General features: G+C 61.9%; 48 protein-coding genes and 2 pseudogenes (2 of these 50 running past the window's edge). 27 read left to right on the forward strand and 23 right to left on the reverse strand.

The features are described 5' to 3' along the window. A protein-coding gene (locus A4R29_RS20255; protein WP_013530455.1) for an ANTAR domain-containing response regulator crosses the window boundary here: on the reverse strand, positions 1 to 205 show its 5' end (the start). 398 nt of this gene lie to the left of the window's left edge; 205 of the gene's 603 nt are visible here — the first part of the coding sequence; its start codon is at positions 203 to 205; its stop codon lies off the left edge, out of view. Positions 206 to 288: 83 nt separating this feature from the next. After that, the gene (locus tag A4R29_RS20260) at positions 289 to 2358 is read right to left on the reverse strand and encodes an oxidoreductase (protein ID WP_063173759.1); all 2070 of its coding nucleotides are present in this window, start codon (positions 2356 to 2358) and stop codon (positions 289 to 291) included. Between the two features lie 276 nt (positions 2359 to 2634). Here A4R29_RS20260 and argE point away from each other — a divergent pair, with 276 nt between their 5' ends. Beyond that, positions 2635 to 3795 carry an acetylornithine deacetylase gene (argE, locus tag A4R29_RS20265; RefSeq protein WP_063172712.1) on the forward strand — a complete coding sequence of 387 codons (1161 nt, stop codon included), beginning with the start codon at positions 2635 to 2637 and terminating at the stop codon, positions 3793 to 3795. Positions 3796 to 3802: 7 nt separating this feature from the next. On the opposite strand, the gene A4R29_RS20270 is transcribed toward argE, so the two are convergent. The 15 genes and pseudogenes from A4R29_RS20270 to A4R29_RS20340 all read right to left on the reverse strand — a co-directional run bounded on the left by A4R29_RS20270 (position 3803) and on the right by A4R29_RS20340 (position 20434). Then, positions 3803 to 4759, reverse strand: coding sequence for a LysR family transcriptional regulator (locus tag A4R29_RS20270; protein WP_013530452.1), 957 nt, complete (start codon positions 4757 to 4759; stop codon positions 3803 to 3805). A gap of 151 nt (positions 4760 to 4910) precedes the next feature. Then, the gene (locus tag A4R29_RS20275) at positions 4911 to 6401 is read right to left on the reverse strand and encodes an aldehyde dehydrogenase (protein ID WP_063172713.1); all 1491 of its coding nucleotides are present in this window, start codon (positions 6399 to 6401) and stop codon (positions 4911 to 4913) included. 21 nt (positions 6402 to 6422) lie between these two features. Beyond that, positions 6423 to 7097: a DUF1028 domain-containing protein gene (locus tag A4R29_RS20280; protein ID WP_013530450.1), complete on the reverse strand. Its 675-nt coding sequence runs from the start codon at positions 7095 to 7097 to the stop codon at positions 6423 to 6425. Between the two features lie 5 nt (positions 7098 to 7102). Continuing rightward, complete coding sequence (locus tag A4R29_RS20285; protein WP_013530449.1) at positions 7103 to 7519, reverse strand: RidA family protein; 417 nt, start codon at positions 7517 to 7519, stop codon at positions 7103 to 7105. Between the two features lie 56 nt (positions 7520 to 7575). Next, positions 7576 to 8850: a flavin-containing monooxygenase gene (locus tag A4R29_RS20290; protein ID WP_024503972.1), complete on the reverse strand. Its 1275-nt coding sequence runs from the start codon at positions 8848 to 8850 to the stop codon at positions 7576 to 7578. Between the two features lie 153 nt (positions 8851 to 9003). Next, positions 9004 to 10608, reverse strand: a complete 1605-nt coding sequence (locus A4R29_RS20295) for a GMC family oxidoreductase (protein ID WP_063172714.1) — start codon at positions 10606 to 10608, stop codon at positions 9004 to 9006. 95 nt (positions 10609 to 10703) lie between these two features. Next, positions 10704 to 11507, reverse strand: a complete 804-nt coding sequence (locus A4R29_RS20300) for an ABC transporter ATP-binding protein (RefSeq protein WP_013530446.1) — start codon at positions 11505 to 11507, stop codon at positions 10704 to 10706. 13 nt (positions 11508 to 11520) lie between these two features. Beyond that, on the reverse strand, positions 11521 to 12387 hold the full coding sequence (locus A4R29_RS20305; protein ID WP_063172715.1) for an ABC transporter permease: 867 nt from the start codon (positions 12385 to 12387) through the stop codon (positions 11521 to 11523). Between the two features lie 165 nt (positions 12388 to 12552). Further along, positions 12553 to 13542, reverse strand: coding sequence for an ABC transporter substrate-binding protein (locus A4R29_RS20310; RefSeq protein ID WP_063172716.1), 990 nt, complete (start codon positions 13540 to 13542; stop codon positions 12553 to 12555). Between the two features lie 502 nt (positions 13543 to 14044). Then, complete coding sequence (locus A4R29_RS20315) at positions 14045 to 14866, reverse strand: carbohydrate ABC transporter permease (RefSeq protein WP_063172717.1); 822 nt, start codon at positions 14864 to 14866, stop codon at positions 14045 to 14047. Between the two features lie 2 nt (positions 14867 to 14868). Next, positions 14869 to 15735, reverse strand: coding sequence for a carbohydrate ABC transporter permease (locus A4R29_RS20320; protein WP_063172718.1), 867 nt, complete (start codon positions 15733 to 15735; stop codon positions 14869 to 14871). A gap of 55 nt (positions 15736 to 15790) precedes the next feature. Continuing rightward, positions 15791 to 17115, reverse strand: a pseudogene (locus A4R29_RS20325) (ABC transporter substrate-binding protein). 52 nt (positions 17116 to 17167) lie between these two features. Beyond that, positions 17168 to 18700 carry a putative N-acetylmannosamine-6-phosphate 2-epimerase gene (locus A4R29_RS20330; protein WP_082827463.1) on the reverse strand — a complete coding sequence of 511 codons (1533 nt, stop codon included), beginning with the start codon at positions 18698 to 18700 and terminating at the stop codon, positions 17168 to 17170. A gap of 68 nt (positions 18701 to 18768) precedes the next feature. Further along, a complete protein-coding gene (locus A4R29_RS20335) occupies positions 18769 to 19518 on the reverse strand; it encodes a GntR family transcriptional regulator (protein WP_027160933.1) in 750 nt (249 codons plus the stop codon). Positions 19519 to 19648: 130 nt separating this feature from the next. Next, a complete protein-coding gene (locus A4R29_RS20340) occupies positions 19649 to 20434 on the reverse strand; it encodes an IclR family transcriptional regulator (RefSeq protein ID WP_013530438.1) in 786 nt (261 codons plus the stop codon). Between the two features lie 95 nt (positions 20435 to 20529). On the opposite strand from A4R29_RS20340, the gene A4R29_RS20345 reads away from it, so the two are divergent. The 8 genes from A4R29_RS20345 (at position 20530) to A4R29_RS20380 (ending at position 30745) form a co-directional block, all read left to right on the forward strand. Then, positions 20530 to 21633 (forward strand): succinylglutamate desuccinylase/aspartoacylase family protein, encoded by a 1104-nt coding sequence (locus A4R29_RS20345; protein WP_244506845.1) that lies wholly within the window; start codon positions 20530 to 20532, stop codon positions 21631 to 21633. Next, positions 21623 to 22561: a threonine ammonia-lyase gene (locus A4R29_RS20350; RefSeq protein WP_063172719.1), complete on the forward strand. Its 939-nt coding sequence runs from the start codon at positions 21623 to 21625 to the stop codon at positions 22559 to 22561. Before A4R29_RS20345 ends, A4R29_RS20350 begins: the two co-directional genes overlap by 11 nt. A gap of 158 nt (positions 22562 to 22719) precedes the next feature. Beyond that, complete coding sequence (locus A4R29_RS20355) at positions 22720 to 23739, forward strand: sugar ABC transporter substrate-binding protein (protein WP_063172720.1); 1020 nt, start codon at positions 22720 to 22722, stop codon at positions 23737 to 23739. A 115-nt stretch (positions 23740 to 23854) separates the two neighbouring features. Beyond that, positions 23855 to 26398: an ATP-binding cassette domain-containing protein gene (locus tag A4R29_RS20360; RefSeq protein WP_063172721.1), complete on the forward strand. Its 2544-nt coding sequence runs from the start codon at positions 23855 to 23857 to the stop codon at positions 26396 to 26398. 10 nt (positions 26399 to 26408) lie between these two features. Further along, a complete protein-coding gene (locus tag A4R29_RS20365) occupies positions 26409 to 27431 on the forward strand; it encodes a Gfo/Idh/MocA family protein (RefSeq protein WP_063172722.1) in 1023 nt (340 codons plus the stop codon). Positions 27432 to 27441: 10 nt separating this feature from the next. Next, entirely contained in the window at positions 27442 to 28416 is a 975-nt protein-coding gene (locus A4R29_RS20370; protein WP_063172723.1) for an ABC transporter permease, read from the forward strand. Beyond that, positions 28413 to 29219 carry a creatininase family protein gene (locus tag A4R29_RS20375; RefSeq protein WP_013530431.1) on the forward strand — a complete coding sequence of 269 codons (807 nt, stop codon included), beginning with the start codon at positions 28413 to 28415 and terminating at the stop codon, positions 29217 to 29219. The genes A4R29_RS20370 and A4R29_RS20375 overlap by 4 nt, the downstream gene beginning before the upstream one ends. Continuing rightward, complete coding sequence (locus A4R29_RS20380) at positions 29216 to 30745, forward strand: aldehyde dehydrogenase family protein (protein ID WP_244506846.1); 1530 nt, start codon at positions 29216 to 29218, stop codon at positions 30743 to 30745. Before A4R29_RS20375 ends, A4R29_RS20380 begins: the two co-directional genes overlap by 4 nt. Before the next feature lie 65 nt (positions 30746 to 30810). On the opposite strand, the gene A4R29_RS20385 is transcribed toward A4R29_RS20380, so the two are convergent. After that, positions 30811 to 32409, reverse strand: coding sequence for a GMC family oxidoreductase (locus A4R29_RS20385; protein ID WP_244506847.1), 1599 nt, complete (start codon positions 32407 to 32409; stop codon positions 30811 to 30813). A 406-nt stretch (positions 32410 to 32815) separates the two neighbouring features. Between A4R29_RS20385 and A4R29_RS20390 the strand changes: the two genes are divergently transcribed. Continuing rightward, on the forward strand, positions 32816 to 33334 hold the full coding sequence (locus tag A4R29_RS20390; RefSeq protein WP_013530428.1) for a YciE/YciF ferroxidase family protein: 519 nt from the start codon (positions 32816 to 32818) through the stop codon (positions 33332 to 33334). Between the two features lie 145 nt (positions 33335 to 33479). Here the strand turns inward: A4R29_RS20390 and A4R29_RS33295 are convergent, their stop codons facing one another. After that, positions 33480 to 33677: a hypothetical protein gene (locus tag A4R29_RS33295; protein ID WP_013530427.1), complete on the reverse strand. Its 198-nt coding sequence runs from the start codon at positions 33675 to 33677 to the stop codon at positions 33480 to 33482. 849 nt (positions 33678 to 34526) lie between these two features. Here A4R29_RS33295 and A4R29_RS20395 point away from each other — a divergent pair. The 5 genes from A4R29_RS20395 (at position 34527) to A4R29_RS20415 (ending at position 39307) form a co-directional block, all read left to right on the forward strand. Then, positions 34527 to 35297, forward strand: a complete 771-nt coding sequence (locus A4R29_RS20395; RefSeq protein WP_082827464.1) for a hypothetical protein — start codon at positions 34527 to 34529, stop codon at positions 35295 to 35297. A 37-nt stretch (positions 35298 to 35334) separates the two neighbouring features. Then, positions 35335 to 36033 carry an LOG family protein gene (locus A4R29_RS20400; protein WP_063172726.1) on the forward strand — a complete coding sequence of 233 codons (699 nt, stop codon included), beginning with the start codon at positions 35335 to 35337 and terminating at the stop codon, positions 36031 to 36033. Positions 36034 to 36171: 138 nt separating this feature from the next. Further along, complete coding sequence (locus A4R29_RS20405) at positions 36172 to 37047, forward strand: DMT family transporter (protein ID WP_164755109.1); 876 nt, start codon at positions 36172 to 36174, stop codon at positions 37045 to 37047. A gap of 136 nt (positions 37048 to 37183) precedes the next feature. Next, positions 37184 to 38851, forward strand: a complete 1668-nt coding sequence (locus A4R29_RS20410; protein ID WP_063172727.1) for a peroxidase family protein — start codon at positions 37184 to 37186, stop codon at positions 38849 to 38851. Positions 38852 to 38905: 54 nt separating this feature from the next. Beyond that, positions 38906 to 39307 carry a hypothetical protein gene (locus A4R29_RS20415; protein ID WP_013530422.1) on the forward strand — a complete coding sequence of 134 codons (402 nt, stop codon included), beginning with the start codon at positions 38906 to 38908 and terminating at the stop codon, positions 39305 to 39307. A 35-nt stretch (positions 39308 to 39342) separates the two neighbouring features. On the opposite strand, the gene A4R29_RS20420 is transcribed toward A4R29_RS20415, so the two are convergent. Next, positions 39343 to 41253, reverse strand: a complete 1911-nt coding sequence (locus A4R29_RS20420; protein ID WP_063172728.1) for an AfsR/SARP family transcriptional regulator — start codon at positions 41251 to 41253, stop codon at positions 39343 to 39345. Positions 41254 to 41418: 165 nt separating this feature from the next. On the opposite strand from A4R29_RS20420, the gene A4R29_RS20425 reads away from it, so the two are divergent. Further along, positions 41419 to 42816 (forward strand): YcaO-like family protein, encoded by a 1398-nt coding sequence (locus tag A4R29_RS20425; RefSeq protein ID WP_063172729.1) that lies wholly within the window; start codon positions 41419 to 41421, stop codon positions 42814 to 42816. A gap of 399 nt (positions 42817 to 43215) precedes the next feature. On the opposite strand, the gene A4R29_RS20430 is transcribed toward A4R29_RS20425, so the two are convergent. After that, positions 43216 to 44133, reverse strand: a complete 918-nt coding sequence (locus A4R29_RS20430) for a LysR substrate-binding domain-containing protein (RefSeq protein WP_013530419.1) — start codon at positions 44131 to 44133, stop codon at positions 43216 to 43218. 122 nt (positions 44134 to 44255) lie between these two features. Between A4R29_RS20430 and A4R29_RS20435 the strand changes: the two genes are divergently transcribed. The 8 genes from A4R29_RS20435 to A4R29_RS20470 all read left to right on the forward strand — a co-directional run bounded on the left by A4R29_RS20435 (position 44256) and on the right by A4R29_RS20470 (position 53548). Further along, complete coding sequence (locus A4R29_RS20435) at positions 44256 to 45296, forward strand: aromatic ring-hydroxylating dioxygenase subunit alpha (protein ID WP_013530418.1); 1041 nt, start codon at positions 44256 to 44258, stop codon at positions 45294 to 45296. Next, a complete protein-coding gene (locus A4R29_RS20440) occupies positions 45293 to 46420 on the forward strand; it encodes a 2Fe-2S iron-sulfur cluster-binding protein (protein WP_063172730.1) in 1128 nt (375 codons plus the stop codon). Before A4R29_RS20435 ends, A4R29_RS20440 begins: the two co-directional genes overlap by 4 nt. A 42-nt stretch (positions 46421 to 46462) precedes the next feature. Further along, positions 46463 to 47584: an aminotransferase class I/II-fold pyridoxal phosphate-dependent enzyme gene (locus tag A4R29_RS20445; RefSeq protein WP_082827465.1), complete on the forward strand. Its 1122-nt coding sequence runs from the start codon at positions 46463 to 46465 to the stop codon at positions 47582 to 47584. Continuing rightward, the gene (locus A4R29_RS20450) at positions 47581 to 49107 is read left to right on the forward strand and encodes an FAD-binding oxidoreductase (RefSeq protein ID WP_063172731.1); all 1527 of its coding nucleotides are present in this window, start codon (positions 47581 to 47583) and stop codon (positions 49105 to 49107) included. The genes A4R29_RS20445 and A4R29_RS20450 overlap by 4 nt, the downstream gene beginning before the upstream one ends. Positions 49108 to 49174: 67 nt before the next feature. After that, positions 49175 to 51139: a DUF2817 domain-containing protein gene (locus tag A4R29_RS35385; protein WP_167355200.1), complete on the forward strand. Its 1965-nt coding sequence runs from the start codon at positions 49175 to 49177 to the stop codon at positions 51137 to 51139. Between the two features lie 71 nt (positions 51140 to 51210). Beyond that, positions 51211 to 52026, forward strand: a complete 816-nt coding sequence (locus A4R29_RS20460) for a transporter substrate-binding domain-containing protein (RefSeq protein WP_063172732.1) — start codon at positions 51211 to 51213, stop codon at positions 52024 to 52026. 77 nt (positions 52027 to 52103) lie between these two features. Then, a complete protein-coding gene (locus A4R29_RS20465; RefSeq protein WP_063168719.1) occupies positions 52104 to 52811 on the forward strand; it encodes an ABC transporter permease in 708 nt (235 codons plus the stop codon). A 5-nt stretch (positions 52812 to 52816) separates the two neighbouring features. Further along, positions 52817 to 53548 carry an ABC transporter permease gene (locus A4R29_RS20470; RefSeq protein ID WP_063173765.1) on the forward strand — a complete coding sequence of 244 codons (732 nt, stop codon included), beginning with the start codon at positions 52817 to 52819 and terminating at the stop codon, positions 53546 to 53548. A gap of 116 nt (positions 53549 to 53664) precedes the next feature. Here the strand turns inward: A4R29_RS20470 and A4R29_RS20475 are convergent, their stop codons facing one another. After that, entirely contained in the window at positions 53665 to 54882 is a 1218-nt protein-coding gene (locus A4R29_RS20475) for an NAD(P)/FAD-dependent oxidoreductase (RefSeq protein ID WP_013530410.1), read from the reverse strand. Between the two features lie 15 nt (positions 54883 to 54897). After that, positions 54898 to 55662 carry an HpcH/HpaI aldolase family protein gene (locus tag A4R29_RS20480; protein WP_063172733.1) on the reverse strand — a complete coding sequence of 255 codons (765 nt, stop codon included), beginning with the start codon at positions 55660 to 55662 and terminating at the stop codon, positions 54898 to 54900. A 118-nt stretch (positions 55663 to 55780) separates the two neighbouring features. On the opposite strand from A4R29_RS20480, the pseudogene A4R29_RS20485 reads away from it, so the two are divergent. From A4R29_RS20485 to A4R29_RS20495, 3 genes and pseudogenes are all read left to right on the forward strand, one after another. Continuing rightward, positions 55781 to 56670, forward strand: a pseudogene (locus A4R29_RS20485) (2-hydroxy-3-oxopropionate reductase). A gap of 5 nt (positions 56671 to 56675) precedes the next feature. Then, positions 56676 to 57488, forward strand: a complete 813-nt coding sequence (locus A4R29_RS20490; RefSeq protein ID WP_063172734.1) for a shikimate dehydrogenase family protein — start codon at positions 56676 to 56678, stop codon at positions 57486 to 57488. Further along, positions 57481 to 57671, forward strand: the beginning of a protein-coding gene (locus A4R29_RS20495; RefSeq protein WP_063168722.1) for an SDR family NAD(P)-dependent oxidoreductase. It continues 616 nt past the right edge of the window; only the first 191 of its 807 coding nucleotides appear in the window; the start codon lies at positions 57481 to 57483; the stop codon falls past the right edge of the window. The genes A4R29_RS20490 and A4R29_RS20495 overlap by 8 nt, the downstream gene beginning before the upstream one ends.

Genomic DNA, 57671 nt, shown 5'->3' on the forward strand with positions numbered 1-57671 from the left:
TGTTTTCCAGCATGTCGCGGTTCGGATTCTCGAGATCGATGACGATGACATCGGGCTCGATCTCGGCGATCCGCCGCGCAATGCCGGTCACATCATGGATGACAGTGACCCGCTCATGGCCGGCCTCGCGCAACCCCGCCTCGATGATCGCGGCGCGGATGCGGTTTTCATCGATCACCAGGACGGCGAGTGCGGTTCGAACCATGCCTGCATTGTGACCAAGCGAAGCAATTGTGCAATGCGGTATGGTTGAACAATCCGATATTCGCTGACCGCACCGCAGGCGCCCTATTCCGCGGCCAACGCCGTGACCTCGCGGCGGAAGGGCAGTGCGTCGCCGATGTCGGCTTCATCCAGCTCGCGCGCGAAGCGGTGGCCGGCATAGGTTGCCCAGGCGATCGGACCCGGCGCCTCGGCGTCGCCGATGATTTTGATCGAGCGGATTCCGCTGTCGGCCCATTCGTCCCGCCGCGCCTTCAATTCCTGCCAGACACTATCGTCCTGGTGGCGTGACGTGACCAGCACCACGGCGTCCGCGGCGATGTCAAATTGGCTGCCCGTATAGGCGCACGCCGTGGCAACACCGCCCGGCACGATGCGCGTCACAGTCCGGTTCAGCACGATCTCGACGCCGAGTTCGGCCAGCCGGCGATGGACGGCGCCCTGCTCCAGCGTGTTGCGGGTCCAGTCGGATACATAGGCCGACGGCGTCACCAGCGTCACCTTCGCGCCCTGGCGCGCCATCAGCTCGGCCAGAACGCCACCCATGTAGTAGTGGTCGTCGTCGAACAGCACGACACTGCCGGTCGGCACAGTGCCGGCCATCAGATCGTCCGGCGTGTAGACCGGCATGGCCGGGTCGATCGGCATCGACACGACATGCGCGCGCGCCACGCCGTCTCGGCGCCATGTCGAGCCGGTGGCAAGCGCAATGTTCTGAAAGCCGAAGTCCAGTATCTCCTGCGCCGACAATCGGCTTTCGAAATAGACGTCGACATTGGACATCTGGCTGATCTGGTACTGGCGGTAGTCGCGCACGCGTCCCCATGCCGAGAGACCAGGCAAGCGGCATTCGCGCGCCACGCGGCCGCCGAGTTCGGTGCCGGCTTCGGCGATGGCCACCTGATAGCCGCGCAGGCCGAGCGCCCGCGCCGCCTCCAGCCCGGCCGGGCCGGCGCCGACGATCAGCACGCTGTCGCTATCGCCCTTGGCCTGCATGCGTTCGGGATGCCAGCCCTTGCGCCATTCCTCCATGAAGGTTGGGTTCTGCGTGCAGCGCGAGATCGACATGGTCATGTCGCCGGTGATGCAGATGTTGCAGCCGATGCATTCGCGAATGTCCTCGATGCGCCCCTCCTCCACCTTCTTCGGCAGGAAGGGATCGGCAATCGATGGGCGCGCGCAGCCGATGAAATCCAGCGTGCCGGACTTGATCATCTTCACCATCACATCCGGCGAGGTGAAGCGACCGACGCCGACGACCGGCTTCGAGGTCAGTTTCTTGATGCCGGACACCAGGCTCTCCTGCGCGCCCTCCTCCTTGAACCGCGACGGCCCGGAGCAGTCCTCCCAGGCGCCATGCGCCAGGTCCCAAAGGTCGGGCAGATCGGCATGCATCTCGATCATGTCGCGCACTTCGGAATTGGCAAAGCCGAGCTCACCGATCATCTCGTCCAGCGACAGCCGCAGCGTCAGGCCGCACGTGTCGCCGATAGCGTCCCTGCCCTCTTCGATCAGCTCACGCATCAGCCGGGAGCGGTTCTCCAGCGAGCCGCCATATTCGTCGCTGCGCTGGTTGGTGGCCGTGGACAGGAAGTGCTGGATGATGCCGAAGCCATGCGCGCCGTAGAGGCACACCAAATCGAAGCCCGCGAGCCTCGCCCGTTTGAAGGCATTGCGATGCCAGCGGCGCAGGTCGCGAATATCCTGCTTGTCCATGGCGCGCGCCTGCACCGGATCGTTGGTGAAGGTGCGGATCGGCAGGGCCGACGGCCCGCGCGGCACTTCCTTGGTGTAGAGGTTCGGCCCGTTGATGCCTGAGTAGGCCAGCTGGATGCCGGCCAGCGCGCCATGCTGGTGCATTGCCTTGGCCATCTTCGCCAGCGCCGGAATATCGGCATCGTCCCACAGCCTGAGCTCGATGAAGGGCGTGATCTCCGATGTGTGGTGCATCTCGGTTTGCTCGGTGAAGATGACGCCCCAGCCGCCTTCCGACTTGATGCGGCGCATCTCGGCCGCGGCCGAAGGGTCGCGATAGCCGCCGCCATTGCAATGCGGCACCTGATAGAAGCGGTTCTTGGCGGTCACCGGACCGATCTTCACGGGCTCGAACAAAATATCATAGCGCGGATCGCGCATGGAACGTGCCTTCCTGCCAGCGTCGCCCTGCAGCACGCCCGATCATGGTTTCGAGGCGTGACGCAAGCCGGCCAGCCCAGTGGGTTGATGCCGTGAGACCATTCATAAGTTGCGGCAAGCGCCGGAAAACAACAGATTTCTTCTGTGCCGGTTAGGCCGCGCCTAATCGCACACATCCGGATTAGCATCCGCTGAATCCCGACTGAGCCAAATGCGACTTCAAGGCCCCGGCCACGCGATGCTAGAAGTACCGACGGCCAATGAGACACAAGACGCATGGACAGCATCCAGATCCTTGAAAAGCTGCTCGCATTCCCGACGGTGAGCCGCGACTCGAACCTCGCCCTCGTCGGCTACGTGGCGGACCTGCTGGACGCGCACGGCATTGCCAGCCGGGTCATCCACAGCGAGGACGGCCACAAGGCCAACCTCTTTGCCACCATCGGACCGACTGATGCTTCCGGCATCATGCTGTCCGGTCACACCGACGTCGTTCCCGTCGACGGCCAGGCCTGGACGCTGCCGCCCTTCGAGATGACGAACCGTGACGGCAAGCTTTACGGACGCGGCGCGGCCGACATGAAGGGTTTTGTGGCCTGCGCGCTCGCCGCGTGCCTCAAGGCCGCGAAAATGACGCTGAAGACGCCGCTGCATTTGGCACTCTCCTACGACGAGGAGATCGGCTGCATCGGTGTGCGCAGCCTGATCGACATGCTGCAAGCGGCCCCGCATCGGCCGCTGCTATGCATTGTCGGCGAGCCGACCGATATGCAGGTGGCGACGGGGCACAAGGGCAAGCTTGCCGCACGCGCGCTTTGCAAGGGGCGCGAAGGCCATTCGGCGCTGGCCCCGCTGGCGCTCAACGCCATCCATCTCGGCTGCGACTTCGTCGCCGCCTTGCGCCGCGAACAGGACCGGCTGATGCGCGATGGCGCCCGCGACGGCGACTACGACATCTCATACACGACCGTCCATGTCGGCAAGATCAACGCAGGCGTGGCGCTGAACATCGTGCCGAACCTTTGCCAGGTCGACTTCGAGATCCGCAATGTCGCGGCCGACGACCCGCACGAGATTCTCGACCGCCTGCGCAAGGAGGCTGCTCATATTGCTTCCGAAGCCTCGACTATCGCGCCCGAGGCAGCAATCGACATCGACATCACCAACACCTATCCCGGCCTGGACACGCCAGCCAGTTCGCAAGCCGTCGCCTTCGTCAAATCGCTGACCGGCGCCAACAATACCATCAAGATGGCCTTCGGCACGGAAGGCGGCCTGTTCAGCCGCGATCTCGGCACGCCGACGGTCGTGTGCGGACCGGGGTCGATGGCGCAAGGGCACAAGCCGGACGAATTCGTCAGCGTCGAGCAGATGCGCCGCTGCGACGACATGCTGGAAAAATTGCTTAAGCGGCTTGCCGACCAGCAACTGGCGTAACCGGGCGCTACTTCTGCGGAAGCGCTGCCTGGCCGACGGCCCGCTCGGCGCCGAACACACCTTGCTCGACGACAAAATGCCGGCAGTGGTCGATGAACGCCTGGGCGGATTGCGTACGATGTTCGGAATTGGGCAAGGCGACGCCCATGGTCAGCGGCCGCAGGTCACCGTCCAACGGCACGAAGACGAGCGGCTTGCCGTCCGGCGCCAGCGTGTTGAGCGGCCGCATGTTGGCGATGCCGTAGCCGAAGCCGTTGGCCACCATGGAGCGCATGACCGCAATGTCGCCGGTGCGCTCGGCAATATTGGGCCGGATCCCTCGCTGGTGGAATGCCGACAGGAAATATTCGCGGCTGTACGGCAGGTCGAGCAGCACCATCGGCTCGTCGGCCAGTTCCTCCGTCGTGATCGACGCCTTGGTCGCGAAACGATGGCCCGCCGGCAGCATGACATAGGCCGGCACCAGCATCAGCGGCTCGAAGGTCATGTCCTGCGACAGTTCGAGATCGTAGGTCAGGGCGAGGTCGATTTCACCGCGCTGCAGCATCTCAAGCAATTGCCCCTGATTGCGCTCGAACTGGCGCACGCGCACATCGGGATAAGCGCGCTCGAACCGCATGCGCAGCGCCGGCAGCACGATCTGCGCAAAGGTCAGCAGGCATCCCACCGCCAGCGGGCCGCGCACCTTCTCGGCAAAATCGCCGGCGACGTCATGCAAGGCATCGGCATCATTGAGCAGCCGGGCGGCTTCCTTGAGGAAGATGCGGCCACCGGCGGTGAGCGAGAGGCCGTGCGAATGCTTGCGGACAAAAAGCTGGACGCCGAACTCGGTTTCCAACTGCGCGATCGAGGCCGAAATCGATGGCGGCGACACATTGACCTGCTCGGCCGCCTTGGCGATGGAGCCGGCTTCGCCCACGGCAACGAAATATTCCAGCTGTCTGAGCGTGAAGCGTAGCGGCATGGCTGGCTATGTTGCCGGTTTGAGGGCTTCGATCAAGCCTAATGCATGTCGCGCAAAAGTGGCCCCGGTTTTGCGCAAACGACATGCATGGAGCAAAGGCCTAAAGCGCATCACTTGAATCCGTTCGATCGCGATGCGCTCTAGGCGCCCATCAATATTTGATCCATGCCGTTTTGAGCGCGGTGTACTTGTCGAGCGCATGCAGCGACAGGTCGCGGCCGAAGCCGGATTGCTTGAAACCACCGAACGGCGTCATCGGGCTCAGAGCGTCGACCTTGTTGACGGAAACCGTGCCGGCCTGCAGCCGCCCGGCGATGCGGTGCGCGCGAGACAGGCTGTCGGTCCACAGCGATGCGGCGAGCCCGTAGGGGCTGTCATTAGCGATGCGGATCGCGTCGGCCTCGTCATCGAAGGCAATGACCGAAAGCACCGGCCCGAAGATCTCGTCGCGGGCAATCGGATCGGCAGGCGTGACATCGTCGAAAATGGTGGGCTGGACAAAGCTGCCGCGCCCATTGACCGTGACCATGTCGCCGCCCGCGACCAGGCGCGCGGTCTTTTTACCGGCCTCGACGAAGCGCATGACATTGGCGGCGTGGCGACTATCGACCATCGCGCCCATTTTCGAAATCGGATCGAGCGGATCGCCGGGCTGCGTGGCCGCCGCACGCTGCACCAGTTTCTCCACCAAGGCATCCTTGATGCCGCGCTGGACGAGCAGGCGTGAATTGGCGGAACAGACCTCGCCCTGGTTGAAGAAGATGCCGAAGGCCGCCATATCGGCCACCACATCGAGATCCCCGCAGTCGGCAAAGACGAGGTTGGGGCTCTTGCCGCCGGTCTCCAGCCAGACCTGCTTCATGTTCGACTGCCCGGAGTACTGCAGGAACATCTTGCCCACCGCGGTCGAACCGGTGAAGGCGAGGCAATCCACATCCATATGGCGGCCAAGCGCCTGGCCGGCGGTTTCGCCAAGGCCGGGCACAACATTGAGCACGCCGGCAGGCAGGCCCGCCTCCATCGCCAGCTCCGCCAGGAGCAGGGCCGACAGAGGTGACTGTTCGGCGGGTTTCAGCACCACCGAATTGCCCGCCGCCAGCGCCGGTGCGCATTTCCAGGTTGCCATGTCGAGCGGGAAGTTCCACGGCACCACCGCGCCGACCACGCCAAGCGGCTCGCGCCGCACCAGCACCAGATCGCCTTCGCCGGTCGGCGCCACCTCGCCATAGATCTTGTCGATGGCCTCGCCATACCATTGGAAGATCGCCGCCGAACCGGGGACGTCGACCGAGGCCGCATCCCTGACCAGTTTGCCCATGTCCAGCGATTCAAGCAGGGCCAGTTCATGCAGGTTGTCGCGCAGCAGCTGCGCCAGCCGCAGCAACACCTCCTTGCGGTGCGCCGGGCTGGTGCGCGACCAGACGCCGGCGTTGAAGCTACGCCTAGCGGCGGCAACCGCCAGATCGATGTCTTCCTCGCCGCAGGACGCCACTTCGGCCAGCACCTCGCCGGTTGCCGGATTGACGCTGGCAAAGGTCCGGCCCGAACGCGCAGCGACCGTCTTGCCGTCGATGAACGCCTTGTCACGAAAACGGATCGCGGACGCCTTGCCGATCCAGTCCTTGTGGCTGAGTTCACTCATCGCAGGTGACCCCTGTCTTGACTATTCGTCGCCCGGCACGCCGTAGCTCGGCGCATCGGATGGGTTGATCGCGCGGGTCACATAGGCATCGAGCTGTGGCTTGTAGAGTTGCCACAGCGCCGCCAGTTGCTCGATAGGACAATCGTCGGTCCAGTCGCAGCGCAGGTCGGCGACCGGCCACGCCACCTCACGCACCAGCTTCATGCCGGCGGAATGGACAGGGCCAGCCTCGCCGCCGGCTGTCAGCGCCGCGCGCATAGTCGCGATGAGGCGGTCGCCGAGATGCCCCTCCGACGCCAGGAAGGCCTCGACCATCGCTTGCGGCACGCCATCATGGGCCAGCATGTTGCCGCCGCAGGCGACATTGTCAGCTCGCGCCTCCGCCCAGATGCCAAGAGCTTTGGGACCCGAATGGATCGCGGTCGCTCCAGCGGCATCGACAGCCAGCACCTGCCGGTATTCGGGATAAGCACCGGTGCGCTTCAATATGGCAATCGCCTCCGCCGCGGACGCGCCGCGCGCCAGCAATTCGAGACCGCGCAGTCCAAGCGTAGGATCGGTGACGTTCTGGCTGGCAATGGCCCCGGCGCCCGCCTGCGCATAGGCGCAGCGCGCCGCAACAGCAGGCGACGAGGAGGACACCGCGACCCCGAACATGCCGGTGCGGCCGCACCGCGCGACAATGGAAAAGGTCATCGCAATCAGTCCGGAATGACGGCGGTGCCGTCGATCTCGACCAGCCAGTCCGGCCGCGCCAGGGCCTGCACGACAAGGCCGGTCGAGACGGGATGCACGCCTCTGATATACTCGCCCATGGTGCGGTAGACCGCCTCACGATGGCGCACATCGGTGATGTAGACCACCACCTTGACCAGGTGCTCCATGGTGCCGCCGCACTCCTCGATCAGCTGGCGGATGTTCTGCATGACCTTGTGCGTCTGCTCGACTGGATCATGGCTGTCGATGTTCTTGGCCGTGTCGAGGTCCTGCGGACACTGGCCGCGCAGATAGACGGTCCTGCCGCCCCGCGTAACGACCGCCTGGCACAGATCATTGTCGAGCTTCTGCTCGGGATAAGTGTCCTTGGTGTTGAACTTTCGAATTCTTGTATGCGCCATCTTGGTCTCCGTCGGATCAGGCTCGAGGTCGGGGCATCTCGTTTGAGGTGCCGTGTCTATGCCACCTTGGTCTCGCGCTTCGCGGACGCATGGTAGGCCAGGTATTTGCGCTGCGTGGAAATATGGTCGGCCACATGCTGCGCGTCGTGCCAGACGCCCCAGATGAAGCTCGACCCCCTGCGCGATTGCCAAGGCAGTCCGAGGAAATAGATGCCGGGCTCGGTCGACACACCGCGCTGGTGCTTCGGCTTGCCCCTTTCGTCGAACACATCGACCTTCAGCCAGTTGTAGTCGACGGTGAATCCCGTCGCCCAGATGATCGAACCTATCCCGGCTTCCGACAGGTTCAGCTCGAGAATGGGATCGGTCATGCATCGCGGGTCCGGGCCGATCTTGCGGGCCTCGGGCTCTGGGGGAAGGTCGAGGCCGTTGCGGGCGACATAGGCATCTGCCTCGTCCAGAACCGACATGTAATTCGCATCGCCGCGCGCGATATTCTTGGCCAGATCGGGTGCGAAGGTCATCACACCGTGCCTGTAGGATTCGGTCCGGCCAACCAGCGTCATCCCTTGCGCGGCAAGGCGCCGGAAGTCGATCGTCTGGCCGCCACGCGCGCCGCTGACCGCGATGGTGACATGTTCGGTGCCGGGCGCAGGCGCCTGCGCGTCCCACTTGCCCAAAACCCCCAGCCACCAGCAGAAGTCACGTTCGCGATAGGCCCGCGGCGGCCGATCGTGCGGCCCGACCGAGAGATAAACCCGCCGTCCCGCACGCTGGAGTTCGTCGGCGATCTGCACCCCCGAAGACCCGGAGCCGACCACCAGCACCGCGCCTGCGGGCAGTTGGCCGGGATTGCGATAGGCGCTGGAATGTATCTGCATAGGTCCGGCGTCCCCGGGAACGACGGCCGGGATGACCGGATGCTGGAAAGCGCCGGTGGCGGCAACCACGCTCCTGGCTTCGATCACGCCATCCGAGGTTTCGATCCGGAAGCCGGGACGGCCGACAAGCCTTTCCACTTTCCTGACCTCCACGCCGCAACGAATGGGGGCAGCGATCATGTCGGCGTAAGCGACAAAATAGTCGGCGACCTTCTCCTTGCCGATAAAGGCATCCGGACCGGCATTGGGAAATTCCATGCCGGGAAAACGGTCATGCCAGGCGGGACCATTGGCAACCAGCGAGTCCCATCTTTCGCTGCGCCAGCGTTCGGCGATGCGGTCCCGCTCCAGCACGAGATGGGGCACGCCGCACTTGCTCAGATGCTCGCTCATCGCCAGCCCCGCCTGGCCGCCGCCAACAACAAGCGTGTCTACTGTTTCGACTGGCATTCAGCGGCCCTTTCTGGCTCCCCCCGAGAGTTTCTGCGCATGCGGCGGAGGTCTGATCGTTGGTTTACTGGAGGGACCGGGCAGCGAAAATTACGATTTCATGTGGCAGTGGTTAGCTTGTTCCTAAATGCTGAATTGGCCGCGCGCAGACGGTTACGCCAGTATTGCCATAGCCGCCTTTTCGCCAATCATCATGGATGGCGCATTGGTGTTGCCACCGATCAATGTCGGCATGACGGAGGCATCAGCGACGCGCAGATTGTCGAAGCCGTGCACCTTGAGACCGGCGGGATCAACCACCGCCATGGCGTCGTTGCCCATCCTGGCCGTGCCAACCGGATGATAGACGGTAAGAGCCTCGGCACGCAGATAGGCGAGAATCTCGTCATCGGTGTTCACGTCGGGCCCAGGCAGGATTTCCGGTCCGCGGATGCCGCCGAAAACCGGCGAAGCCAGGATCGAACGCGCGACCTTTATGCCCTCGACGAGGGTCAGGGCATCCTGTTCGTCACTGAAGAAGCGATGGTCTATGAGCATATTGCGGCGGGTGCCGTCGCGTTGAAGTGTGATTTCGCCGACGCTCCCGGGTCTCAACACACAGGTGTGCACGGCATAGCCGTGGCCATATTCGACGAGCCGACCGCGATGGCTGCGATAGCCCGGCACGAAGTGGAACTGAATGTCGGGTATGCTCCCGGCATACTTCGTCCTGGCAAAGCCGCCGGCTTCGACATAGTTGGTCGTCAGCATGCCTTTGCGCCGGGCGAAATACTGGAACGGCGCCGCCAGCATCGCCGGAAGATTGGCAAGTGAAAGGCCGAGCGTCTTGCGGCTGTTCGATCGCACCGTGATCATGCCATCGACATGGTCGCGCAAGTTCTTACCGACGCCTGGCAGGTTCGCGACCGGTTCAATCCCCGCTGCTTTCAGCTCCCCGGCCGGGCCGACGCCGGAAGCAAGCAGAATGCGCGGCGATCCGATCGCACCCGCGCTGAGGACGACCTCCGCTCGGCACCCCAACCGTTGGGTTGCGCCTTCCCTGATCACGTTGACGCCGGTGACGCGCTCGCGTTCAATCGCCAGATCAAGAACCTCGACGCCTGACAATATCCGCAGATTCGAGCGGCCGAGAACCGGCCGGACAAAGGCGCTGTAGGCCGAGAAGCGCTCGCCTCTGTTCTGGGTCACGTTGTAGATGCCGAGGCCGAGTTGGCCACCGGCATTGAAGTCGCGGTTCTCGGGCAGGCCTACGCCTCTGCCCGCCTCAACCCACAGGCTGGATACCACGTTGGGATCGCGCGGATTGTCGACCAGCAATTCGCCGTCGAATCCGTGATAGGCGGGGCTCTGCAACAGGCAGTTCCGCTCCAATTTCTTGAAGACCGGCAGGACATCGGCATAGGACCACCCGGCGCAGCCAAGCGCTGCCCATTCATCGTGGTCTTGCGCGGCGCCACGAATATAGACCATCGAGTTGATCGAACTCGACCCGCCAAGAACCTTGCCCCGGTTGACCGCTATGCGGCGGTTGTTGAGCAGCGGCTGCGGCACGCCCTTGTAGCCGTAGTCGAAGTTCGGATTGCCGTAGAGCGAGAGAATGCCGGCCGGCACGCGCACCCTGGTGCGGTCGTCGCTGCCGCCCGCCTCGATCAGGCAGACACGAACTGCCGGGTCTGCGCTCAGCCTGTTTGCCAAGACACAGCCGGCCGAACCCGCGCCAATGACGATATAGTCAAATTCCGCCGCCTCGATGCTCATGCCTTGCCCGTTTCGTCATCCACACCGAAGACTGCCGATGTCTGTTTCATGCATGTCGTCTGCCCAAAACCGAGGTCACTTTTGAGCGACATGCATTAGTGCTCGTCGTCTTCGTCATTCTTCAGGAGCTCGAGGATCTCCCGCTTCATGGCGATGAAGTTCGGCTCCATGACCAGATCCATGCTGCGTGGACGCGGGAGGCCTACGCGGATTTCCTTCTTGATCTGACCGGGCCGGCCGGACATGACGAGCACCCTGTCCGCCAGCAGGATCGCTTCGTCGATGTCATGGGTAACGAATAGGACCGTCTTCTTGGAATGATCCCAGATCCTCAGCAAAAGCTTCTGCATGCTGTGACGGGTTTGGCTGTCGAGCGCTCCAAAAGGCTCATCCATCAGCAGCACGTCCGGATCATTGGCGAGCGCTCGCGCAATCGCAACGCGCTGCTTCATGCCGCCCGACAGCTGAGACGGGTAATGGTTGGCGAACTTTGCCAGACCGACCTCGTGGAGAAAATGCTCGACAATGACCCTGCGCTCGGCCGGCGCAATGCCCTTCCGCTTCGGGCCATATTCGACGTTCTGCGCCACCGTAAGCCAGGGAAACAGCGTATATGCCTGAAACACCATGCCGCGATCCGGGCCCGGCTCGGTAACAGGCTTGCCGCCGACTACGATCATGCCGCCGGTGCGCTCCTCAAGACCGGCGACGAGATAAAGCAGGCTCGACTTGCCGCAGCCGGATGGGCCGACGATCACACAGAATTCGTTGGGCACGACGTGAAAGGAAATGCCATCCAGCGCCAGCACCGCATTGTCACCCTTGCCGTAGCGCAGGACCACATTGTCGATGCCTATGTCGGAACTCTTTGGTTTCGTCGTAAGATTCAGGGCGTCCATGTGTGCGTATTCCTCAATTGGCCCAGGGAGCGACGAGGCGGCGGATGCCCCGGAACAATTGGTCGGTGCAAAGACCAAGGATGCCGATCATGGCGATGGCCATGAAGATCACGTCGACCTGAAAGCCGCGCATGGCTTTGAGCGAGATGTAGCCAAGTCCGCTGCGGGCGGCGACGAGTTCGGCCACAACGAGATAGGTCCAGGCCCAGCCCATGGTGACGCGCAGCACATCCAGCACGCTCGGAAGCGTGGCCGGAAAGACGATGTGGAAGACCGTGTCGCCTCGTTTCGTGCCGAGCGTATAGGCTGCGTTGACAAGGTCGCGCTGGACGCTGCGAGCGCTGTCGGCGATCATGACGAGCTGCTGGAAGAAGACGCCGAAGACGATGACGGCAACGCGCTGCTCGATGCCGATGCCGATCCACAGGATGAAAAGCGGCACGAAGGACGTCACCGGCAGATAGCGTATGAAATTGACCAACGGTTCGAGAACGGCCTGGACGATGCGATAGGTGCCCATCGTCAATCCAAGCGGCACCGCAACGATGCTCGAAAGGACGAAGCCGATCAACACCACCTGGACGCTGGCGAAAACATGCTCCCACAACGACCCGTCAAGCGCCATGCTGATGGTGGTGGACAACACGGATTCTGGGCGAGGCAGGAACATTTCCTTGACCGCTCCGGAATAGGTCAGCGCGAACCAGCCGCCGATGACGGCGATCCAGACCATGAAGCCGAGCGTAATGGAGAGAGAGCGCGGCACAGCCCGAAACGGTGTGGCGATGACTTTCAGGGCGGATCGACCGGCCTGACCTTCTTCAACTCTCGCGGTCACGCCATTGCTGACCAGAGAGCTCGTGTTCGGTGCTAGTGTCACGGGATACCCTTTTGGGCCGCTTGGACCGGAGGCGCGAGGTCCGCCTCCGGTTCAGCCAAATCACTTTGCAAGGTCAAATTACTTCGCAGGCCAAGCTACTTCCAAGGCCAAGCTACTTTCCAAGGCCAAGCCACTTCCAAGGCCAAGCTACTTTCCAAGGCCAAGCTACTTCCCAAGGAAGGACGTATCGACGAGGTCGTCATACTTGATGTCCATTTTGAGCTTGCCGAAGCCGCCCCAGATATCGCCGCCCAGCTTGATCAGCTTGCCGGCTTCGCCAGTCTCGCCACCGGCGAAGAATTCGGCATTGCGCTGCTTACCGTAGAAGTTCACGCCAGCGGCCGAGGAAGCGAAGTCCTTCGGATCCTTCAGCCAGCCGCCGACGCCTTTGGCCATCACCTCATACGCCTTCTCAGGATTCTCCTTGATGAACTCGTTGGCCTTGTAGAGGCCCTTCACCAGCGCCTCGACATCTCCGGGGCTCTTCGTGATGTAGTCGCAGTTGAGCGCCACCACATCTACGATCAAGCCGGGTGTCTTGGAGGAGTCGATCAGCACCTGTCCCTTGTTTCCCTTCTTGGCCAGCGTCAGATGCGGTTCCCAGGTGACGGCAACGGGAATGCGGTCGGCCATGAAGGCGGCGGCGGCATCGTCTGCCGTCATGTTGGTGATCTTCACATCGGCCTGGGTGAGACCGGCCTGCTTGAGCAGGATATTGAACCAGAACTGCGACACTGAACCCTCGTTCAGCGCTACGTCCATGCCTTTGAGGTCGGCGATGCTCTTGACCCCGCTGGGCGCGAGCACGCCATCGCCGCCATGGCTGTCATCCAGCGCATAGACCGACTTGAAGCAAACATCCTTCGAACGATACTTCATGATCTCGTCGACGGTCGAGGCGCTGCCGTCGAGCTCGCCGGCGGCAACAGCCGCCATATACAGCGATGCTTCCTCGATGATTTCAAGCGAGACATCGAGCCCACCTTCCTTGAAGTAGCCCATGTCACGGGCAAGGAAGAGCGGTCCGTACCCCACCCAGGTCGTCATGCCCAGTTTCAAGCTGCCAGCTTCGGCGTGGAGGCTCACCGATATGGCGCTGAGCGCAATGCCGGCCACCAGCGCGGCCCGGCGAAACTTCGAGATTATTGTCGTCATCACGTTCCCCTGTTTTTCTGAAGTCGGGCGTTATCCCGGCCCGAACGAAACCCGCTCCGGAGGCATCGCCGAAGCCTGTCGCCTGACATTCTTTTCTTGTTTTCTTTCAGCCGATGGCGGAGCAAAGCACGTTGGGTGCGCTGCACAAATTATGATTTTCAGTAGTTCGGCTTAGGCTGGACCTAACCAGACTGCGTTGCGTCTGCGCCATCGCGATTTCGCCATCAGCAAGCTGCACCATTTCTTCCTTCCTCGGCCAGCCCGAGGCCACACCATTTTACGCGCCATCTATTGGCCGGGGCTGAGAGAGGGGGAACTGGAGCCGAGCTATTGTGGGCTACGGCCTAACGAACGGGTTGCAGTTCGGCGATTTCGACATTCTGGCAGATCCGTCCGGACGGCTGATCCGTCTTTTCGGAATCGAGTCACCTGGCCTGACAAGTGCGCTGGCGCTGTCGGATTGGGTTGTCCAATTTGTCGGAAAGACGAACTTCTTCTTGCTTTAGCCCTTGACCGCCCCAGCGGTCATGGATCCCGATATCTGCCGATACATCACAAGACCCAGCAGTGCCGGCGGCAAGGCGCCCAGCATCATGACGGCGGAAGCGGTTCCCCATTTTACGCCACCGCCGCTCGCGGCGAAGAAGAAGGATGCGCCGACCGTCATCGGCACGGCACGACTGGTTGTCAGCATGAGGCCGAAGAGGAATTCGTTCCAGGCGGTGATGAAGCCGAAGATGAAGGTTGTGACGAGCGCCGGTCGGATGACGGGCCGGACGATCATCATCATCACCTGCAAGGAACTTGCGCCATCGACTTTCGCCGCCTCGTCGAGTTCGACTGGTACATCTGAAATCGCGTTTACCAGGATGACGAGTGCAAGCGGCGCGTTGACGATGGTCAGGATGAGCCCGAGCCCGATCCGCGTATCGAGCAGGCCCAGCCACTGGTACATCATGTAAAGCGGGATCGCGAAGATGATCAGCGGCACGGCGCGAAGATTGATGACGATCGGCAGGACCAAGCGCTTTCCCGTCTCGCTGCGCGCGATCGCATAGGCAGCCGGGAACGCGAGCACGATCGCAAGGCCGGTTCCGATCAGCGCCGCCACGGTGCTGTTCAGCAGATAGGCATAGATGTTGAAGCGGCTGGTCTGCGTCAGGACCTCCAGATAGTTGTCGAGCGTCGGCTGGCTGATCCACAAACCGGGGTTCGTCGAAAGCTCGCGCTGGCTTTTGAGCGATGTGATCAGCGTCACGATAATGGGGAAATTCATCGCCAGCACGGCGATGGCAAAAACGATCCAGCGCAGTGCCCCGACCATCGTCAACGCTTCCTGCGGCCGGCAAGCCGGTTAAGGCAGTGGAGAACGATGAACGACGCCATGAACAGGACAACCGAGGCGGCGACCGCCTTGCCAATAGCCCCTTCCTTGAAGAAGGCTTGGTAGATGTAGATCGACAAGGACGTCGTTGAACCTCCTGCACCACTGCCGGTCAATGCATAGACATTGTCGAACACCCGGAAACCGTCGATGAAACGGATGAAAAACGCGATGACCAGCGTCGGCTTCATCAATGGCAGGTCGATCCACCGGACGATCTCAAACGGTGATGCGCCATCGAGCGAGGAGGCTTCGCGCACGTCGAGCGGTATGGCCGAATAGGCCATGTAGAAGAGCAGGAAGGCGAAAGGCGTCCATTGCAGCGTCTCCACGACGACAAGGGTGCAGAAGGCATTGTTGATGTCGAGGAAGGCCGGGCTGTCACCGAACCATTGGAAGAGATAGTAGGGGACGGGTCCCGCGAATTCATGCAGCACCAGCCGGTACATGAGACCGACCATGGCCGGCGCGACCATCAGCGGCAGCATCAACGGCGCCATCAGGACTGGTCGCTTGCTCAGAAGCGGTGCCAGGAAGATGGCAAGGAAAAGACCGATCAGACATTCCGCTGATGCGGTAAGAATACCGAATCGCAGAGAGAACCAGGCCGAGCTCCAGAATTCGCGGTCGTTCAACACCGCGACATAGTTGCTGAAACCGCTCAACACCGGACTGCGCAGCGTCTCGAATGTGACGGTCGAAATGGAATAGATCAGATTGACGATCGCCGGAAAGCCGAGGAACAGCAGCAGGAAGCCGACCAGCGGCGTCAGATACATCCTGCCTTCGGCACGTGTCACAAGGGCCATCTCGATCCGCCAAACGCGCCGGACACCGAGCTCGACCGGGCGTCCGGCAAATGGTTCATTTCTTGAGAAGGTCCTGCATGCCCGCCTTGGTGTGGGCGAGCGCATCCTCGAGGCTCTGCTGGCCGGACCAGTAGCCGGTAAACTCCTTTGCCTGCAGCTCATAGACCGGGAGCGCACTCGCGGACGTCGCTCCGGTCATGACATAGCCGTACTTGCTGGCGAATTCGCCGAGCTTGACGAGATCGGGACGTTCCTTCGCAACCTTGGCGACGACATCGGGAGACAATGCCGGCGAACCGCCGCTGCGCGCATAGAGCAAGGCCGCATCCTCGGTGGCGAGCCACTTCAGGAACTTGACGGCGCCTTCCTTGTTCTTGGCGTTCTTGTTGAGGCCCAAACCAAGGCCGTGGATATGATCGGCGCGTCCGTCGGGACCTGCCGGCGGCGCGACGATCCCGGTCACCTCGGCGACCGCCGGAGATTTTTCGGTGCTGGTCAGATCCGCCGCCGCGGCATTCCACTGCAGTGCCGTCGCGGCCTGACCGGATGCGAAGGCCGCGTTGGTTTCCGCATATTCGTAGCTCAGCGAATCCTTGGGCGATGACCCGGCATCATAGAGTTTCTTGTAGAGCTCGAGGCCGGTCTTGTAGGCATCCGAATCCACCGTGACATTGCCGTCCTTGTCCATCCAGTCGCCGCCGTAGGAGCGCGGCAGCGACTGGAAGACCATCATGTTGAACAGCAGGTTCTTCATCTGCAGGACCGTGCCGTAGCGCACCGGGCTGTCCGGGTTCACCTGCTTGGTGAAATAGAGGGCGGTGGCCGCCCAGTCGTCCCAGGTCCAGCTGTCCGGGTCCTTCGGCTGCAGCGGCTTGCCGAGATATTTCTGGGCGATTTCACCATAGGTCTTCTTGGCGGCGTCATCCCTGCTCAAGGCGTCGACGAGATCCTTGCGGTAGTACATGAAGTGCAGCGAAAGGTCTGTCGGCACGCCGTATGCTTGCCGTCGAACTGCATCGTCTTGAGAACGGATTCGCCGAAAACCTTGGCCGCATCCGCGCCAAGATCGATCGGCTCCATATAGGGCGCGTAGCGACCGAGCGAGTAGGTGGCGACGAGGTTCACGTCGAAGGCACTGGATCCGGCCGCCATGTCGGCCTGCAGCTTGTCGTAAAAGCCTTCGCGGTTGAAGAACAGCAGCTCCACCTTGTCGGCATCACTTGCCTGCTTGTTGTAGGTTTCCACGGTTGCCCGCAGTGCGGTTTCCTCGGACCCGCCAGGCCAGCCGAGCACGGTCACGGTTGCGTTGGCAAAGGTCGGCAAAGCTGTCCCCGCGAGGAGGGTGGCCATAAGCGCAAAAGACGTCCTGCTCAATTTCATGATCGTTCCCTTCTTTTTTGATGATTTTTGCATGGCATGACCGGCGGCGCCGCTACCTTGCCCATTCGGCAAGATCGGCAACACCGATGACGCCGGCGTGGCCCGCGAGCTTCGCCGCAACGAGATTGGAGGAAAGGCGCGGTGGAACCTCGCCCAGATGCGCGCGCACCCGGTCGAGATAGCCATCGGCAAGACCGATGCTGCCGCCGATGACGATCGATTTCGGATCGAACATCATCTGAATGTCCCGGCACAGCGTCGCGACCCGCGAGGCGCTCCGCGACACGATGGCGTCGGCCCAGGCCTCGCCCTTCAGCGCAAGCCCGAACACATCGGCGGCATCGGCCTTGAAGCCGGCCTTGAGGGCCTGCGAAGCGATCCAGCGGCCGGAGGTGCTGTCTTCGAGCGGGGCCTGGTCTGCAGACAAACCACGGATCAGACCGAAGTGACCGGCAAGACCGGACAGCAATCGGCCGTTGCAAACGATGCCGCCGCCAATTCCGGTCGAGATGGTCAGAAAGACGATGTCGCGACCTTGCCCGGCGCCGAATTTGTATTCGCCCCAGGCGGCTGCCTGGGCATCGTTGAACGCACAGACGGGCTTGCCGAAAACAGCGGATGCCCTTTCGACCAGCGGGTAGCCGTCGGGAATGCCAAGCGTCGCCGGATTCAACGCCGACCAGCGTCCATCGTGCACCAGCCCCGTCACCGCAATACCGATACGACTGAAGCGGCTTGACCAGGCTGACGTGCTTTGCGCAAGGGATGCCAGCCAGGCGTCGGGTCCAGCCTCTCGCGCCGTCGGCACGATCATGTCCTCGATCACCTTGCCGCCGCTGACCAGCGCGGCCATGGTCTTGGTTCCGCCGATGTCGATGCCCAGCACGGTTGGGCCAAGCACGGTTTGCGTGCCTCTTGCCGCATAGGCCTCGGAAATCGCCTGGTGGAACCACGAGGTGACGTGCTCGGTACGGGTGATCGCCGATCCGACAACCACGGCACAGGCGCCAGCGCGCGCGGCGGCGGCCGCCTGCTCCGGCGACCGGATACGCCCTTCGGCGATGACGTAGGGGGTCAGGGTTCGCATTTGAGCGATGAGGGCAATGTCCGGATCCTCCGGCTCCGGCCCGCCGACATAGCCGGAAAGCGTCGTGCCGACGAAATCGACACCCGCGGCAAGGGCCCGGCGCGCATCGTCAAGGCAAGAGCAATCGGCCATGGTCAGCTTGTTCCTGGACTTGACGGCTTTCACAAGCGCTTCGACAGGAACGGGACGGACACGGTCCGTCGCATCGAAAGCGATGATATCGGCGCCCGCCTCGGCCAGCGCCTCGACATCGGCCAGATAGGGCGTGATGCGCACGGGGCTGTCGGTCAGATCGCGCTTGACGATACCGATGATCGGCTCGCGGACGGCCAGGCGGGCGGCCGCGACATAGGGCACGGATTCGATGCGCAGGGCCTTGGCTCCGGCTTCAAGAGCGGCCCTGGCAAAGCCCGTCACGAATTGCGCACTGTCCATCGGGCCGCCGGGAACCGGCTGGCAGGACACGATGAGACTGTTGGCGATGTCTTCCCGCTGCACGTCGGCACTCCCCTGTCGCCATCACGATAAATGGAAAATACCAGATTACAACCAGTTCATGACTGGTATTATCTTTGCAGCTCGAAGACGAAGTCGTAGACGTCTCCCTTGTAGCGTGTCTCGCAGTATTCCACGATCTGTCCGTCGGCGAGAAAGCAGCGGCGCTCGGTCATCAGCAGCGGTGCGCCCATCTCGCAATGAAGGTGTCTTGCATCCTCCAGCGATGCGCCGCGCGAGCGCATGCGCTGGATTGCCCTCTGAGGCAGGAAGCCGCGTGCATCTAGCGCTTCATAGAGGGAGTCCTGAACCATCTCGGGCGAAGGAAGGAAGCGAACCGGCACGGCCGAGACCTCGACGGCGATCGGCGCGCCATCGGCCGTCCGCACGCGGCGCATGCGGATTACATTGGTGTTTGCGGCAATACCCAAAGCCATCATTTCGGCTGGCGATGGACGGCTTATCTGTTTGGAAAGCCATAGGCATCCAGGCTTCAGGCCGCGCGCCAGAATGTCCTCCGAAAAGCTCGTCAGCGTCGAAAGCGATTTTTCGACCCGCGACCCGATCTCGGTTTTGGAACCATGCCGGCGATTGAGCTGCCCTTCCTCTTCGAGCAACGCCAGAGCTTTTCTCACAGTGACACGCGAGATCGACAGGGCTTCCGCCAGAACCCGCTCGCCCGGCAGAACCGCGCCGGCCTTCAAAGCGTTGGAACGGATCGCTGCCTCGATCGCCGATTTCAACCGTCGGTAAAGCGGCACATCGGAGGCTGTCGCTTCCATCTCCCGACTGACAAGCCCGATCAGGTTCACGGTTGTCATTGCTCTTCCTCCCGCGCGAGAAGCACCCAGGATCAAAACATTCCTGACTGGACCCATACTGGTATTATCAATCCGGTGCAAACGTCCCGCGGGCGGTGCCTCGTCTGCGCCGTCAGCGCACCACGACCCCTCAGCGAACCCGCGGTGACAGCTTCATGGAGATGCGATCGCAGGCAGCACGCAGGACCTCCAGAGTAAAGGCATGGCGGCTTTCACGCGTATGGCGATTGATATAGGCGACGATAATGGAGGCGACGGCGCTGCCGTCCGGTCCGATGACCGGACAGCAGATATCGGTGATGCCGACGAAATCACGGCTCTCGCGCATCCAGTAACCGTCCGCGCGGATGGTACGAAGCTGCTTTTCCAGCGCCTCTCGATCCAGCGGCGCCGGCGAATGTGCCGCACATTCGTCGATCATCCGCGTCGCGACCTTTGGCGGCTGGAAGGCAAGGATCACATGGCCGGAGGTCGCGTCGGTGGCCAGGCGGCCGTAGCCGAGGCGCAGCGTGAACGCCATGTCCTCGCCGCCGGGAACGGCCGCGGTCACGACGGTCAAGCCATGATTGAAGACGACCAGGTGCGGCGACTGATTTGAGTCCCCGGCAATCCGCGTCAGCTCGGGCATTGCGGCGGACATGAGATCCTGAGCGCTCGGCGTGTGCAGCCCCAGCTTGAAAAGCTTGTCGGTCAACGAATAGGCGTCGGTCTCGGCGTTGCGCTCGATATATTGACGCTCCTGGAGCGCGATCAGCATCCGGAAAATCTCATTCTTCGAACGACCGAGGCCTTCCGCGATCTCCTTCATCGTCAAGGGCGCCCGCGCCTCCGCCAGCAGTTCCAGGACATCCAGACCCTTCGTCAGCGCCGGGGCCGAATAGGTCGGTTTGCCACTCTCTTTTGCGTCATCTGCCATTCGAAGAATCCCCGGTGGTCCACGCACGATAGAGACAAGAAATCGGAATTGCCATTGGTTTTATATCCAAACTTGACACCATATATAAAACTGACATGATGACGGGGACAATGAATTTCGAGGCCGAGCCGATGACCGTCCAGAGACCAGCAAACACTGTCCGCGCGACCATCACGCCCCGAAACAACAGTGTTTACACGTCGGTCGATTTCGATCGCGAGGGCAAGCAGATCGGCTTCTTCCATGTGCCCCAATCGCCACACGACGATGCCTGGGGCACGGTCCGCGTTCCGCTCGCCGTCATCAAGAACGGCGACGGTCCGACGGTCCTGATCGAGGGTGGCAACCACGGCGACGAATATGAGGGGCCGATCGCGCTCGGCGAACTTCTGCGCGAGATCGATCCACGGGATATTGCCGGTCGCATCATCGCGATTCCGGCCATCAACATTCGGGCTGTCGAGGCCGGTACCCGCACCTCCCCGGTCGACGGGTTGAATTTCAACCGCAGTTTTCCGGGCGATTTCAACTGCACGCTGACAAGCCAGATAGCGGCCTATGTGCATGACATCCTGTTTCCGAAGGCCGACTACTTCCTGGATCTCCACTCCGGCGGTTCGTCCCTGATGATCCTGCCGAGCGCGATCATCGAGCCCTCCCCGACCGCGCAGGGGCATCGCAAGAACATCAAGGCGACGCTCGCCTTCGGGGCGCCGACCGTTGTCATGGTCGACAATCTCGGCGAAACCCGGACCTCGACCGCGTCCGCCAATCACCAGGGGCTGATCGTCATCGGCAGCGAGATGGCCGGCGGCGGCCTTGTCAGTCCGGATGCGTTGGCCATCTGCCGCAGGGGCATCCGCAATGTGCTGAAACATGCAGGCGTCCTGAAGGGCGCGCCTGACATTGCCCCTGGCGCCAACGCACGCGTGCTCAAGGTGCCCGGAAGCGAAGGCTATCTGCTTTCCGAGGAGGACGGTGTCTTCGAACCCTTGAGCCCCCTCGGCAGTGCCGTCAGCAAAGGCGACCTTGCCGGACGCATTCACTTCCTCCACACGCCGTCGCGCGCGCCCATCGATCTCCTTCACCCCATCGACGGCATCGTTTTCGCCAAGCGTCAACCCGGCCGCGTGCGCCCGGGGAATTGCTGTTTCGTGCTGGCCAACGAATATCCGGAGGCACTGACCGATGAGCCATGAAGACATCATGGCGGCTGCCCGGCGCATTGCCCCCTTCATACGGCGCACCCCGGTCGTCATGCTCGACCATGCCACGGGCGCGAACCTCCAAAATGATGTCTATTTGAAACTCGAATGCCTCCAGGTGAGCGGCTCCTTCAAGATCCGGGGCGCCACGAACCGGGTGAAAACGCTCGAGCCGGGCCGGATCGAAAACGGACTGGTCGCCGCATCCGGCGGCAATCACGGCCTGGCCACCGCCTATGTGGCTGCCCGGGCCGGCGCTCCCGCCACCATCTACCTGCCGAACAATGCAAGCCCGCTGAAGGCGGAAAAGCTGCGCAAATGGGGCGCTGACGTTCGCTTCGAAGGCAAGGTCTGGGATGAAGCGCATGAGGCTGCATTGGCCGAGGCAAAAGCGCGCGGCGCCTTCTACATGCATCCCTTCGCCGATGCGCAGATCGTGTCCGGCCAGGGAACTGTGGCGCTGGAGATGGTCGACCAGATTCCCGATGCCGACATCTACATCGTCGCGATCGGCGGAGGCGGCCTCATCAGTGGCATGTCCGAAGTCCTGAAGCACGTCAAACCCGACGCCAGGATCGTTGGTGTCGAGCCGACCGGTTCACCGACCCTTCACGCCTCCCTGACTGCCGGCCGTGTCGTTCGCTTGCCCGAGATAACGACGAAGGTTGCGACCATGGCCTGCGGCCGCACGGACGAAAGTATCTACGAGATCGTCGCCAAGCACGTCGACGACATCGTCCTTGTCGAGGATGCGGACATGCAGAAAGCCGCTGAATTGCTCTGGTTCGAATTCGGCATCGCCGCCGACCTCAGCGGCGCGGCATCGCTGGCCGCGTTGATGAGCGGAGCTTTCAAGCCACCGCGCGGCGCCCGCATCGCCGGGCTTGTCTGCGGCGCCGGTGTCGAAGGCCTGAACGGCTGAGGTCGAGAAAGGCCGGTCCACGCAGGACGCGGCCCGACATGGATACGGCACGAGTGCCGCGGAATACCGCCGGAATGCCTGTCGCTGGGACGGTCGTCGTGCGGGACATGAAAAAGAGGCGAAGAATCGTCCTGTCGCAACAAGAGGAGAACTGAAACATGCGCATTTCCCTGAAAGCATCCATTACTCTGCTTGCACTCGCCATCGCAACGCCCTCGCTTGCCGCGGAAAAGGTTCTTGGACTTGCGGCAATCGACTTGCAGAACTCCTTCTTTGTCCGCATGAAGGAAGCCGGCGACGTGGCTGCCGCCGACTATGGGGTGAAATCCACCTGGCAGAGCGCCGAGGGTAGCCTGGAAAAACAGGTCAGCATCATCGAGAATTTCATCAATCAGGGCGTCAGCGCGATCCTGATCGATCCGATCGACAAGAACGCGGTCATTCCGGTGATCCAGAAAGCCACCGCCGCCGGCATTCCGGTGATCACCATGGGCAACAAGGTCGAGGCAGGCTCGAACTATTCGACGCTCTATCCGGACTACGACAACATGTCGATGGTTGCCCGCGCGCTCGGCAAGTCGCTTGGCGGCAAGGGCGAAGTCGCCCTGCTCGTCGGTTCGCGTGGCAACTTCGTGTCCGACACGCGCGAAAAAGGCTTTGTCGAAACCCTGAAAAAGGAGTTTCCGGACATCAAGGTCGTCGGCATCGAGCCGACCGGCTGGGACGCAGCCAAGGCAACGAATGCCGCCCAGACATGGCTCACCACCTATCCGGACCTGAAGGCCATCGGCTGCATCTCCGACAGCCTTTGCCTGGCAGCCGATTCCGTTGCCAGTTCGATGGGAACCCAGCTGCTCTACGGCGGCTATGACGGCGACGCCGAGATGAAGCCGCTGATCGACGACGGCAAGATGGTGATGGACGTGCTGACCGGCGCCTATCGTGTCGGCTACTGGAACATCGCCGTTGCCGCTCGCCTGGCCAACGGCGAAAAGCTGCCGCAGGATCTCTACATGCCGACCTATTTCGTGACCTCGGATGCGACGGCGGCGAAGCTCAAGGCGGATGGCCTCACCTTCGAATACATCAACACCGACAAGGAGGCGGTGGAAGCCAAGAACTATACCGAGCAACTCGGTCCCAAGGTTCCGGCGACCGCCATGACCCTGGCAAAGTAACAGCCTAAAGCGGCTCAAGCGCCGGATGACATGTCATCCGGCGTCCCCTTTTCCTGACGATCGCCGTCGCCGCTCCGTGGTGACCGCGCATGATGCTCGATAAGAGGACCGACCCATGTTCCAGTCCTGGACCTCTCCGTTACTGCGGCGCAACGAACCGGTTCTCATCGCGGTGCTGCTGGTCGCCATCGCCGTCTTCGGCTGGATCGATCCGCGTTTTCTGTCGACCGGCAATCTTGTCAGCATCGCGCAGCAGAGTGCGGTCATCGCCCTCATCTCTTTTGCCATGACGGCCGTGATCATCGCGCGCGGCATTGATATTTCCGTCGGCAGCAACCTCGCCTGTTCCGGCATCGCCGCGGGTCTTGCCTACACGGCAACCGGCTCGGCGAGCCTGAGCCTTCTCGCCGCGATCGGTGGCGGTGCCGCGATAGGTCTGCTCAATGGAGCGCTGATCGGCTTTGCCGGCATCTCCCCTTTCATCGCAACGCTCGCCACCATGGCGTTTGCGCGCGGCCTGGCGCTCAGCCTCTCCGGCGCATCCAGCATCGCGGTCGCCGATCCGGTCCTGCTTTTCGCGGGACGCGAGACGATCGGTCTCCTGCCGGTCTCCGTCATCATCGCCGCCATCTGCCTGGGGCTCTGGTGGTTCGTGCTCAATCGCACGGTGTATGGGCGCTGGATCTATGCGATCGGCGGCAATGCGGGAGCAGCGCGGGCCTCTCTGGTTCCCGTCGACCTGGTGCGCATCTCCGTCTACCTGATTGCCGGTGCGACAGCCGGGCTCGGCGCGATCCTCACCATCGGCCGCCTTGGTTCGGCACAGCCGCTTGCCGGCACCGGCCTTGAATTTACAGCCATCACAGCCGCGATCATCGGCGGCACGAAACTGTCCGGCGGCCAGGGCTCGATCTGGGGAACGGCGATCGGGGCGCTGCTGCTGGGCGTCATCAACACCGGCCTGTCCTTCCTGCAGGTGCCGCAGATCCTGATCTATTTCGTCACCGCGAGCCTCATTCTGGTGGCCGTTCTCACCAGCCAGCCGGAGAGTGTCGCCGCCCTGTTCAAGGCCGGCGGCCGCAAGTCCAGCCCGTCGCCCCGCAACACCGCCGCAACACCGGTCGGCAAACACAGCATCGCCTTGCGCGGGCTTGGCAAGTCTTTTCCGGGCGTCAAGGCGCTCGACGGTGTCAGCTTTGCCGTCTCGGCCGGCGAGGTGGTGGGGCTTGCCGGCGAGAACGGGGCCGGGAAATCGACGCTGGTGAAGTGCATTTCCGGTCTGCATCGCCCGGACGAGGGTGAGATCGTCATCGACGGCAACGCCTTCCAGTTCCACTCCCCCAGCGACGCCAAGGGCATCAGCGTCATCCATCAGCATTTCAGCCTTTCGCCGGACCTGACCGTGGCGGAGAATCTCTTCATCGGCCGCGAACCGCACACCCGCCTGGGATTTCTCGACCGGGCCCGGATGCGGCGCGATGCGAAAGCCATCATGGACGAGCTGTCGCTCGATATCGACATTGGCGCGGAACTGCGAACGCTTTCCGTCGGGCACCGGCAGATGGTGGAAATCGCCCGTGCCGTTCTGTCCGATGCCTGGTTCTTCATCATGGACGAGCCGACCAGCGCGCTCTCCAACCGCGAGCGCGACCAGCTCTATGACCTGATCGACAGGCTGAGAGCTCGCGGCGCCGGCATCCTCTACATCTCGCACAAGATGGAAGAGATCTTCAGCCAGTGCGACCGCGTCGTCGTTCTGCGTGACGGGCGCTTCATCGGCGAGCGCCAGACCCGCCTGACCAGCGAGGCCGAGATCGTCTCCATGATGGTCGGGCGCGATGTCGGCGACATCTTCCCCTATCTCGAAGCGCAAGTCGGCGAGACCGCGATCGAGATCAGCAACATCTCCGATGGCAAGCTCTTGAAGTCTGCGACGCTCAGCGTGTGCAGGGGCGAAATCGTCGCGCTCGCCGGCCTGATGGGCAGCGGCCGCTCCGAAGTGCTCAGGCTGATTGCCGGCCTCGATCCCATGCATGGCGGCACCCTCAGAATTTTCGGCGGGCAGCAGACCGGCGGCGACACCAAGACCGCCAATCGCGCCGGCATCGTCTACATACCGGAAGACCGGCATCTGGAAGGCTTTGTCGGCACGATGTCGATCAGGGATAACCTGTCCCTCGCCTGGATTCGCGACAACAGTCACTTCGGCCTGCTGAGACCTCGCCACATCTTGGCTCTCGCGCGCGATCTCATCGGCTCACTCGGCGTGCGGCCGGCCCAGCCCGACAAGATGGCCATCGAACTCTCGGGCGGCAATCAGCAGAAGGTCGTCATCGGCAAATGGCTTGCCACCAAGCCGAAGATCATCCTGCTCGACGAGCCGACACGCGGCGTCGACGTCGGCGCAAAGTCCGAACTCCATCACCTGATCGCAAGATTGAAGGCCGAGGGCGCGGCGATCCTCATGGTGTCGAGCGAGTTGCCCGAGGTCCTCGGCGTTGCCGACCGCATCGTCGTCATGCGCGAAGGCCACTCTGTCGGCACGCTGGCGCGTGGGGCGACGGAAGAAGATGTGATGACGCTGGCCTTCGGTGATCGCACGATCACACCACCAGCCTGCGCACCCCGGCCAGCATCCAACCTTGCACCATGCCTGTAAGGAGGACCCTTTGAGCAAATTGAAGATCGCCATCGTCGGTGCCGGCTACATGGGTCTCCTGCATGCGCAGGTGGTTGCCGAGAGCCCTGTCGCGGAACTATCGGCATTCGTTGATCCGAACGCTGCCTCGGGAAGCAAGGCCGCGTCCGATTTCGGCGTCCGGCATTTCACCGATGCCGCCGCCGCGCTGACTGCCAATGCCGCCGACGCCTACATAGTGGCGGCACCCGATACGCTGCATGAAGACGTCTGCCGCACTCTGCTCGATGCCGGCAAGCCGGTGCTGCTCGAAAAACCGATGGCTCATGATCTTTCCGCTGCCAAGGCGATTGCGAAAGCGGCGGAGAGAAACGGCGCGCGTCTGTTGGTCGGCCACATCCTGCGGTTCGACCCGCGCTATTGCGAAGCCGCGGCAGCGGTGAAATCCGGGCGGATCGGCGAGCCGATCCACGGCAGCAGCGGCCGTTTCACCAATCGCGAAGTCGGTCTTCGCATGAACGGAAACTCGAGCGTCTGCTTCTACCTCGGCGTGCACGACGTGGATGCGCTGCAATGGATCTCAGGTTCAGACATCATCGCCGTCTACTCCCGATCGGTCGCCAAGCTCATGCCTTCGCTCGGAGTTCGCTCCGAAGACGCGATCTTCTCCACCGTCGAGCTGTCGAACGGAACGAGCGGACAGCTCTACTTCGGCTGGACGCTGCCACCGACCGTTCCGACCGGCATCTGGGCGCGCACCGAAATCATCGGCACTGAAGGCATGATCGACCTCGACGTGCGCGACCACGGTCTACGTATCCTATCGCATGGACAGTGGTCGCAGCCCGACGCCTTGCACTGGCCGACCGTCAATGGCCGCATCACGGGGGATCTCTTCGAGGAGGTCCACCATTTCATTTCCGCGGTTCGCGACGAAACCCCTTTCGTGATGCCGCTCGACGACGCCCTGCGCGCCGTCGCCGTCAATGATGCAATCCTGCGCAGCGTCAAATCAGGCCTGCGCGAACCGGTCGAAGATTGGCACATCCGATGAGAGAACCCTCATGACCCGCCAACAGAACATTTGGTGCAGGCGCTTTCTCGACCTCTCGCCGTTGATCCTGCTGGTCATCCTGCTGGCGATCTTCGCGCTCATCGACGCCCGCATCGTTTCAACCGCCAGCCTCATCAACATCGTCGCCCAGGCGACCCCGATCGCCATACTGGCGCTTGGCGCCCTGATCGTTCTGCTGACGGCAGGCATCGACCTGTCCGCCGGCGTCGGCGTCGCCTTCTGTGCCGTCTTCATCGCCAGCCTGATCGACGGCGGCGCCAGCCTGCCGCTTGCCTTGCTCGTCGGCTTTGCCGTGATGGTGGTGATCGGCCTCGCGAACGGCGCCGTTATCGCACTCTTCAAGATACCGCCCTTCGTGACGACATTGGCCACAATGGTCGCGCTGCAGGGCGCAACGCTTGCCGTTGCCTCCAAAGGCGTCCTGATGCTGAAGGATCCGACGCTTCGCGCGGTCGGCATCGAACGCAGCTTCGGCATTCCCAATGTCATTTTCGCAACGCTGCTGATCGTCGCCGTAGCAGCAATCCTGATGCGGCACAGCCGTTTCGGGCTGCGTACCTATGCGCTCGGGTCGGATGCCGGAGCCGCGGAACTTGCCGGCATCCCGGTGACGAAACACACGATCCTCGTCTATTGCGCCTCCAGTATCTTCGTCTTCCTGACAGCCGTGATCATGATCAGCCGGGTGCCGGTCGTGACGCCCAACATCGGCGGGACCTCGCTGCTTCTGGACGCGATCGCCGCGGCCGTACTTGGCGGCACCAGTATTTTCGGCGGCAGGGGAACGGTGTGGGGCGCGGTCGTCGGCGCGCTGATCGTCAGCCTGCTGACGACGGCGCTTCGGGTGTTCGGCACGGACCCGTCCAGCCTCGAACTCTACAAGGGAGCAATCATCATGGTCGCTCTCCTGGCCGATTCCGGCATGACCTACGCCAAGGCCCGGCTTGTCGAGGCAGCACGATGAACGAGCCAGCTCCGGCCTTGCCGATCCCGCCTGGATCCAGCTTTGCGCTGATGACCTCCCCGGATACGGAAAGACACGCGACAGCCGGCGTGCATAAACCCGTCGTCATTCTACCGCTCGGCGCTGTCGAGCAACATGGCCCGCATCTGCCGCTCGGCGTCGATTGCTGGCTTGCGGAAGCGGTTGCGCTCGCCGCGGCGGAAGGACAGGCCTCCATCCGTGTCGCCGAACCTTTCGCCTATGGCTCGTCCGAGCATCATCGCTCCTTCTCCGGCACCATGAGCCTCAGCCCGCAGATCTTCATCGCCGTTCTCGTCGATCTCTGCACCTGCCTTGCCGAAGACGGCTTCCTGCCGGTCATGCTGAACGGCCATGGCGGAAACCGCGCCGCCATCCAGGTGGCGATCACCACCCTTGGCAAGCGTGGCATCGTCACCGCGGGTTTCTCGTATTTCGATCTCATCGCCGACGTGGCGGCGCAGGCCCTGCCCGATGCCGCCACAGGCACCGGTCACGCTTGCGCGCTTGAAACGTCGTTGATGATGCATGTGCTTGGCGACAGCGTTCGCCGCGATCTCATCCCGCCAGGCGGCACTCCGCCATCCTGGCCGGATCCTCACCTTTACGCCGCGCCGGCCGTCACCGTCTGGCGCCGTTTCGAAGCCATCCGCGACAACGGCGTCATCGGCACGCCATCGCAGGCAAGCGCGGAGGCCGGCAGCAGACTTTTCATCGCAGCCGTGGAACGCAGCCGCGCCGCCATTTTGAACATCCAATCCGAATTCGGCCAAAGGAACGCATGATGACAGTCCATTTCAAATCTTCTCTCGAAGGCCCCAACCTGCGTGGCATGGCGATCGTCTCGGAGCCGGAAGCAGCCGCCCGCATCGGCATCAACCGCATCGGCGGCGAGTGGATTGCCGGCAGCTCGGGCAAATTCCTGAAAATCGATAGTCCTTCGACGGGCGAGCATCTCGGCTATCTCTCCCTTTCCACCCGCGCCGATGTCGGTCGCGCGGTGAAAGCCGCCGAAGGCGCACGCGAGACCATGCGCAAGATGGGAACCTTCGCACGCGCTCAATTGTGCATGCGCATCGCCGACGCGATCGACAGGCGCGCCGAAGAGCTTGCCCACCTGCTCTGCCTGGAACAGGGTAAGCCCTTCCACAGCGAGGCAAAGGCCGAAGCATCGGCGGCAGCTCTCGGTTTCCGCAATGCGGCAGAGCAGATGAAGTGGCTGGAGACGGCGGCGTTTCCCCTGGCCGATGCCAACAAGCGCGCCTTCAGCTTCCTGCAGCCGAAGGGCATCTTTGCCATCATCACGCCGTGGAATTTCCCGCTCGCCCTGCCCTGCCTCTACTATCTCGGACCGGCCGTCGCAACGGGCAACACCGTTGTCTGGGTGCCGGCGCCGACGACATCGCTGATTGCCACGGCACTTGTCGAATGCTTCATCGAGGCGGGCTTGCCGGACGGCGCCATCAATCTCGTTCTGGGAGATGGTGCGGAGGTGGGCGACGAGGCCGTCGTTCATCCGGGCACCCATGCCATCGGCTTCACCGGCAGTTCCGCCACCGGCGCGTTGATCGCCCGGCGTGGCGCGGGCAAGCCGCTTCTGCTCGAAATGGGCGGCAACGGTCCGACCATCGTGCTAGCCGATGCCGATATCGACATGGCCGCCGCCCAGGTGGGGGCCGGCTGCTTTGCCAATGCCGGGCAGATCTGCACGGCCACCGAACGTGTGCTGGTGCATAAATCCATCCATGACCAGTTTATCGAAGGTCTGGTGAAAGCGGCCGCGAAGGTGAAAATGGGCGACCCTTTCGATCCCGCGACGACGATGGGGCCGATCAACAATGCGGTCGCCGTCGACAAGGTGCTCAGCCACATTGCGGACGCCCGCGCTCGTGGCGCCGAGATCGTCACCGGCGGCAATGTGGCGTCGGGTTTTGCTACCAATCTCTATTTCGAGCCGTCGATCGTCACAGGACTGACCCGGGAAAGCCTGCTCAACGTCGAGGAATCCTTCGGGCCGGTTGCACCCGTCCTGACCTTCGAGACCGACGAGGAGGCGATGGAACTTGCGGCGTCCAGCCCCTACGGCCTGTCGGCCGCGGTCTTCACCAGCACCATCAAGAACGCCTTTGCCTTTGCTGAAAGCCTGAGGGTCGGTATCGTCAACATCAACGAGATGAGCTGCTATTGGGAGCCGCATATTCCTGCCGGCGGCGCCGCCGGGACGCAGAGCGGCCTCGGCCGCACCGGGGGTCGGCACACGCTGATGGAAATGTGCGACCTGAAGACGATTACCGTGGACGTCACTCGCTGACATTCAAGGCCCGCGCCTTTTGCGCGGGCCTCCCGTGCGACCGTATGCCGTTCGGCAGCGAGCTGTCAGATGGACCGGCGCAGGCTGTCGGCCATTTTCTCGCCAATCATGATCGAGGTCAGATTGGTGTTTGCCTGGCAATCGAGCGGCATGATCGACGCATCGATAACCCGCAGCCCTTCAAAACCGTAGACCCGGCATTCCGGATCGACCACGGCCTCACCGGGCCTACCCATGCAACAGCCGCCGATCCCATGCTGCGCATCGGAAGACTGCGCCAGCAGGAAATTGTCGACCTCCTCGTCGCTTGCCATTTCGAGCCATGACAAAGGCAGATCGGAATCCCCCAGCAGGACGCGCTCGGCGATCGCCTGGATCGGCGCTTGCCGGGCAATCTCGCCAAGGTGGCGATAGGCGATACGCATGCGCTGAAGATCCATCGGATCGTCCAGCATGTTCTCTTCCACGATCGGCTGGTCGAAGGGATTGGCGGAACGCAACTGCACGGTGCCCCGGCTCTTGGCTTCCATCAGGATCAGATTGACCATGGCCTCGCCGAACTGGGCGCTGTCGGATTCCACGCCGATACCGCCATGGTTCATGGCGACGTAAAGAATGTCGTCGCGCTCGGCACCCGGCACGCCGGAACTCGTCCGCACACAGCAGTTGGTATGCCGCGCGTCGACATCGGTCGCCTTGAATTCCGGCTTCAGCTTCAGTTCGATGCGGCAATAAGGATGGTCGAAGAAACCTTCGCCGACCGGCAGGTCGGCAAGCACCTCGATGTCCTTTCGATTCAAGAGAGCCGCCGGACCGATGCCCGAGCGCTGCAGGATGACTGGAGAGTGGATGGCGCCGGCCGAGACGATGACCAGCGGCGCCTCGAATTTGCGAACCTGACCGGCCACGATGGCCAAAACGCCGATCGCTTTCTTGCCATCGAAAAGCACCTTGTCCACTGTCGCCTGCCCGATGATGGTGAGGTTCGGCCGGTCGCGGGCAGCTTCCAGATAGCCGTCATTGACCGACACGCGCTTGCCGGCTCGACTGTTGATGGGATAGGTGCAAGCCCCTTCGGCATCCGGAGCATTGAGATCGTCATGCCAGGGATGGCCGAGGGCCATCGCGCTTTGGCGCATGGCCTTGTCGACGCTTCCCCAGCTTTCGACAGGCGCGCGGTAGATCGGAATCGGGCCATCGCTGCCGTGAAAATTAGCCGCGATCGGGTCATCCTCCAGCCGGCAGAAGAAGGGCAGCACGTCGGCTCCCGACCAGCCCTTGCATCCGATTTCCTCCCAGCGGTCGAAGGCATGGAGCACGCCGCGAATGGCAATCTGCCCATTGACGGCCGTCGAACCGCCAAGCCCCTTGCCGCGCCAGTAGACCCGATGCTCCTGCCGCTTGGTGCGGCGAGCCATCAGGTCGGGGTACATATATTGTTGCTGAAAATGATCGGGAAGCAGCAGGTTGAAGGGATTTGGACTCGCCATCTCGGCAGGTTGCTCGCCGCTCCGGTAGTCCGGCCCCGCTTCCAGCAAAAGCACGTTCGTGGCCGCATCTTCGGTGAGCCGGGCGGCAAGGACAGCCCCGGCTGCGCCGGCTCCGACAACGATGACATCAAAGGGCATGCCGCACTCCCTACATCCGACCAATGCACGGCTCACTCGACCGCGACATCATCTTTGATTTCATTGTGCACGATCATCTGCTGGCATTCAGGCTCGGCGACGGACGCCGGAACCGACCACCTTAGCCGCCGTTGCACGACAGCAAGATCATCATGATTTGTTTTATATGTAAATATGATTTCGTATATGAACCCATCGGAAGTATCTCTTTTCACCATCTACTCCATACAGCGCGACGAACCCCGGTGCTTTCCGTCCCCCCTGCCGGCGGCTCTCACACCGTCATCGTCCATCGCCTTTTGATGTCGATCGGCCCTCGATAAAAGCGGTGTTCGACGCGCTGCCCTTCCACGTCGCCCCCAGGGAACAACTGCTTCCATGGAAAGTTAGTCCATGGCTACACCGCCGGTGAGCTTTCACGACAATCCAAGGGAGACAAATCATGGCGACTGCAAAAAGAGCGACGACCAAGGGACTGGAGGCTTTGTTCCTCGATGGGCTGAAGGACATCTACTACGCTGAAAAGAAGATACTCAAGGCCTTGCCGAAGATGGCAAAGGGCGCCGAATCCGAGGAGGTGGCTGCGGCCTTCGAAAAACATCGCATGGAAACCGAAGGCCAGGTTGATCGGCTCGAGCAAGTGTTCGAACTTATGGACAAACCGGCGCGCGGCAAAACCTGTCCGGCGATCGACGGCATTCTTGAGGAAGGGTCGGAAATTCTCGACGAATACAAGGGCGACCCAGCCCTGGATGCTGGGCTGGTCGGCGCGGCACAGGCCGTCGAACATTATGAAATCGCGCGCTACGGCACGTTGGTCGCGTGGGCTGAACAGCTTGGCAAGAGCGACGTGGTCAAGCTCCTCAACGAGACATTGAAAGAGGAGGTCGCGACGGACGAAGCGCTTTCCGGGCTGGGCGAAGGCGGTGTCAATGAGCGCGCCCTGGAGCAAGCTGCCTGACTGGGCGTCCTGACTGATGTCGCCCCGGCGAAGCCGCCGGGGCGACTTTCGCAACCCCAACCGCGGCGTCGTCGATAGCACCTCTTTCAGATGCAATCGGACCCACCCCGATACTTCGGGGTGGGTCTGCTGAAATCACCCGCGATCAGCGGTTTTTGTGACTTTGTTCGCCAGCTTTCACGTGCTGTTCGTGGGTTCCACCACGCATGCCGGATCCATCGCCCTGCTGCCGTTGACCACCACCAGCGGCCTGCTGTTGCTGCCGGTTTTTATTGTCGGCATTCTTGTGGCTCTGCTGGCCTGCCTTCACATGCTGTTCGTGGCTACCACCTTGATTGGGCATTCTTCTTCTCCTTCACAATGCACGAGGCGACAACCGCCTCGATTGCCTAAGAAGAGTCAGGCGCGAACGTTCCCTTACGTAACATTTTGTGAAGACCCTCAGACAAGCCGGGCGTTCGAAGGAGCTTGAGATGGATGCGACCCGGCGAGCATTGCGCCAACCTCGGGAGTAAGGTGCGTTGCACTGTCCCGCTGAATTGAAATGGGTGGTCTCGAAAGCTTGCTGGATAGCGAGATGCGCACCTTGCCACCATAATATTTCACCGAACCCCAAACGCCGTTTATGCATTTGCGCGGAACGGTGGTGCTGTTCGCGTAGGCCGCATTGGGAGTCATCAGAGGTGCCATGAGAACCGCGATTGTCGAGATGGCGGTGAATGTTTTCGTCAAGCTGCGTAGCATGATCGAATTCCATCCTTGGATTCAGTTGAGGTTCAGGTTCGACCGCTCAGCCTTTTGCGGATGTCAGTCTGGCGTTGCGGCTGTGATATTGGGCAACTCAGCGTAATTCAGCGTGAAATAACGATCATCGTTCCCCGGTGTCTTCGCATGATCGTCGAGAGATGATTTCCGGTCTTCGCGGTCCGTGCATCCGGATGGCTGTCAATGGAGGCTCGGCAGGCGACCCGCTTAGACAATGTCGTCGGCCAGGGCTGCAAGGCCCCGCCGACACAGAAGCTCGCCGCGGGATAAGGCTGGCCGAGGCAATTGAGAGAAGTAGATCAACCGTCACCTTGCAGGGACCGCCAATGCGATCTGCCTGTTAGCCTGGACGGACCCATTCCAGCGCAATTCACGTTGAGATCACGCGGAGCACTGCAAAGCATGCGTCATAAGGGAGGAACCCGACATGACGCTCAACATCAATAAGCCGCTGCGTGTAGCCCCAGTCGAAATTTCAGCTCGCGAAACAGCCTCATCCTTCGCGGTCCGGTCTCCGCGCCTCCTTGCTTGGCGCAGCGCGTTAACGGCACGGATGTCTGGCCCTGGGGGAGCCTACAATGTCGGCAACCTCATTGGTCTTTGTCAGGGGATTACGGCGCAGATTCTCATATCCGGCGATCTGAACCAACTCCTCTGGACAGGCGCGCCGGCCGCCATCAGCCATTATTTGACCGGCAATTTCGCTGCGATCGCAATGACCTCGGCGACGGCGATCTTCTTCGCCAGCGGCGAGATCTACCATCGCGCTTGGAACGGGCGTCTCAAGCCTAGGGAAAATCTCAACCGCCTGGGTGATTTCCTGTCCGGCGTTGGTGCCGTTTGCCTTGGCCTGGCCCTGTTTGAACTTGGCCATCCGTTGCTGGCGTTGACATCGGGCCTGCTTCATTCCGTTGGAAAATTCGGCAGTGCTTGCCACCGATCCGGTGTCCGGATCCTCAACTTGTCGGAATACGGCCCCGACCCGTTTCGCGTCATGGTCCTTCTCAGCCGGCTGCCGGCCCTCATCGCAGCCGGGACAGGACTCTGTGCATCGCTGTTCAAATTCGAAGTCGAACAGCCACAGCATTGGTCCACGCCCGCCAGCCTTCTCGTTTGTTACCTGCTCTGGTCCTGGGCTGACCTGCTTCTGTTCCGATCGAGCCAACCTCGCGCAGCCCGCGATCATTCCGCCGGCTGATCAAGCTTCGCTATTCCAACCTCATTGGAGAGACACCATGTTTGGATCATCATCCGACAATTCCGCAGAACAGATCGGCCGCTCCTATCCCTTGCAGCGACGCATCGGCACGATCTGCGTTTTCGGCGGCGCCATGCTTGGCAACGATCCCGACCACGCCCGTTGCGCCACCATCCTTGGCGAGACGATAGCCGCAGCAGGTATTCGCCTGGTCTATGGCGGTGGCTGTGATGGCCTGATGGGCCAGGTGGCTATTGCCGCAGCAGAAGGGGGTGGAACCGTGATTGCGATCACACCGCAGTTCCTGATCGAGCGGATGAGAATGCTATTATCGGGGTGCCAGACGATTTCAGTTCCCGACATGAGTATCCGCAAACAGCTCATGTTCGACTACGCGGATGCATTTGTAGCCTTGCCTGGCGGCATCGGAACCGTTGAGGAACTGACCGAGGTCATGACGCTTCGCAAGCTGGAAAGGCACTGCAAGCCGCTGGTCCTGGCGAATTTCAAAGGCTTCTGGTCACCACTTCTCGGCGTCTTCGAGAGCATGTCCGAGGCTGGCTTCATGAACTCGTCAACCCGATGCACGCAAATGGTTTCGGCAACCCCGGAGGCCATCCTTCCGCTTCTTCAGCGCAGCGTCAGTTTCGAGCAGAACGAACCGCCAAAGCCCGTCCTGCTGCCCACCATCCCCGTCTTGCGCAGATCACATATATCGAGTGCTGGCCCCGGATAGATCGCGAACCAAAAGACGCGTTCTTCCGCGCAACACCAGCCACCTCGACGATGACGGGGTCCGTCGGCCCCGATCATCGCTTTCAAACCCGATCACAAACCGTTGGAGCCATTGCCCGCTGTGGTGATGCGATCAATCATGTCCAGATTCAAGGCAAATTCCTTGCTAATGCTTGCTGCGCTCATTTGGGGAGTGGGCAATGTGTCCCACAAGACCATACTGGCCCACCTCGATCCCATGGCGGTTGTTTTCCTGACCAGCGTGATCGCCGGACTGGTGACGTTGCCATTCGCGGTGCGGGAGCGCGACCCCGAAACCAACACCGGCTGGTTTCCAAGTGTGGCGAGAGTGGTTCTGCTTTTTGCCCTCGGCTGTGTGGTCCAGCAATTGTCCTATGTCAGCACGACGGTGACGAACTCGAGCCTCCTTATCAGCGCTTCCACTGTTATCACGCCGATCGCCGCGTGGCTGATCATGAGGGAGCGTCCAAGTGCACTGATCCTATTCGTCGCAATTCTGACGGTCGTGGGATCGGCTCTCCTGGCGGGCGGCTTCAATGGTTCGGCAACCGCCGGCGACGCTTTCGCCGTCCTGACTGCAATCTGTTTTGCAGTGTGGACGGTCGAACTCGGGCGGCATGTGCAGGCACATGGCCACCCCTTCGCGACGGCGGCCGCACAGTTCATCGGCACGGCCGTTGCCACGCTACCTTTCGCCCTGCAGGGCACAATGACATTTCAGGCAATTATGGCAGCATGGCCAGAACTCATCATGCTTGGTGTGTTCTCGACCGCTGTCGGCTTTTGCCTGCAGACTTCTGCACAGCGCTACACCACTTCGTCCCATGCGGCGGTGATTTGCAGCGGAGAGGGTGTGTTCGCCGCCATTTCCGCTGCCGCTCTGCTTGGTGAACGGCTTTCGCCCGACGGCCTTCTGGGTGCGGGCGTCATTCTGTCCTGTGTGCTGTTCACCGCCGTCTCGGCGGGCCCGAAGCTCGATCCGTCAGTGTCATGATCGCCTCGGCAATGTCGTTCTGCTCTGGGGCCGCGCCATTCAAACCACCGACGGGCAAGTCTGTTTCTACTCCCGGATTCATGCCAAGCTACTCGCCTGGCCGCATTCATCCTTCTGGAAAACGAGGTCTACTTCGATGCTCCACGGCGAAACGTCCTCCTTCGAAGCCGCCAACATACCGAACCGGTCAAACCAGAATTCAGACGACGGCCTCAACGACAAGCCGACCTTGCGAGGCATCAGGCTCTTCCCGTCCCTGGCGGACATGCCGATCGCCTTGTTTGACGCAACCGAAGACGAGAGCGCCATCGACCGCACCAAGGCGGGCTTGCTGGACATCACGGCGGAAATGGTCGGCCCGACCGATGGACTTGAAGGCAGTGATCTCAGCCCTACACCAGCCGGCTTTACCTATTTCGGTCAATTCGTGTTCCATGACATCGTCTTCAGCCAAATATTCGGATTGCCCAAGCCGACAGGCAAAACCCATCATTTGAAGAACGCGTCCTCGCAAGGCCTTGACCTTTCGGGGCTCTATGGGCGGGGGCCAATCGTCGACGCCCATCTCTACGATGTTGCGGATGGGGCGGACCTGTCGGCTTGCCGCTTTCCGATCGGCTTGCCTTGCATGAAAGGCAGTATGCTTCCGGTCGACGGTAAGACCATGCAAGGCCGTGATTTGCCGCGCATCGACTTCTCGGGCAAGTTTATCAGTGTCGAGGGTCGGCGATCGCCTTATCGGCCCTTGGTGGCGGATCCGCGAAACGACGACAATCTTGTCCTGTCGCAACTGCTCTGCACACTCATGGGTATCCACAACAGGATCGTGGATCTACTGCTTGGCATCGGCACCGACCCAGCAGAAGCTTACAAGCGTGCCAGGATCTATCTGACCTCGGTTTACCGCACTGTGATCATCAACGACTATCTGAGAAAAGTTCTGGCTCCGGAAATATGGGACCATTTTTTCGCCAGTGACGATTTTCTTGGCGCCGGAGTCTCGGCACTTGAAACTTTCAATGCGCTGCCTTTGGAATTCACCTTCGGTGCGTCGCGCTTTGCCCACGCCATGGTCCGGCAGTTCTATGTCGTGAACGACAGGTCGGTCGAAGAACCAGCCAATCTGCGCAAAATGCTGTCCTTTTCCAGCCTGCGCCCGGGTGGGGAGATTCCAATACCCGAGAACTGGATTGTCGACTGGAGCCGGTTTGCCTCAACCGACACCCCGTCGAAAGCTCAAAGTGCCCGGCGCATAGGACCATTCCTGTCGAAAGAACTGACGATTGCCGGCCTGAGTGCGGAATTGAACGGCACAGTCCGGCCGGTTGCCTTCATGGATTGCTGGCGCTGTTACGACCTTGGTTTGCCATCCGGGCAGGACGTGGCCGGTGCGGTGAAGACCGCCCTGGGCGACAACAGTATCGATGTGCCGGTCCTGACGGGCAATGACATGCTTCCCACGGCCGCCTGCGCCAAACGTTACGTCTACAACGCCGGCCGACTTCGGGCCGCTTTGCAACGGTACCCGGAGTTCCTGAGGCAAACACCTCTCTCCTACTATATCATCCAGGAGGCGTCCGTTCTTGGTAATGACGGCAGCCATCTTGGCCCAGTTGGCTCCTATGTGGTGGCCGCCACGATCGCATCCGCACTGTTCAAGGCTGCCGATACGGATATCACCTCTCGCAGGCTCATTCCGGACGTAGAGCCAAAAACGCTGGCAGGACTGCTCGATCTCAATGATACTGCGAAGGTATCGGATGAAGTGCTTGGCGGCCTGCTCGGCAGTCAGGGTTTTCAATAGCGCTGATAACGGCAGTGCTACAGTGCTCAATCTGGTTTAGCGGGGGAAGTGGACATGGTGAAGTTCAAAGATGTGCAGTTCGAGGCGCTTGGCGAATTCATCCGAGACCTGATCAAGGATCCGGCCAAGCAAGCGATCTTCAGAAGTGGAGATCAGGAGGCGATGAAGGACCTGTTGCGTGGGTTCATGACGCCCAGGGACAAAACCTGGGAGGAGATCACCATCCAACCATACTTCGACCAAGACCTGATCGTGAACATCGCCTTTCCCTTCACCGGCGACGTCGAGCAAACGATCGCCACCATTGCGCCGGCGGATGGACCCGGTGAGGACTATACATTTCCCGATCACTACAATCTCGACCCGAACGCCGGCCCGCCCGATCAAATAAAGAAAAACCGTTTGAGCGCATATCATAAGCGCCTCGGCGACTACGTGATGTCACGCTGCAAGTGAAACCCGGCGCAATTGCGAGCAACGGTTCGGCCGTGTCAGCCCGACTGGGCTGCCAATTCGATGCCACGGGCCAGCTTCTCCTGATCGACTGGTAACCGGATCGGAAAAGTGGTCTTGAACCACTCCACGGCGACAGCGCGGTCAAGCCTACCCGGCCCTTGCCACGCCGCCGTTAGGTTGCGTAGAAAACGTCTGAACTCATCCCCGGCCTCGCCGTTGCGTTTCAGCAACGCAAGTGCCGCCGCCGACCAGCCGTGGATGTCGGCGAACAGTTGATCGCTCTTGACCGCAGCGGCCACGCACCCCTCCAGATCATTGGCGAGAAAGGCAATGGTCGCCTGGTAGCCATGATAGTGAGCGTCGGGCATGGGATTGAGGTCGAAACTGCGCTTCGAAAGCTCCGATGCCCGTTGATGATCACCCATGAAGGAGCTGGCCAGCGCGTAGGCAATCAAGGTCGCGGGGTTCCCGGCATTTTGCTCATGTGCAAGGCTGAAGTGAAAATCGGCCAGCTCCCAGCGTCGCGCCAGAAGGTGGCTCCAGGCCAGATTTACCTGGTTGCGGTGGTCGAATGGGTCGAGCAGGACCGAACGCTTGGCCAGTTCGAATGCGCGCTTTAGATCCTGCTCGATCGACGATGCACCCGGAACGACGATCCAACGCGAGTTGAGCACCGCAGCGAGGCTGGAATAGGCGCAGGACAGATCGGGATCAAGCCGGATGGCTTCCTCGTAGCGGGCGATGGCAGCTTCTTCGGTGTCCTTTCGCCACATGATCGAAAGCCGCTGTCCGTCCAGCCAGCAATCATAGGCCGAGAAATGGTTCGGGGAAGCTTGCGATATGCGATGCAGCCTGGCACTGGACAAGGCAATCTGCAGGCGCGCGGAAAAGCGTGCGCAAACTTCATTGAAGGCCGAGCGCCAGGAAGACGGATCCGACGGAACGGTGAGAACGAAGGCTTCTCCTTCTTGCAGGAAGTCATAGCAGGTAATTTGGAACACTGCTGGTCCATCCGTGTCGATCAGACGGATGAGGACGCCGATATCCACGTGTTCGCCTGCCGCCTGATGCATCTGATCCAGTGAGAATTCACCGGCTTGCAACTCCGTCGACACGGCTGTCCAATGCCTAAATCGGGAAATCGAAGCCAGAAGCTCTGTCGCCAAGGCAAATTGCAGGTGTTCGTTCTCTGCTTCGCGCCTGGCAATGATGATGGCGATTGTCGGCTTCCCTGGGATGCGGCTGTCGTGATCGCTTTGCGCGAGGTCGGGGTCAGCCGCCCGCTTTTCACCGTCGTTGCCCGGCTTGAGCGCCTCTAGAAGGTGGAGGATTTCTGCCGGTGGTCGCAGATCCATGTCCGCTTTGAGTTCGGCCGCGTAGCGGTCGAAGAACGCTAGGGCGCGGGCATAACCGCTTTCCTCACAGACCCTCCGAATGGTCTCCACCACGGCATCGTCGAAAAACGGATCAAGTTGCAGGATGCACGCAGCGATGGATTTGCGCTGTCTCGGGTCTGTCTCGGCCGCCAGCCAGGCTGCGAGCCGTGTCACCAGCCTGTCGGTTATCATCGTCGACTGCATTCTCAGCCAGTTGTCGAAGACAGGATCGCAATCGTCCAACCCGGCGCAAAGTCCATCCCTGGCTTTGGCCAGCAGGAGCAGCGCACCGTCATAATTGCGGTCGTCGAGCGCACGTTCAAGCTCATCGATGTCGGAACGGATTGCAGTCGGATCGATTCCCAGGACAAGCTTGTCGACCGCGAGGTAATTAAGCCTGGTCTCGCTTGCCAGGCGTCGGAGATCCTTTATGCACTGGCGCAGTGATCCGCGCGCATGCTCCTCGTCCTGCTCGCTCCAAAGCAATGCCGCCAGTCGCCCGCGCGTCTCGCGTGACCTGCCGCTCAGTAACAGATAGGCGAGAATCGCGCAGGCCTTCCGCTTGCCCAACGAGAACGTCTCCGAGCCCTTGCGAAGCTCGAAACCGCCGATTAGCCTAATCGCCAGACCGTCTGTGGAAATTGTCAACTCCGCCGGCTATCGTCTCGGTCGCCAACGGGCGCCCACCGCTTACCCTACGTAAACAGCAGAAGCCAAGATATTGAAAGAGCCAACATGCTGTTGCGCGGGTCGCATTGGACAACGCTTGCTCTGCTGATGCATCACGACCGGCCGATGACGGTGAACCAAGACGACCCGACCTGGGACCGCCAGTCGAGTGAAGATGATTTGGATGTTTTGGAGAATCTGGCTGCGACCCTTGTCGCTGCGCCCGAGAATGGGCTGCCCCTTTTGCACTTCGCGACACGCTACGACATTGGCGTTGAAGTGTTCGATGTTCCGGGTGGATTCCTGGCTATGTCCAACATTGCTCCATTCGAAGGGAATGAGAAACGATTCACGGCAAGTGGCAAAGGCTTTGATGCCGGCACGGCCGTGCTGTCTTGCCTCGGAGAGGCCGCGGAGATTTCCAGCTGGGCCTGCAGAGCCGAAGACATCACGGCGTCAGCACGCATCGGCTCTCCAGGCGATGGAATGAGGATCGATGCGATTCAGGTGTTGGGCTTTTCGCTGGAACAGATCCGACATCGCGATCGGCTCAACAGAGTGTGGCGTGGCTGGGACAGTATCCCTTCAACGGATCATCTGAACAATCCCCAGCTATGGGCGTCCGTTCGCAGCTTCCATGACGATAGGGTCGCGCTTTGTCCGGCGTTTCTCTGCTATGGCCGCTTTGGTGACGTCGCATATGGCGATTGCAGCTTGAACGTCGACACCAATGGTTGCGCCGCTGGCACAACGCGGGCCGATGCAAGAACCCGCGCCTTGCTTGAACTCGTCGAACGAGACGCCACAGGGATATGGTGGCACCGAGGCTCCCTGAGAAAGCGGCTGGATATCGCGCGGCTTGATGACCAAGGCTTGGCGTCTCACATCCAGCAGCATCGCCAAGAAACGGGACGCAGGCTCTGGCTTCTCGATATCTCGTCCTTCCGCACGGCCATCGTGACGGCGGCGATCAGCTGCGAAGACAGTGGCGAGCATATGGCGGTGGGTTTCGGGTGCAGCTTCGATATGGTTGCTGCCGCCCGGTCCGCGTTTTTGGAATTGATACAATCCGAAGCTGCAATGCGGGCCCATGCCGAAAGGGCAGAACGGCCCCGTAATAAAACGATGAGCGATGACGATTGTCGGATGACCCGCTGGAAGCGTTTCGCTGACGTGCGCAACTTTCGTTTCGCCATCGGCAAGCCTGCCGACGGCCTGGAAAGCGCTGGCGAAAGCAACGTCACCGACCTGCTGAATGAAATCGGCGAAGTTTGTGGTTCGCAGGTCTGGTTCGCCGATCTTTCGCGATCCGAGATTGGTATCCCCGTTGCAAAGGCGATCTGCGAGGGATTATCCCATTTCAAAGCGCGCTGGGGCTGCCACCGAAACGCCGCACCTTCCATCGCAAGTGATTCGAGCAAAACAGCAGGCCGCCTCTCGCAGGCCAGAAAACTTTTGATCTAATTGTTACAGGCAATGACGACACGGTCACGTTGGAGACCCGTCGCCGGTTACAGGACGCTGATGAGGAAGCCGGCGTTACGATTGTGGGCGGGGCCAGGACTTCGTGTACGTCGGGATTTGCTCAAGCAGGGGCTCCGAGTTCGCCGGGATCTCGTACAGCGGGGAAGTTGAGTGAACCCCTGTTGACTTGAGGGCGCGAACGCCGCTGGTTCGGGTCGCAAAGCCGCCCGACGGCTAGCGGTGCAAGAAGGGCGAAAAAAAGGACTTTTGTCGAGATATCTAGGGCAAACTGAAGCAATCCGTGGGACCGCACACCGCCGACCAATGTCTGGATCTCTTAAGACGCTGGTGCGCGCGAACTCGGCAGATGCAAACTTGTGTCTCCAGATCGGTGTTCGACTATCCCGCTAAGGTTGCGCCCAGTCGCTTGGAAATCGAAACAATCCAGGCTCGCAACTCAGGACCAAAAGGCTTCTCAAGAATGGCCCGATCCCAAGCCAAAAAATAAGGTTCCGGCAGCCTGATCCGCTTGTCGAACGGGGCGACGAGCCTGCCCGACGCGATATCGTCGGCAGCCATCGACAGTTGCGCCAGCACAAAGCCCCTTCCGTTGGCCGCCGCATCGATCGCCGCGCTCGACAAGGAAAAGGCCACTTCGCCGGATGTTCTGCGGTGCACCGCGCCGATGCTTGCGGCCCATTCCGCCCATGTCGGCGGCGAGCGGTGATCGCGGGCCCATTCGATGCTGAGAAGCGGCAGATCGAGAATATCGGCGGGCTTGCCGACCGGATGTTTCGCCAGCAGCGTCGGCGAGCAGGCCGGCACCACCCAGTCGGTGAACAGTTCGGTGTAGTGCTCGAAATCACGATATTTCGTGCCGTACGAAATACGGAAGTCAACTTGTTCGGCGCCCAGCCTTGGCTCCGTCTCGGCGCCCACCAGCCGCACGGTCGCGCCGGGGTGGTCGACCTGCCAATCCAGGAGCTGCGGGCCGATCCATTTGCTGGCCAACGACGGCAGGCAGGAGATGGTCAAAGTGTCCGCCGACCGGGCCTGTTCGATGAGATCCTGGGCGTCGCGAATGTGTTCGAAGCCGACGGCAACCGCTGCGTGGTAAACGCGGCCCAGCGCGGTGAGGGCGACACTCCTGCCGCGCCGTTCCAAAAGCCGCGCCTCCAGCGCGTCTTCGGCCTTGCGGATCTGCTGGCTGACCGCGCCGACGGAGACGCCGAGTTCGTTGGCGGCCGCCGTCACACTGCCACGCCTCCCGAAAGCCTCGAAGGCCTGTATCGCACGCAGTGGGGGCGTCTTCTTCACCTGGGCAACAATCCTGGGGTCAGCTTGATTTAGTTTTTCTAAAATAGAACGCAGATGCAAGCCCTATGTCGTCCCAGGCCCGCAAGATATTCGTTTAGGCGTCACAAGCTCGGGAGGACGCCATGTTTCTTCGAAACTGCTGGTACGTTGCCGCATGGGACCATGAGGTCGCCGACAGGCTGGTGCCGACCCGGATACTTGGCGAGGATATTGTCCTCTACCGCCGGACCGATGGCGTGGTGGCGGCGCTCGAGGATGCCTGTCCCCACCGCAAGCTGCCGCTGTCCATGGGCCGCATCAAGGGCGACACTGTCGAATGCGGCTATCACGGGCTGACCTTCGACAGCACCGGAACCTGTACGCGCGTGCCCGGTGCTGAAAAGATACCGCATGTGGCATGCGTTCGTTCCTATCCGATCGCCGAACGTTACGGGCTGCTGTGGATATGGATGGGCGAAGCGGCAAAGGCCGACCCCGCGCTGATTTTCGCGGTCGACCACTGGGGCGATCCGGCATGGGGCGTCAATCGCGGCGAGTCCATGGCGCTCGATTGCAACTACCTCTACATGACCGACAACCTGCTCGACCCCTCGCATGTGTCTTGGGTCCACCAGTCCTCCTTCGGCGGCGTTCAGGCGATGGAGGATGCGCCACTCGAAACCACCGTAGGCGCGGACGGCGTGACCGTGTGGCGCTGGGTGGTCGATGCCGCGCCGGCGCCCTTCTATGCGCCTTTCCTCAAATTCTCAGGCAATTGCGACCGCAAGCAGCACTACGAAGTGCGCTACCCCTCCAACGCCATCATCAAGGCGATCTTCGTGCCGGCCCGCACCGGCGGCGAGGGCAAGCCGCTGCACGAGGACGTGTTCCTCATGGACAGCTACAACTTCATGACGCCGGTCGATGAGAACCAGACGAAATATTACTGGTTCCAGATGCGCAATTTCGCCCCCGACGATTTGGAGGTTTCCCGCCAGTTCGCCACCTCTGTGCGCGGCGCCTTCGACGAGGACCGCACCGTGCTCAATGCCGTGCACAAGGGCATGGCAAACAAGCGCACGCCCAATCTCGATCTGAAGATAGATGTCGGACCGCTACGCTTTCGCCGGAACCTGGCCAAGCTGATCGCCAGCGAGAGCCAGCAATTGGCAGCTGCCGAATGAATGCATTCACCGCTCGCGACACCATCGCAAGAAGCGGATTTCGCGACCTGAAAGTGGTCGCGAAGGTGCGCGAAAGCGCCCTCATCACTTCATTCCATATCGAGCCGGTCGATCGACAGGACTGGCGCGACTTCCAGCCGGGCCAGTTCCTGGTGTTCCGGATTCCGGTAGCGCGGGAGGCCGCCGGCGAAAGGGGATATGTGCTGCGCAACTACAGTATCTCCTGTTCCCCAGACAGCGCTTCCTATCGGATCAGCGTGAAGCGTGAGGCAGCACCCGGGCCGGGGCTTCCCGATGGGATAAGCTCGTGCTTCCTGCATGACCGTATCGACGTCGGTGATGTGCTTCAGGCGGAAGGGCCGCGCGGCGATTTCGTGCTCGACAAGGCCAGCAACCGTCCAGTCGTGCTGCTCAGCGGCGGCGTCGGGCTGACGCCGATGGTGTCGATGCTGCATGCGTTGGCTTCGTTGCCGGACCGCCGTGCCGTCTTCATTCACGCCTGCGACAACGGCGATGTGCATGCCTTGCGCGATGAAGTGTCCGGCCTGGTCTCGACCCGTCCCGGCCTGACCGCACACTTCTGCTACCGGCACCCGTCCGAGCGCGACAAGGCCGAGCAGCGCTTCCATAGCGAAGGCATGATTTCGCGGGACGTGCTGCAGCGTTTGCTACCGATCGATGACTATGATTTCTACCTCTGTGGCCCGCCGCCGTTCATGCAGGCGATCTACGTCATGCTGCGCGAGCTTGGCGCGCCAAGGTATCGCATTGCCTACGAATTCTTCGGCCCGGCGACGGTGCTTGAGCCCGATGCAGTGCGAGTTCCCGCGGTTCCAGCGCAGCCGGCAAGGATCGAGCCGGCCGGGGAAGCGACAACCGTGGAATTTCGGAAGTCGGGCCTGACGGCCGTCTGGGATGGCTCGGCCGTATCGTTGCTCGACTTCGCCGAGAACCAAGGTCTGTTGCCGGAATTCAGCTGCCGGGCCGGCATCTGCGGCACATGCAAGTCGCGGCTGATCTCGGGCGACATCGCCTATTTCGAAGAACCGCTGGACGAGCTTGGAAGCGGCGAAGTGCTGTTGTGCTGCTCCAAGCCGCGCGGATCAGTCGTCCTCGATATTTGACAAGATTGCCGCGCGTGGGCGCGGGGAAACGGAAGTCGGGATTTGGAACAGTCGGTCAAACCAGCGTCGAGCCTGCCGCTCAATCCGCATATCGCCGCATTGCCGCCCTACAATGCCGGCATGAACATCTCGATGGCGCGGGCGCTGAGTGGCCGCAACGATGTCGCCCGGCTGGCCAGCAACGAGAACCCGGATGGGTGTTCTCCCGCCGTCATGGCCGCATTGGCCTCCTCATCCTTCGAGCCATGGCGCTATGCCGATCCGGCCTGCACGGCGCTGCGGGCGGCGCTTGGCGAAAAACTGGCGATCGATCCTGGCATGATCGTTGCCGGCAATGGTTCCGAGGAGATGATCGCCGCCATCTCGCGCGCCGTCCTGGTGCCGGGCGCCTCGGTCGTCACCACGGTGCCGAGCTTCGGGCTGCATGAGATAGAGCCGCTGGCTGCCGGTGCCGATGTCGTCAAGATTGCGATGACACCCGAGATGGGGTTCGATCTTGCCGCGCTCGAAGCGGCGATCGCCGTCGGGCCACGGATCGTTTTCATATCCTCGCCGTGGAATCCGGTCGGGCCCGGTCTCGACCACGCTGGCCTGCGACGGCTGATCGGCGCCGTGCGGCCCGGCACGCTTCTTGTCCTGGACGAGGCCTATTTCGAATTCGCCGATCCCGGCGCGCCCGACGGCATCGAGGTCCTGCGCAACAGCAGCATCGACCATGTCGTGCTGCGCACATTTTCGAAGGCTTATGGCCTGGCGGGGCTGCGCGTTGGCTATGCCGTTTGTTCGGGCTTCGAACTGGCAAGAGTGATCGCGGCCGCCAAGACGCCGTTCAACGTCAATGCGGCAGCGCAGGTCGCCGCAATTGCGGCACTGGCCGACGAAAGCTGGATGAAGGCGTCGGCGGGCCGCGTCAGAGCCGAGCGCGTGCGCACCGCCGCCGCACTTACGGGCCTTGGTTTCCGGGTTGCCCAGTCGCAGACAAACTTCCTGTTCTTCGACTGCAAGGGCGACAGCTCCAGCGTTGCCGCCGGTCTCCTGAAGCAGGGGATCATCGTTAAGGCGTGGCGCGAAGCCGGCTACGAGCACTATCTGCGCGCCACCATCGGCTTGCCGGCCGACAACGACCGGCTGATCACGGCGCTTCAGGGATTGGCGGGGCGATGAGCGGCCACGCGTCTCCCAGGCAAACGAACTGGATCGAGCAAGCGGTGCCGTTGTCGGTTGTCGACGCGATCCGCCGTGTCGTTGGCGCCTCGAATGTGCGGACCAGTGATGATGCCGGGGCGATCGACCTTGGTTCGAACGGGACGGATTGCGCCGCCGGCATCGTCGTTGCGCCTTCATCGACCGGCGAGGTCGCCGCGGTGGTGCGCATCTGCAGTCAAAATGAGATTCCGATCGTGCCGCAGGGCGGGCGGACCGGCCTGGTCGGCGGAAGTGTCTCGCGGCCGGGCGAGATCGTTCTTTCCCTGGCACGCATGAACCGGATTGAGCGGCTCGACCCCGTCGAGCGCGTGGCGATCGTCGGTGCCGGTGTTACCCTCGAAGCTTTGCAGTCTGCCGCATTTGAGCACCGCCTGGAGCCCGGTATCGATCTTGCCGCGCGCGGTTCGGCGACGATCGGCGGCATGGTGTCCACGAATGCGGGTGGCGTGATGGCCTTTCGCAACGGGGTCATGCGCCACCGCGTCCTTGGCCTGGAGGCCGTGCTGGCCGACGGATCGGTCTATTCCGATCTGACGCGGGTGGTGAAGAATTCCGCCGGCTACGATCTGAAGCATCTCTTCATCGGTGCGGAGGGCACGCTTGGCATCGTGACCCGCGTGGTCGTCAAGCTCGACCCTTCGCCCCGAGCCACCGCCACCGCGCTTTTCGGGCTGCCGTCTGTCGAAGCGGCGCTGCAAGTCATTCGTCTGGCGCTTGAATCGGATACCGGAGTTTTGCGCGCGGCGGAGGCGATGTGGACCTCGTATTTCAGCCTGGCCGCAGCCGCGCATGAATGGTCCGAACCGAGCGTGCCGCTCGACCAGCCGCTGTTCCTGCTGCTGTCGCTTGGCGGCGCGCGCGAAGAGGCGCTGCGCGAAGATTTCGAGCGTATCTATTCGGAAGTGATGGAGCGCTATCCTGAAGCCACCGGCATCATTGCCGGCTCGCGGCGGCAAGAGGAAGACCTGTGGCGGTTGCGCGAGGACACCGGCGTGCTCTATCGCGCCCATCCCCAAGCGCCTTCCTTCGACGTGTCGGTGCCTCTGTCGGAAATTCCGGCCTATCTCAACAGAATCCTGCCCCGGCTCGCAGCGATCGAACCGGGTCTGGCGCCCTATGTATTCGGTCACCTGGCCGATGGAAACCTGCATATCATCCTCAACCGTCAGGGTCCGCTGGCGCCTGACGTAGCGGAGGCTGCCGAGAGCGTCCTGTACCAACAACTGCGGGAGATTGGCGGTTCTTTTTCCGCCGAGCACGGTGTTGGGTCCAAGCGCATCCATTCGCTGCTGGCGACGGTTGACCCGACGAAGCTCGCCGCGATGGAGCGGGTGAAACGAGCGCTGGACGATCAGTCGATCATGAACCCCGACAAGGTGCTTCCCTCCGACGCCTGGTTTGTCCGGTCCTCCAGGCCGCTCCTTTCCGGCAATGAGCGCCGATTGCCACCTCAGAACACGAGCGATCACAACGATGAATAGCCCCACGGTGGAACGACAGGGAATGAACGGATTGACCGCAACCGCCAGCGATCCGGTGGGATCGACCATGCGCCATGATGAGCCAGCCCCCGCCTATGCCCGTGATTTCGCCGTCCTTCGCAGGAGATTTCGCGAAGCCGCCGAGCGGGCCGGCGCGGAACTGTCTGAATATGTTCATCCGCTGAACGGCCCGGATGGCGAGACGCTGGCGACGGATGTGGCGCTGCTTGGCCGCCGCGATGCGCGCAAACTGATCGTGCTCATCTCCGGTACGCATGGTGTCGAGGGCCCGTTCGGCTCGACTTGCCAGACCGCCTGGCTCGGCCAGAAGCACCTGCGGCGCCTGCCCGGCGACACAGCCATCCTTGCCATTCACCTCATCAATCCCTGGGGTACGGCTTGGTCGCGGCGCGTCAACGAGGACAATGTCGACCTCAACCGCAACTTCATCGACTGGTCTTCAAGTGCTCCCGTCAACAACGGTTATGCCGGCCTGCACGACGCCATGGCGTATCGCGAGTGGGAGGGACCGGACCGCATAGCGGCCGACGAGAAGCTCGCCGTGGCGCGCAAAAGGCTTGGGCATGCCGGGCTGGCGGCGATCGTCGAAGCCGGCCAGTATGAGTTCGCCGACGGCATGTTCTACGGCGGTGGCGGCCCGGTCTGGTCGAACCGCACCTTGAACGAAATTCTGAAGACCTTTGCCGGCGCGGCGCGCCAGGCCATCGTCTTCGATCTGCATACCGGCGCCGGGCCTTACGGTTATCCGGCTCTGCTTTCTGTGGCGAGTTCCGAGCATGACGGCCTTGCCTGGGGCAAATCCATCTTCGGGCCGGCGCTGGCGACAGTCCTGACAGGCCAGGGCGCCAAGACCGATACCGGCATCACGGCAACGGCGACCGGCTATGTCTCCGATGCCGTCCGCAAGGCAATGCCGAACGCGCGCGTGCTGCCGCTTGTCGTTGAATGCGGCACGTTGGACGGGCCGGCTGTCATGGAAGCGGTCCAGGCCGACAACTGGCTGCATCTGTTCGGCAAGCTCGATTCGCCGTTGGGCAAGCGGATCCGCGACACTCTGCGTTGCGCCTTCATCCCGGATGACCCAGACTGGCAACGCACCTGCCTGTCCAGCAGCCTGCGCTATTTCGATCGTGCGCTGGCGGACCTGCGAACCGTCGAGATAACCCAGGACACCAGCAGCGAACAGACGCCGCCAACCCTTCCTGCCGTCGCGGCCGATCCGGCGCCCGCTGACAAGGCAAAGATCACCACGCCGGCCGTGCAGATCGACGAGCTTCACAAGAGCTTCGGCTCGCTTTTGGTGTTGAAGGGCGTCAATCTCACCGCCCATGCCGGTGAGGTCATTTCCATGATCGGCTCGTCGGGCTCGGGCAAGAGCACGTTCCTGCGTTGCATCAATCTTCTGGAGCAGCCGGATGGCGGCAAGGTCGCCATCGATGGCGAGGTGATCAAGATGAAGCCGCTGTCGAGCGGCCGTCTTGGGCCAGCCGATATGGCGCAGGTCGAACGCATCCGCGCCCGCGTCGGCATGGTGTTCCAGAACTTCAATCTGTGGCCGCACATGACTGTGGCGGAGAACATCATCGAAGCGCCCCGGCACGTCTTGAAGGAGCCCCGCGAGAAGGCCATCGAACATGCGCACGCCTTGTTGAAGAAGGTCGGGCTCGCCGACAAGCACGCTCATTATCCGGGCCAGTTATCAGGCGGCCAGCAGCAACGCGCCGCGATCGCCCGAACGCTCGCGATGCGTCCCAAAGTCATCCTCTTCGACGAACCGACATCGGCGCTCGATCCCGAGTTGGTCGGCGAGGTGCTGCGCGTGATCCGTCAACTGGCGGAGGAAGGCAACACCATGATCCTTGTAACGCACGAAATGCAGTTCGCGCGCGAGGTCTCCCACAAGGTTCTGTTTCTCCACCAGGGAAAGGTGGAGGAAGAGGGTGCGCCCGCGGAGCTGTTCGGCAGCCCGCGCTCGGAGCGTCTGCGCCAATTCCTGGCACGGACACTGTGAGGGAAGCATCCTCGAAGCGTCCGGTTCGCACCGGACAACGGCAATGAAGACCAACAACAAGGGGAACTGATATGAAACTGAAAGTCTTGACGCTGCTCGCAGGTCTCGCGGGAAGCATGGGAAGCATGGGAAGCATGGGAAGCGCATTGGCGGTCGAAGGCGAGTTGTCCATCGGAACGGAAGGCGCCTACCCGCCATGGAGCATGTCCGACGCCAGTGGCAACGTCACCGGTTTCGACGCCGATGTCGGCGCGTTGCTTTGCACCAAACTCGCGGTGACCTGCCATTTTGTCGTGCAGGCGTTCGACGGGTTGATCCCGGCGCTGAAGGCCAAGCGCTTCGACGTCATCATCTCGGGCATGTCGATCACCGCCGATCGCAAGAAGGAGATCAATTTCAGCGTCGGCTATGCCGAACTGGCCAACATGTTCGTCGCGGCCAAGGGGTCTGATCTGGCCGCGATCACCGACGTCGACACGCTGCTGAAGTCGCTCGACGGCAAGAAGGTCGGCGTGCAGGCTGGCACGACCCACGCGCATTTCCTCGAGAAGCGTGCACCGAATGCCGACCTGAAAACCTACGACACGCTTGACCAGATGCAGATCGACCTGGCGAGCGGCCGTATCGACACGGCTTTCGCCGATCAATCCGCCTTGCAGGATTTTCTGGACAAGCCTGACGGCAAGAACTTCCAACTGGTCGGTGTTGAGATCAAGAGCACATACGACCCGACGCTTGGCGAAGGCATCGGCGTCGGCATCGCGCAGGACAACACCGAACTCAAGGCCAAGATCGACAAGGCGCTTTGCGAGCTGATCGCGGACGGCTCGGTCGGCAAGGCAAGCGAGAAATGGTTCAAGACGGACATTTCCCGGCCCTGCAAATAACGCCTTGGAACCCTCGCATGCGCCCGGAGCGCCGGGCGCATGCGCTTCGCTGGCACGACAAGACTAGGGCAACTCAGATGGAATTCGGTCTCTGGCAGGTTTGGGAAGCGGGTTGGGTGACCGCCATCCTGCGTGGCGCGTCGATAACGATCCTGGTGGGTCTCGTCAGCATGGCGGCCGGGCTGGTGATCGGCATTGTCTGCGGCTTGATCAAATGGGCCCGGATATTTCCGCTCTCGCTGCTCGTTGATGCCTATACCTCGCTGGTGCGCGGCGTGCCCGAGCTGCTCATCATCTACCTCCTGTTTTTCAGTTCGGTTGAATTCGTGACCAAGGTCGTGACCGCTTTCGGCTATGCCGGGGTCGCGGAGAGCGGCTATGCGTTCGTCATCGCGGTCATCGCCATCGGCGCGATCTCCGGCGCCTATTCGACCGAGGTCGTGCGCGGAGCCCTGGGGGCGATCCCCAATGGGCATATCGAGGCCGCGCGCGCGCTCGGGTTATCGGGCGGCCGGATCTTTCGCCGCATCATCGCGCCGCAGATGCTGCGCATCGCGGTTCCCGGAATCAACAATGTCTGGCAGACGACGATCAAGGACACGGCCCTGGTCTCGGTGGTCGGCCTTCAGGAGCTGATGCGCATTTCTTTCATTGGCGCCAATTCCACCCGCCACCCGTTCATCTTCTACCTGATCGCGGCTGTGGTTTATCTGGCCATTACGCTCGTCAGCCAGGCCGGGTTCGACGGCATCGAACGCCTACTCAGGGTGAGGACGAGAAAGTAGTTATGATGGATCTCATCCAGCTAGCGGTTCCCGTCCTGCTCAAGGGCCTGTGGGTCACAGCGGCACTAACGTTCGTCTCGGTGCTGATCGGCTTCAATCTGGGCCTCGGTTTGGCGCTGATGCGGCTGTCGTCGAACCGCTTCCTGTCAGGCTTTGCCAAATATTACTCCAATGTCTTTCGCGGGACGCCACTGCTGGTGCAGATTTTCCTGTTCTATTACGGGCTTGGCCAACTTTCCCTGATCAAGGACAACGCAGCTTTGTGGTGGTTGATCAGCGACGGCGCGCGCTGCGCCGTGCTGGCGCTTGCGCTGAACACGGCTGCCTACACGTCGGAGATCCTGCGCGGCGGATTGATGTCGGTTCCGGTTGGTCTCGTCGAAGCGGCGCAGGCATGCGGCATGTCGCGCATGCTCCGGTTCCGGCGCATCGAGTTTCCGCTCGCCATCCGCCAGGCGCTGCCGGCCTATGGCAATGAGCTCATCCTGGTCGTCAAGGGGACCAGCCTTGCCTCGACGATCACGGTGCTCGAGATCACCGGCTACGCCAAGCGGCTGATGAGCCAGACCTTCGCAATCTTCGAGATCTTCGCCATTGCCGGCGTGCTCTACCTTGTGATCAATCTGCTGTTGATCGCCATCATCCGCGCCATAGAGCGTTTCCTCATGCGCCACGAGGCGTCCTCTGGCCGAGATCTGGCAGCGCCGCAACCAAATCGATCGACCGTGGGTTCGTGACGCTCCTGCTAAGATAGAGCGATCCGAGCGAGTAGTTTTCACGACGTCTCTGACTAAAATGCAATTTCATTGGACGCTGAATGCCCGAGATAAAATGGGTGACCGATCGTCTCGCTTTAAATCACTGCTTCCTCGAGAAACGGCTCGTTGCGATCTATGCGCTCGTAACAGAACGGCGAAAGATCGAGCGTCTGGAAAGCCCCGTGAACGATAAGTTCTGAAACGGCCCGGCCCACGGCTGGCGACTGTTGCAGCCCGTGCCCCGAGAAGCCGTTGGCAAACATGAAATTGGTCACCTGCGGGTGGAAGCCGACGATGCCGTTGTGGTCGAGCATGTTGTACTCGTAGTGGCCGGTCCAACTGGTCTGGACCTTGAGTGCGTCGAAAGACGGAATGCGGTGCCAGAGTGCCGGCCAGATGTAGTCGTCGAACTCTTCATGGTGCATTTCAAAGTCGTCGTAGCCGGCCGGTCCGTCGCCTTGCGGCGTGTTGCCGGTGAGAAAAAGCTCGCCTTCGGGACGCACGAATGTTCCGGAAAGGTCGATGACATTGGGCATCCGGCCGGGGATCGGGTTGGCGCTGGCGAAGACGAAGCTGTAGCGCTTGTAGGGCGCGACCGGGATCGACAGGCCGGCCATGGCGGCCACCTGCTGAGCGCGCGGGCCCGCGGCGTTGACCAATGTTCCGCAGGCAACCGTCTGTCCGGTCGCGAGGCGCACCGAGATGACCCGCCCATCGGCGATATCCAGCCCTGTCACGGCATTGTCGATATACTCGACGCCGCTGGCGCGGGCTGCGCGGCGGAAACCGTTCATCAGCCCCACGGAATCGAACCAGCCCTCTTCCCTGGCCCCCCAGGAACCGCCACCGAGATCCTCCACATTGAGCCAGGGGAAGCGATCCTTCAGCGGGCCCGGCTCAAGAAACACCGTGTGGGCCCCAAAACTGCGCTGCAGATCGACGCGCTCGCGGGCCGCTTTGACGCCGTCGGGTGAACAGCAGTAAAGATACCCATGCTCCTTGAAGCCGAGGTCGGGCGCCGGTTCGTCCTTGTAGAAAGGTGCCATACGCTCCTGAAATCCGCGGATGATCTCGATGCCGAACTGGCTGATCTTCACATTGATCGGATTGGAATATTGCTGCCGGATCGCACTGGTGGAGAGCGCCGTCGACGAGAATTCGTAGCTCGAGTCGCGTTCGACGACGAGGATCGAGGCGCCGCTGCCCAGCGCCTGGCTCAGCCAGTAGGCCGTGGACGAACCGATGACGGCGCCGCCGACGATGACGATGTCGTAGGCGGTCCGTGACGGCGCTTTGTACCGGGGGATCGGCATGGCTGTATCTCCGGTCTACCGATTGAACGAAGCGACCAAGGCATCCGAGCCCCGCGCCAGCAGGCCGAGGTCGGAACCAACGGCAACCATGGTGAAGCCGTCGGCGAGGTAGCGGTCGGCATCGGTCTTTGCGGGAGCCAGGATCCCGCTGGCCTTGCCTGCCGCCGTTGCTGCCTTGCGCACCGAGGCGATCGCTTCTTGAACGTGTGCGGCCCCGGGATTGCCCATCGCACCCATGTTGGTGGAAAGGTCGCCGGGCCCGACGAACAGAACGTCGACGCCGTCCACTGCCGCAATTTCCGCGGCATTGGCGACGCCCAATTCATCCTCGATCTGTACCGCGAGAAGCTGCTGCTCACGCGCCTTGCCGTGGTAACCGGCGATGCGACCGAAGCCGTTGGCACGGTGACCGACCGAGAAGCCGCGAAATCCACCAGGCGCATATGTCATGGCCGCGACAATGGCGCGGGCCTGATCGGCCGTCCGCACATTGGGGATCATCAGGCTGCGCGCACCGATATCCAGGGCCTGCTTGATCAGATTGGGATCGTCGGAAGGCAGCCTGACGACGGCCTCGCTGTCGAAGCCGCCCATGACCTGCAACTGGGCCATGATGCTGCGCAGATGGTTGGGGCTATGCTCGCCATCGATCAGCAGCCAGCCGGCGCCGGAGCCCGCGACAATTTCCGTCGTCAGGGCCGAAGCCAGCGAGCACCAGATGCCGATATGGGCCCGGCCGGCCGACACGGCAGCCTTCAGCGTATTGAGGCGCTCTTGCATTTTGCGGTCGGTCTCCGATGAGCGAAAGGATGTTGAAATTTGTATGATGTCCTATATCATACGGCAATAATTTGCTGCAAGATGTAATACGCACCAACCTTCGTCCAGGGGTTCAAGAATGAAGATCGGGTTCATCGGGCTCGGTGTGATGGGAGCACCGATGGCGCACCATCTCGTCGACGCGGGATATGAGATCTTCACGGTCCTGAACCGCTCCCCTCTGCCGAAGGACCTTAGGGCATCGGTCGTCGCCTCTCCTGGCGATGTGGCGCGGATGTCCGAGATCATCGTGACCATGCTGCCCGACACGCCAGATGTGGAGCGTGTCCTGCTTGGAGGAACGGCGTCTTGGAGGGGCTGTCGGCCGATAAGCTGGTCATCGACATGAGCTCGATCAGCCCTATCGCCACTGCGGAATTCGCAGCGAAACTGCGGCAAGCGGGAGCCGGCTACCTCGACGCCCCGGTCTCGGGCGGTGAGGTCGGCGCCAAGGCGGCGAGCCTCACCATCATGGTCGGCGGGCCGACCGCAGAGTTCGAGCGCGCGCTGCCGATCTTTCGGACGCTGGGCAAGAACATCACCTTGATCGGCGAGCACAATGGCGCCGGCCAGACCTGCAAGATCGCAAATCAGATCATCGTCGCGCTCAACATAGAGGCCGTGGCGGAAGCGCTCGTCTTTGCCAGCAAGGCCGGTTGCGATCCGGCAAAGGTGCGCGCCGCGCTGATGGGCGGCTTTGCCTCGTCCCGCGTGCTGGAGGTGCATGGCGAGCGCATGATCGCCCGGACCTTCGCCCCGGGCTTTCGCATGCGGCTTCACCAGAAGGATCTCAACCTCGCGCTCGAAAGCGCCCGCGCGCTTGGCGTCTCGCTGCCGAACACCGCGATGGCGCAACAACTGATGAGCGCCTGCTCAGCCCGACCAGGCGGCGCGGAGGCCGACCACTCGTCCCTCGTCCAGGCGCTGGAGATCCTCAGCGGCCACGAACTGTCAAAAGAAAAGGAGTAAAACCAATGCGCGGAACCGGCAAGGCCGAGATCTTCGTGATGCTGGCCCATCCCGTGGCCCATGCCAAGAGCCCCGGCATATTCAACGAGATCTTCGAGCAGAAGGGCCTCGACAGCCTCATGGTGCCCTTGAGCTGCCGCCCGGAGGATTTCGAGGCCTTCTGGGCCGGCATTACGGCAGCCGAGAATATCAGGGGCGTGATCATCTCGGTGCCGTACAAGGTTGCGGTCTATCACAAATGCACCGCCGCCCACGACCGCGCCGCGAGGGTGCAGAGCGCCAATTCCGTGCGCCGGCTGCCCGATGGCAGCTGGTACGCCGACAATTTCGACGGCGTCGGCTTTATCGATGGCCTCAATGCAGGCGGGCATCAGATTGCCGGCCGCCGCATTCTCCAAGTTGGAGCCGGCGGTGCCGGCGCGTCCCTGGCCTATTGTCTTGCGGAAGCCGGCGCCGAAGAAATCCGCCTCGCCGACCTCGATACCGGTCGCGCCGAAAAACTGGCGGCGCTGGTTGCGCAGGTCTTCCCGAAATGCCGCATCCAGGTCGGCGAGGCCGATCCTTTCGGCATGCATATGGCGATCAACGCCACACCGGTCGGCATGCACGCCGGCGACCCGCTGCCGCTGGATGTGAGCCGGCTGACCCCGGACATGACGGTCGTCGACATCATCATGGAGCCCGCCGAGACCCCCCTGCTAAAGGCGGCGAAAGAGATTGGCTGCCGCATTCAGCCGGGGCGCCCGATGATGGATTTCCAGGTCCGGGCCATGTCCGAATTCTTCGACATCGAAGGCAAAGGTCGCGGCAATGGCTGAGACATTGACGGCCGTCGTCATCGGCGGCACTTCCGGCATCGGACGCGCGATAGCGCTGCGCTTCGCCGAGGACGGCTACCATCTGGTGGTCGCCGGCAGGGATGCGGCACGGGGCGATGAGGCGGTTGGCGCCTGCGCGGCGGTCGGCGCACCGCGCGCGCTGTTTGTCCAGACCGATGTCGC

It is taken from the genome of Mesorhizobium ciceri biovar biserrulae (assembly GCF_001618845.1).
Classification (GTDB): Bacteria; Pseudomonadota; Alphaproteobacteria; order Rhizobiales; family Rhizobiaceae; genus Mesorhizobium; species Mesorhizobium ciceri.

What these genes read in the sequence shown, in the direction of transcription:
- A4R29_RS20465 (WP_063168719.1), top strand. Translation starts at nt 52,104, where the DNA reads ATGGAATTCGGTCTCTGGCAGGTTTGGGAAGCGGGTTGGGTGACCGCC.
- A4R29_RS20315 (WP_063172717.1), bottom strand. Translation starts at nt 14,866, where the DNA reads ATGGTCGGGGCACTGCGCTGGATCGTTTTTGCCATCGCCGTGCTGGCG.
- A4R29_RS20370 (WP_063172723.1), top strand. Translation starts at nt 27,442, where the DNA reads ATGACCCGCCAACAGAACATTTGGTGCAGGCGCTTTCTCGACCTCTCG.
- A4R29_RS20435 (WP_013530418.1), top strand. Translation starts at nt 44,256, where the DNA reads ATGTTTCTTCGAAACTGCTGGTACGTTGCCGCATGGGACCATGAGGTC.
- A4R29_RS20260 (WP_063173759.1), bottom strand. Translation starts at nt 2,358, where the DNA reads ATGCGCGATCCGCGCTATGATATTTTGTTCGAGCCCGTGAAGATCGGT.
- A4R29_RS20275 (WP_063172713.1), bottom strand. Translation starts at nt 6,401, where the DNA reads ATGAGTGAACTCAGCCACAAGGACTGGATCGGCAAGGCGTCCGCGATC.
- A4R29_RS20280 (WP_013530450.1), bottom strand. Translation starts at nt 7,097, where the DNA reads ATGACCTTTTCCATTGTCGCGCGGTGCGGCCGCACCGGCATGTTCGGG.
- A4R29_RS20400 (WP_063172726.1), top strand. Translation starts at nt 35,335, where the DNA reads ATGTTTGGATCATCATCCGACAATTCCGCAGAACAGATCGGCCGCTCC.
- A4R29_RS20460 (WP_063172732.1), top strand. Translation starts at nt 51,211, where the DNA reads ATGAAACTGAAAGTCTTGACGCTGCTCGCAGGTCTCGCGGGAAGCATG.
- A4R29_RS20415 (WP_013530422.1), top strand. Translation starts at nt 38,906, where the DNA reads ATGGTGAAGTTCAAAGATGTGCAGTTCGAGGCGCTTGGCGAATTCATC.
- A4R29_RS20360 (WP_063172721.1), top strand. Translation starts at nt 23,855, where the DNA reads ATGTTCCAGTCCTGGACCTCTCCGTTACTGCGGCGCAACGAACCGGTT.
- A4R29_RS20300 (WP_013530446.1), bottom strand. Translation starts at nt 11,507, where the DNA reads ATGGACGCCCTGAATCTTACGACGAAACCAAAGAGTTCCGACATAGGC.
- A4R29_RS20450 (WP_063172731.1), top strand. Translation starts at nt 47,581, where the DNA reads ATGAGCGGCCACGCGTCTCCCAGGCAAACGAACTGGATCGAGCAAGCG.
- A4R29_RS20470 (WP_063173765.1), top strand. Translation starts at nt 52,817, where the DNA reads ATGGATCTCATCCAGCTAGCGGTTCCCGTCCTGCTCAAGGGCCTGTGG.
- A4R29_RS20390 (WP_013530428.1), top strand. Translation starts at nt 32,816, where the DNA reads ATGGCGACTGCAAAAAGAGCGACGACCAAGGGACTGGAGGCTTTGTTC.
- A4R29_RS20320 (WP_063172718.1), bottom strand. Translation starts at nt 15,735, where the DNA reads ATGGCCCTTGTGACACGTGCCGAAGGCAGGATGTATCTGACGCCGCTG.
- A4R29_RS20375 (WP_013530431.1), top strand. Translation starts at nt 28,413, where the DNA reads ATGAACGAGCCAGCTCCGGCCTTGCCGATCCCGCCTGGATCCAGCTTT.
- A4R29_RS20295 (WP_063172714.1), bottom strand. Translation starts at nt 10,608, where the DNA reads ATGAGCATCGAGGCGGCGGAATTTGACTATATCGTCATTGGCGCGGGT.
- A4R29_RS20405 (WP_164755109.1), top strand. Translation starts at nt 36,172, where the DNA reads ATGTCCAGATTCAAGGCAAATTCCTTGCTAATGCTTGCTGCGCTCATT.
- A4R29_RS20480 (WP_063172733.1), bottom strand. Translation starts at nt 55,662, where the DNA reads ATGCAAGAGCGCCTCAATACGCTGAAGGCTGCCGTGTCGGCCGGCCGG.
- A4R29_RS33295 (WP_013530427.1), bottom strand. Translation starts at nt 33,677, where the DNA reads ATGCCCAATCAAGGTGGTAGCCACGAACAGCATGTGAAGGCAGGCCAG.
- A4R29_RS20335 (WP_027160933.1), bottom strand. Translation starts at nt 19,518, where the DNA reads ATGACAACCGTGAACCTGATCGGGCTTGTCAGTCGGGAGATGGAAGCG.
- A4R29_RS20285 (WP_013530449.1), bottom strand. Translation starts at nt 7,519, where the DNA reads ATGGCGCATACAAGAATTCGAAAGTTCAACACCAAGGACACTTATCCC.
- A4R29_RS20380 (WP_244506846.1), top strand. Translation starts at nt 29,216, where the DNA reads ATGATGACAGTCCATTTCAAATCTTCTCTCGAAGGCCCCAACCTGCGT.
- A4R29_RS20440 (WP_063172730.1), top strand. Translation starts at nt 45,293, where the DNA reads ATGAATGCATTCACCGCTCGCGACACCATCGCAAGAAGCGGATTTCGC.
- A4R29_RS20310 (WP_063172716.1), bottom strand. Translation starts at nt 13,542, where the DNA reads ATGACGACAATAATCTCGAAGTTTCGCCGGGCCGCGCTGGTGGCCGGC.
- A4R29_RS35385 (WP_167355200.1), top strand. Translation starts at nt 49,175, where the DNA reads ATGCGCCATGATGAGCCAGCCCCCGCCTATGCCCGTGATTTCGCCGTC.
- A4R29_RS20355 (WP_063172720.1), top strand. Translation starts at nt 22,720, where the DNA reads ATGCGCATTTCCCTGAAAGCATCCATTACTCTGCTTGCACTCGCCATC.
- A4R29_RS20345 (WP_244506845.1), top strand. Translation starts at nt 20,530, where the DNA reads ATGATGACGGGGACAATGAATTTCGAGGCCGAGCCGATGACCGTCCAG.
- A4R29_RS20270 (WP_013530452.1), bottom strand. Translation starts at nt 4,759, where the DNA reads ATGCCGCTACGCTTCACGCTCAGACAGCTGGAATATTTCGTTGCCGTG.
- argE (WP_063172712.1), top strand. Translation starts at nt 2,635, where the DNA reads ATGGACAGCATCCAGATCCTTGAAAAGCTGCTCGCATTCCCGACGGTG.
- A4R29_RS20340 (WP_013530438.1), bottom strand. Translation starts at nt 20,434, where the DNA reads ATGGCAGATGACGCAAAAGAGAGTGGCAAACCGACCTATTCGGCCCCG.
- A4R29_RS20490 (WP_063172734.1), top strand. Translation starts at nt 56,676, where the DNA reads ATGCGCGGAACCGGCAAGGCCGAGATCTTCGTGATGCTGGCCCATCCC.
- A4R29_RS20350 (WP_063172719.1), top strand. Translation starts at nt 21,623, where the DNA reads ATGAGCCATGAAGACATCATGGCGGCTGCCCGGCGCATTGCCCCCTTC.
- A4R29_RS20475 (WP_013530410.1), bottom strand. Translation starts at nt 54,882, where the DNA reads ATGCCGATCCCCCGGTACAAAGCGCCGTCACGGACCGCCTACGACATC.
- A4R29_RS20290 (WP_024503972.1), bottom strand. Translation starts at nt 8,850, where the DNA reads ATGCCAGTCGAAACAGTAGACACGCTTGTTGTTGGCGGCGGCCAGGCG.
- A4R29_RS20395 (WP_082827464.1), top strand. Translation starts at nt 34,527, where the DNA reads ATGACGCTCAACATCAATAAGCCGCTGCGTGTAGCCCCAGTCGAAATT.
- A4R29_RS20425 (WP_063172729.1), top strand. Translation starts at nt 41,419, where the DNA reads ATGCTGTTGCGCGGGTCGCATTGGACAACGCTTGCTCTGCTGATGCAT.
- A4R29_RS20410 (WP_063172727.1), top strand. Translation starts at nt 37,184, where the DNA reads ATGCTCCACGGCGAAACGTCCTCCTTCGAAGCCGCCAACATACCGAAC.